This is a genomic window from Pseudoalteromonas sp. MTN2-4, from assembly GCF_042848605.1.
Classification (GTDB): domain Bacteria; phylum Pseudomonadota; class Gammaproteobacteria; order Enterobacterales; family Alteromonadaceae; genus Pseudoalteromonas.
The window spans coordinates 57033-114703 of the sequence record NZ_BTGK01000008.1 but is presented as its reverse complement, the minus strand read 5'-3'; the positions used below and the strand labels follow the sequence as shown (position 1 = coordinate 114703).

The 57671-nt window shown below is 41.4% G+C and carries 56 protein-coding genes (2 of these 56 cut by a window edge); 13 read left to right on the top strand and 43 right to left on the bottom strand.

Annotated elements, in window-relative coordinates; translation table 11 throughout:
- Window positions 1-36, bottom strand: partial view of a DUF368 domain-containing protein gene (locus tag ACGHEH_RS17020; RefSeq protein WP_390447679.1) — the 5' portion only. Its footprint begins 900 nt before the window's first position; 36 of the gene's 936 nt are visible here — the first part of the coding sequence; the start codon lies at window positions 34-36; its stop codon lies off the left edge, out of view.
- A gap of 152 nt (window positions 37-188) precedes the next feature.
- Here ACGHEH_RS17020 and ACGHEH_RS17015 point away from each other — a divergent pair, with 152 nt between their 5' ends.
- Window positions 189-1037, top strand: a complete 849-nt coding sequence (locus ACGHEH_RS17015; protein WP_390447676.1) for a DUF3530 family protein — start codon at window positions 189-191, stop codon at window positions 1035-1037.
- 3 nt (window positions 1038-1040) lie between these two features.
- On the opposite strand, the gene djlA is transcribed toward ACGHEH_RS17015, so the two are convergent.
- From djlA to ACGHEH_RS17000, 3 genes are read right to left on the bottom strand one after another with little or no spacing between them, the layout of a single operon-like run.
- Window positions 1041-1895, bottom strand: a complete 855-nt coding sequence (gene djlA / locus ACGHEH_RS17010) for a co-chaperone DjlA (protein WP_390447673.1) — start codon at window positions 1893-1895, stop codon at window positions 1041-1043.
- A complete protein-coding gene (gene murU, locus ACGHEH_RS17005; protein WP_390447670.1) occupies window positions 1885-2559 on the bottom strand; it encodes an N-acetylmuramate alpha-1-phosphate uridylyltransferase MurU in 675 nt (224 codons plus the stop codon). The genes djlA and murU overlap by 11 nt, the downstream gene beginning before the upstream one ends.
- Entirely contained in the window at window positions 2556-3566 is a 1011-nt protein-coding gene (locus ACGHEH_RS17000) for an aminoglycoside phosphotransferase family protein (protein ID WP_390447668.1), read from the bottom strand. The genes murU and ACGHEH_RS17000 overlap by 4 nt, the downstream gene beginning before the upstream one ends.
- Window positions 3567-3654: 88 nt before the next feature.
- Between ACGHEH_RS17000 and lptD the strand changes: the two genes are divergently transcribed.
- From lptD to ACGHEH_RS16960, 8 genes are all read left to right on the top strand, one after another.
- On the top strand, window positions 3655-5904 hold the full coding sequence (gene lptD / locus ACGHEH_RS16995) for an LPS assembly protein LptD (RefSeq protein ID WP_390447665.1): 2250 nt from the start codon (window positions 3655-3657) through the stop codon (window positions 5902-5904).
- A 17-nt stretch (window positions 5905-5921) separates the two neighbouring features.
- Complete coding sequence (gene surA, locus ACGHEH_RS16990) at window positions 5922-7214, top strand: peptidylprolyl isomerase SurA (RefSeq protein WP_390447662.1); 1293 nt, start codon at window positions 5922-5924, stop codon at window positions 7212-7214.
- A 7-nt stretch (window positions 7215-7221) separates the two neighbouring features.
- The gene (gene pdxA / locus ACGHEH_RS16985) at window positions 7222-8211 is read left to right on the top strand and encodes a 4-hydroxythreonine-4-phosphate dehydrogenase PdxA (RefSeq protein WP_390447660.1); all 990 of its coding nucleotides are present in this window, start codon (window positions 7222-7224) and stop codon (window positions 8209-8211) included.
- Window positions 8211-9017, top strand: coding sequence for a 16S rRNA (adenine(1518)-N(6)/adenine(1519)-N(6))-dimethyltransferase RsmA (gene rsmA, locus ACGHEH_RS16980; protein ID WP_390447657.1), 807 nt, complete (start codon window positions 8211-8213; stop codon window positions 9015-9017). The genes pdxA and rsmA overlap by 1 nt, the downstream gene beginning before the upstream one ends.
- Complete coding sequence (gene apaG, locus ACGHEH_RS16975; RefSeq protein WP_390447654.1) at window positions 9001-9390, top strand: Co2+/Mg2+ efflux protein ApaG; 390 nt, start codon at window positions 9001-9003, stop codon at window positions 9388-9390. Before rsmA ends, apaG begins: the two co-directional genes overlap by 17 nt.
- A 2-nt stretch (window positions 9391-9392) precedes the next feature.
- Entirely contained in the window at window positions 9393-10190 is a 798-nt protein-coding gene (locus ACGHEH_RS16970) for a symmetrical bis(5'-nucleosyl)-tetraphosphatase (RefSeq protein ID WP_390447651.1), read from the top strand.
- Window positions 10191-10303: 113 nt separating this feature from the next.
- Window positions 10304-12319 (top strand): methyl-accepting chemotaxis protein, encoded by a 2016-nt coding sequence (locus tag ACGHEH_RS16965; protein WP_390447648.1) that lies wholly within the window; start codon window positions 10304-10306, stop codon window positions 12317-12319.
- A 291-nt stretch (window positions 12320-12610) separates the two neighbouring features.
- On the top strand, window positions 12611-14248 hold the full coding sequence (locus ACGHEH_RS16960; protein ID WP_390447645.1) for a methyl-accepting chemotaxis protein: 1638 nt from the start codon (window positions 12611-12613) through the stop codon (window positions 14246-14248).
- An 80-nt stretch (window positions 14249-14328) separates the two neighbouring features.
- Here ACGHEH_RS16960 and putP read toward each other — a convergent pair whose 3' ends face one another.
- Window positions 14329-15813 carry a sodium/proline symporter PutP gene (gene putP, locus ACGHEH_RS16955; RefSeq protein ID WP_390447642.1) on the bottom strand — a complete coding sequence of 495 codons (1485 nt, stop codon included), beginning with the start codon at window positions 15811-15813 and terminating at the stop codon, window positions 14329-14331.
- Window positions 15814-16052: 239 nt separating this feature from the next.
- Between putP and ACGHEH_RS16950 the strand changes: the two genes are divergently transcribed.
- Both ACGHEH_RS16950 and ACGHEH_RS16945 read left to right on the top strand, forming a co-directional pair.
- On the top strand, window positions 16053-17279 hold the full coding sequence (locus ACGHEH_RS16950; protein WP_390447639.1) for an EAL and HDOD domain-containing protein: 1227 nt from the start codon (window positions 16053-16055) through the stop codon (window positions 17277-17279).
- 137 nt (window positions 17280-17416) lie between these two features.
- Window positions 17417-19438: a TonB-dependent copper receptor gene (locus ACGHEH_RS16945; protein WP_390447636.1), complete on the top strand. Its 2022-nt coding sequence runs from the start codon at window positions 17417-17419 to the stop codon at window positions 19436-19438.
- A 68-nt stretch (window positions 19439-19506) separates the two neighbouring features.
- On the opposite strand, the gene ACGHEH_RS16940 is transcribed toward ACGHEH_RS16945, so the two are convergent.
- From ACGHEH_RS16940 to ccmA, 10 genes are read right to left on the bottom strand one after another with little or no spacing between them, the layout of a single operon-like run.
- Window positions 19507-20241 carry a VacJ family lipoprotein gene (locus tag ACGHEH_RS16940; RefSeq protein WP_390447633.1) on the bottom strand — a complete coding sequence of 245 codons (735 nt, stop codon included), beginning with the start codon at window positions 20239-20241 and terminating at the stop codon, window positions 19507-19509.
- Window positions 20242-21516: a c-type cytochrome biogenesis protein CcmI gene (gene ccmI / locus ACGHEH_RS16935; RefSeq protein ID WP_390447846.1), complete on the bottom strand. Its 1275-nt coding sequence runs from the start codon at window positions 21514-21516 to the stop codon at window positions 20242-20244.
- Window positions 21517-21521: 5 nt separating this feature from the next.
- Window positions 21522-21986 carry a cytochrome c-type biogenesis protein gene (locus ACGHEH_RS16930; protein ID WP_058029226.1) on the bottom strand — a complete coding sequence of 155 codons (465 nt, stop codon included), beginning with the start codon at window positions 21984-21986 and terminating at the stop codon, window positions 21522-21524.
- Window positions 21983-22555, bottom strand: a complete 573-nt coding sequence (locus ACGHEH_RS16925) for a DsbE family thiol:disulfide interchange protein (RefSeq protein WP_138483324.1) — start codon at window positions 22553-22555, stop codon at window positions 21983-21985. The genes ACGHEH_RS16930 and ACGHEH_RS16925 overlap by 4 nt, the downstream gene beginning before the upstream one ends.
- Entirely contained in the window at window positions 22552-24504 is a 1953-nt protein-coding gene (locus tag ACGHEH_RS16920; RefSeq protein WP_390447629.1) for a heme lyase CcmF/NrfE family subunit, read from the bottom strand. Before ACGHEH_RS16920 ends, ACGHEH_RS16925 begins: the two co-directional genes overlap by 4 nt.
- Window position 24505: 1 nt before the next feature.
- Window positions 24506-24985: a cytochrome c maturation protein CcmE gene (gene ccmE / locus ACGHEH_RS16915; RefSeq protein ID WP_390447627.1), complete on the bottom strand. Its 480-nt coding sequence runs from the start codon at window positions 24983-24985 to the stop codon at window positions 24506-24508.
- Window positions 24982-25185 (bottom strand): heme exporter protein CcmD, encoded by a 204-nt coding sequence (gene ccmD / locus ACGHEH_RS16910; RefSeq protein WP_390447624.1) that lies wholly within the window; start codon window positions 25183-25185, stop codon window positions 24982-24984. The genes ccmE and ccmD overlap by 4 nt, the downstream gene beginning before the upstream one ends.
- Before the next feature lie 2 nt (window positions 25186-25187).
- On the bottom strand, window positions 25188-25925 hold the full coding sequence (locus tag ACGHEH_RS16905) for a heme ABC transporter permease (RefSeq protein ID WP_390447621.1): 738 nt from the start codon (window positions 25923-25925) through the stop codon (window positions 25188-25190).
- Window position 25926: 1 nt separating this feature from the next.
- The gene (gene ccmB / locus ACGHEH_RS16900; protein ID WP_390447619.1) at window positions 25927-26613 is read right to left on the bottom strand and encodes a heme exporter protein CcmB; all 687 of its coding nucleotides are present in this window, start codon (window positions 26611-26613) and stop codon (window positions 25927-25929) included.
- The gene (gene ccmA / locus ACGHEH_RS16895; RefSeq protein WP_138483473.1) at window positions 26613-27233 is read right to left on the bottom strand and encodes a cytochrome c biogenesis heme-transporting ATPase CcmA; all 621 of its coding nucleotides are present in this window, start codon (window positions 27231-27233) and stop codon (window positions 26613-26615) included. Before ccmA ends, ccmB begins: the two co-directional genes overlap by 1 nt.
- A gap of 102 nt (window positions 27234-27335) precedes the next feature.
- Here ccmA and ACGHEH_RS16890 point away from each other — a divergent pair, with 102 nt between their 5' ends.
- Together ACGHEH_RS16890 and ACGHEH_RS16885 are read left to right on the top strand one after the other, a co-directional pair.
- On the top strand, window positions 27336-30113 hold the full coding sequence (locus ACGHEH_RS16890; RefSeq protein WP_390447617.1) for a flagellar hook-length control protein FliK: 2778 nt from the start codon (window positions 27336-27338) through the stop codon (window positions 30111-30113).
- Between the two features lie 11 nt (window positions 30114-30124).
- The gene (locus ACGHEH_RS16885) at window positions 30125-30421 is read left to right on the top strand and encodes an EscU/YscU/HrcU family type III secretion system export apparatus switch protein (RefSeq protein WP_390447614.1); all 297 of its coding nucleotides are present in this window, start codon (window positions 30125-30127) and stop codon (window positions 30419-30421) included.
- A 37-nt stretch (window positions 30422-30458) separates the two neighbouring features.
- Here ACGHEH_RS16885 and ACGHEH_RS16880 read toward each other — a convergent pair whose 3' ends face one another.
- From ACGHEH_RS16880 to ACGHEH_RS16745, 28 genes are all read right to left on the bottom strand, one after another.
- Window positions 30459-30890, bottom strand: coding sequence for a DUF2802 domain-containing protein (locus ACGHEH_RS16880; protein ID WP_390447611.1), 432 nt, complete (start codon window positions 30888-30890; stop codon window positions 30459-30461).
- Entirely contained in the window at window positions 30891-31388 is a 498-nt protein-coding gene (locus tag ACGHEH_RS16875; RefSeq protein ID WP_138483340.1) for a chemotaxis protein CheW, read from the bottom strand.
- 24 nt (window positions 31389-31412) lie between these two features.
- Window positions 31413-32192, bottom strand: coding sequence for a chemotaxis protein CheW (locus ACGHEH_RS16870; RefSeq protein ID WP_390447607.1), 780 nt, complete (start codon window positions 32190-32192; stop codon window positions 31413-31415).
- 7 nt (window positions 32193-32199) lie between these two features.
- Entirely contained in the window at window positions 32200-32970 is a 771-nt protein-coding gene (locus tag ACGHEH_RS16865; protein WP_390447605.1) for a ParA family protein, read from the bottom strand.
- Between the two features lie 34 nt (window positions 32971-33004).
- A complete protein-coding gene (locus ACGHEH_RS16860) occupies window positions 33005-34177 on the bottom strand; it encodes a chemotaxis response regulator protein-glutamate methylesterase (RefSeq protein ID WP_390447602.1) in 1173 nt (390 codons plus the stop codon).
- Window positions 34178-34251: 74 nt separating this feature from the next.
- Window positions 34252-36465 (bottom strand): chemotaxis protein CheW, encoded by a 2214-nt coding sequence (locus ACGHEH_RS16855; protein ID WP_390447600.1) that lies wholly within the window; start codon window positions 36463-36465, stop codon window positions 34252-34254.
- A 15-nt stretch (window positions 36466-36480) separates the two neighbouring features.
- Window positions 36481-37254, bottom strand: coding sequence for a protein phosphatase CheZ (locus tag ACGHEH_RS16850; RefSeq protein ID WP_390447597.1), 774 nt, complete (start codon window positions 37252-37254; stop codon window positions 36481-36483).
- 21 nt (window positions 37255-37275) lie between these two features.
- Window positions 37276-37659, bottom strand: coding sequence for a chemotaxis response regulator CheY (cheY, locus tag ACGHEH_RS16845; RefSeq protein ID WP_390447594.1), 384 nt, complete (start codon window positions 37657-37659; stop codon window positions 37276-37278).
- A 38-nt stretch (window positions 37660-37697) separates the two neighbouring features.
- Entirely contained in the window at window positions 37698-38408 is a 711-nt protein-coding gene (locus tag ACGHEH_RS16840) for an RNA polymerase sigma factor FliA (protein WP_390447842.1), read from the bottom strand.
- 26 nt (window positions 38409-38434) lie between these two features.
- On the bottom strand, window positions 38435-39295 hold the full coding sequence (locus tag ACGHEH_RS16835; RefSeq protein ID WP_138483351.1) for a MinD/ParA family protein: 861 nt from the start codon (window positions 39293-39295) through the stop codon (window positions 38435-38437).
- Window positions 39288-40757: a flagellar biosynthesis protein FlhF gene (gene flhF, locus ACGHEH_RS16830; RefSeq protein WP_390447592.1), complete on the bottom strand. Its 1470-nt coding sequence runs from the start codon at window positions 40755-40757 to the stop codon at window positions 39288-39290. The genes ACGHEH_RS16835 and flhF overlap by 8 nt, the downstream gene beginning before the upstream one ends.
- A gap of 22 nt (window positions 40758-40779) precedes the next feature.
- Window positions 40780-42879: a flagellar biosynthesis protein FlhA gene (gene flhA, locus ACGHEH_RS16825; RefSeq protein WP_390447589.1), complete on the bottom strand. Its 2100-nt coding sequence runs from the start codon at window positions 42877-42879 to the stop codon at window positions 40780-40782.
- Window positions 42880-42948: 69 nt separating this feature from the next.
- Window positions 42949-44079 carry a flagellar biosynthesis protein FlhB gene (gene flhB, locus ACGHEH_RS16820; protein WP_390447586.1) on the bottom strand — a complete coding sequence of 377 codons (1131 nt, stop codon included), beginning with the start codon at window positions 44077-44079 and terminating at the stop codon, window positions 42949-42951.
- A gap of 3 nt (window positions 44080-44082) precedes the next feature.
- Window positions 44083-44862, bottom strand: coding sequence for a flagellar biosynthetic protein FliR (gene fliR, locus ACGHEH_RS16815; protein ID WP_390447584.1), 780 nt, complete (start codon window positions 44860-44862; stop codon window positions 44083-44085).
- Window positions 44863-44864: 2 nt separating this feature from the next.
- Entirely contained in the window at window positions 44865-45134 is a 270-nt protein-coding gene (gene fliQ / locus ACGHEH_RS16810) for a flagellar biosynthesis protein FliQ (RefSeq protein WP_138483360.1), read from the bottom strand.
- 1 nt (window position 45135) lies between these two features.
- Window positions 45136-45876, bottom strand: a complete 741-nt coding sequence (fliP, locus tag ACGHEH_RS16805) for a flagellar type III secretion system pore protein FliP (protein WP_390447580.1) — start codon at window positions 45874-45876, stop codon at window positions 45136-45138.
- A complete protein-coding gene (fliO, locus tag ACGHEH_RS16800; RefSeq protein ID WP_390447578.1) occupies window positions 45869-46267 on the bottom strand; it encodes a flagellar biosynthetic protein FliO in 399 nt (132 codons plus the stop codon). Before fliO ends, fliP begins: the two co-directional genes overlap by 8 nt.
- Window positions 46264-46662: a flagellar motor switch protein FliN gene (gene fliN / locus ACGHEH_RS16795; protein ID WP_138483366.1), complete on the bottom strand. Its 399-nt coding sequence runs from the start codon at window positions 46660-46662 to the stop codon at window positions 46264-46266. The genes fliO and fliN overlap by 4 nt, the downstream gene beginning before the upstream one ends.
- Before the next feature lie 23 nt (window positions 46663-46685).
- Window positions 46686-47780, bottom strand: a complete 1095-nt coding sequence (fliM, locus tag ACGHEH_RS16790) for a flagellar motor switch protein FliM (RefSeq protein WP_349287165.1) — start codon at window positions 47778-47780, stop codon at window positions 46686-46688.
- A 10-nt stretch (window positions 47781-47790) separates the two neighbouring features.
- A complete protein-coding gene (gene fliL, locus ACGHEH_RS16785; protein WP_390447574.1) occupies window positions 47791-48315 on the bottom strand; it encodes a flagellar basal body-associated protein FliL in 525 nt (174 codons plus the stop codon).
- A gap of 46 nt (window positions 48316-48361) precedes the next feature.
- Entirely contained in the window at window positions 48362-50851 is a 2490-nt protein-coding gene (locus ACGHEH_RS16780) for a flagellar hook-length control protein FliK (protein ID WP_390447572.1), read from the bottom strand.
- 86 nt (window positions 50852-50937) lie between these two features.
- Window positions 50938-51381, bottom strand: a complete 444-nt coding sequence (fliJ, locus tag ACGHEH_RS16775; protein WP_390447569.1) for a flagellar export protein FliJ — start codon at window positions 51379-51381, stop codon at window positions 50938-50940.
- Window positions 51381-52712, bottom strand: coding sequence for a flagellar protein export ATPase FliI (fliI, locus tag ACGHEH_RS16770; protein WP_390447567.1), 1332 nt, complete (start codon window positions 52710-52712; stop codon window positions 51381-51383). The genes fliJ and fliI overlap by 1 nt, the downstream gene beginning before the upstream one ends.
- An 18-nt stretch (window positions 52713-52730) precedes the next feature.
- Entirely contained in the window at window positions 52731-53549 is an 819-nt protein-coding gene (gene fliH / locus ACGHEH_RS16765; RefSeq protein ID WP_390447564.1) for a flagellar assembly protein FliH, read from the bottom strand.
- A 3-nt stretch (window positions 53550-53552) separates the two neighbouring features.
- Window positions 53553-54596, bottom strand: coding sequence for a flagellar motor switch protein FliG (gene fliG / locus ACGHEH_RS16760; protein WP_390447562.1), 1044 nt, complete (start codon window positions 54594-54596; stop codon window positions 53553-53555).
- Window positions 54589-56295 carry a flagellar basal-body MS-ring/collar protein FliF gene (gene fliF / locus ACGHEH_RS16755; protein ID WP_349287159.1) on the bottom strand — a complete coding sequence of 569 codons (1707 nt, stop codon included), beginning with the start codon at window positions 56293-56295 and terminating at the stop codon, window positions 54589-54591. The genes fliG and fliF overlap by 8 nt, the downstream gene beginning before the upstream one ends.
- Before the next feature lie 21 nt (window positions 56296-56316).
- Window positions 56317-56655, bottom strand: coding sequence for a flagellar hook-basal body complex protein FliE (gene fliE, locus ACGHEH_RS16750; RefSeq protein ID WP_058029194.1), 339 nt, complete (start codon window positions 56653-56655; stop codon window positions 56317-56319).
- Window positions 56656-56809: 154 nt separating this feature from the next.
- On the bottom strand, window positions 56810-57671 hold the 3' portion of the coding sequence (locus tag ACGHEH_RS16745; protein WP_390447557.1) for a sigma-54-dependent transcriptional regulator. Its footprint extends 548 nt past the window's final position; the window shows 862 of its 1410 coding nt (coding positions 549-1410); its start codon lies beyond the right edge, outside the window; the stop codon is at window positions 56810-56812.

Genomic DNA, 57671 nt, shown 5'->3' with positions numbered 1-57671 from the left:
AAATAAAAAGTCACGCTTACTTTGCAACTGCGACATAGTGTCCTTTTCTCCTAATCAAAACAGCGAGTCATATTATCCTAAATTGGTTTAGACAAGAACCACTCTCAGCTTCGATAACGCAAATTATGTTCCTAAAGTTATGCTTACATTGCCCGATAATGTAATTATGTAAACCAATTAAAATCACTATGCCCTATTTTATTGCATTTATGATGTTGCTATTTGCCACGCCTGCGCTCAACGCAGCACCGAGTGAGCATGTAATGCCTACGGAACCCAAAGTGTGGCACCAACAAGATCTGAAAAAATATATAGATGCCAGTAATATCATCAATATAACAGTTAACGAGCAACCCTTAGATGTGTTATTTCAAACCTATATGAATGCAACCAAACGTGGCATAGCAATTATCTTACCTGATATTGGCCACTCACTTCTGTCCTCAAATGGAAGTCAATTTTTACAACAATCCCTCGCAGATGATGGCTACGATACGTATGTTTTGCCTTCACCAGCGGTGCTATTTGAAGCTTTAGAAATTCCTGATTTTGCACAAGAACAGCAACCTGATCCAGTTGCCAAAGCGGTGTTTTTTCAATCTGAAAGCATGCTAAACGAATACAAGAATGAGCTGGCTGCGCGTTTTCAAGCATTGATACAAGAGCTGAGCAAAATGCCTGATGAACATGTTGTGGTTATAGCGCTCGGTACCAGTGCGGGCGCATTTGCAGAGCTGATATCAGAGCAACCGCAGCTTCCCGTAGATGCATTAGTCACTATCAGCGCGCACCTTCCTCACCCAAAACGCAATGAGGATTTAGCCGCAACATTTTCTCTTGTTACTCCCCCTCTGCTAGATATTTTTTACAGTAATGATGGACCTGCAGTCACGCAGAGTATTTCGAATAGAAAGCGCTGGGCAAAGAGAAACAGTAAATACGATTACAGACAAAGGGAGCTGTTTGGGCTAAGTCATGAACTGAGGCAACACCAGAGACTGAGAAAAGAAGTGAACGGCTTTCTCAGTCATCTATAAATATTACTTAGCCTTAAGAAATTCATATGCAGACTGAATATCTTGGCTTTTTTGCTTTGCAATTTCCATCATGTGAGGCGGTAAGCCTTGTGAAACCAGTTTGTCCGGATGATGTTGCGACATGAGTTTTCGATAAGCACGTTTGATATCTTTTTCACTGGCATTTTTAGTTAGACCCAACACAGCAAGCGCGTTGTCACGATTTAAAGACGGTGGTGTTGCTTTATGTCTATAATCAGATTGCTGTTCAGATTGATAGCTAGACTGATAGCTATGTTGCTGACTACGATGCTTTCTAAACTGAAATTCAGCTTGGTATCGGTTTAGTAAGAATTGAAAGTGTCGGCTTGATAAACCAAGCAAGCGGCTTACTTGCTGTAAAAGTTGCTTTTCTTGCTCTGCTAAGTGGCCGTCCGAAAACGCCATTTGAATTTGAATTTCTAGAAACAGCTGAAGTAAATCATAACGACGACCAAATACTTCTTTTACATCTCGAATTGACTCTTTTAATGAAAATTCGCTCGATTTTCCTGAGCGAAATGCATTCTGCGCCTCTTTTCTTTCCTCACCGTGTAAACCCATTTCATCCATAAATGCTGTGGCAGCTTGAATATGAATTTCACTGACTCGTCCGTTCGATTTTGCGATATGGCCCATGACCGCAAAACAGCTAGAGAAGAATAATGCTTGACGCTGATCTAACTCGCCTTTATCAAAAAACCCCTGAAAGCCACCGGCTTTATCAAAGTCCTGCTTTAAGCTTTTATCAAATAAGTGGCCAAGCCAAAAACCAAGCGCAGCGCCAAGCCAACGACCAAACATAAAGCCAAAACACGTACCAAGTAGCTTACCCCACATATGCAGTTCCTAATTGCTTGTTGATTTCCTCAAGTCTTTCTGGCGTGCCAATATCCGACCATATATTCAAATATAACTCACGAGATACTCGCCCTTCTTCGATACCTTGCCTAAGCAAGGGCCCCAAAGCTAGAAACTGATTGTCGTAAGCGTTAAAAAAAGCTTGGTGGTAAAGGCCTATACCTGAAAAGGTATACTTCTGTGTTTGGTTCGCTAGCCCTATAGTAAAGTCACCACCTGGATGATGCGCTGGGTTTTCGACTAAAACAATGTGTGCTTCACCTTCTTGCAACACCAGCTGCGTTAAAGCGTGCACATCGTAGTCAGTAAAAATATCCCCGTTGATGACGATAAACTTATCACATGCTTCACATAACATTGGTAACGCATTAATGATACCACCGGCCGTTTCTAAACCACCTTCAGGCTCATAGCTATACTCAATCTTGACGCCTAATTGCAAGCCATCACCAAAATATTGCTCTATTTTATCCCCTTGCCAGGCAAGATTAATAACTATCTCTGTGATCCCCGCCGCTTTAAGGCGTTCAATATGGTACTCAATTAACGGTTTACCATTCACTTCCAGCATGGGTTTAGGTAATTCAGCAGTCAAAGGCATCATACGTTTACCTCTACCTGCTGCAAGGATCATTGCTTTCATGTCTTTGGCTCTAACTTACGCTTTACTGCAGGAATTATCTCATTGTCGAGCCAAGTTGCAAGCCATTGAAATTGTTCATACTGTTTACTTGTTTCACGAATATAATCTAATGTTGGTAAAATATTTTTTAAATAACCTGATTTACCATCCCTCAGTAGCAAGCGGCAAAATATCCCTGCGGCTTTTAGGTGCCTTTGTAAACCGGTCAGATGGAAGTAGTCGCAATATTGTTCAAATGATAAATCCGCCATCCCCCCCTGCTTATAAAACAGCTCGTAATTGTATTTAAGCAATTGTTCAAACTCATGCTCAGGTAAAGTGAAATAACAGTCTTTGAGCAAAGACACCGCATCATAACTGATTGGACCTTGAACAGCGTCTTGAAAGTCAATTAACGCCCAGCCACCTGACGTTTTCATAATATTTCTAGAATGAAAATCCCGATGCATCGTCACTTGGGGTTGTTGTAGCATAACCTCGATTAAACTCATTTCCAGTTCATACCAAAGTCTTTGATGCTCCGCCGATACACTTAAACCTAGCCATTTATCGAGTAACCACTCTTTAAAAATATTGATTTCTAAACGTATAAAATCGCCGTCATAAGGTTTCATCCATTGGCTAGGTGGGATTGAGGCGATTTGAGGCAACAGAGATAAAACGGCCTTGTAGTCTGTCACTCGACTATCCGAACTTAAACGATCTGCCAGGTGCTCTGATCCCAAATCATTTAATAGAATAAAACCTGACTCGAAATCTGAAGCGAGTACTTGCGGAACAATAAGTCCCACCTTAGCAAAATCTTGTTGTAACCCGACGAATGGTCGGTTATCAATCAAATCTGCTGGGGAGTCCATTAAAATCAGATTTTTAGAGTCGGTTATGACTCGGTAATACTGCCTAAAACTTGCGTCTGAAGTAATTGCATAAAAAGAAAAAGGTTGATCGTCTAAGTATTTTATTAGAAAGGCTTCTAATTGTGTTTTTCTGTTATCGTTCTTTATCACAATTTTACATTCTTAATTACTGAATTTAACTCTGTTTTACTTTATGATGTGCTGTCCTTAAAGTAACAACTGGCAAACAGGTTGATTAATGAACAAAATTTGGCTGACCGTGGCACTATTTCCTCTCTGTCCTGCTGTATATGCAGCTTCAGAAATTGAAAGGCCTTTGCTTTGCCAAAATAATACTTTACCTCAGCAGTGGCAACCTCTCACGGGGTTACCAAAAAACGCTATCGACATTCGTGCAGATCGAGTAAACATTAACAATACATCGAGTGCGCAATTCGCTGGTAATGTTGTAATAAACACAGAACAAATGCAACTCTCTGCGAGTTCAGCCCTGTTTAACAAACAAAGTTTACAACTGAATGCCGAAGGACCTCTAGTCTACCAAGACCCTTACACCTTAGTTAAAAGCAACGGCTTGTTTGCAGATTTAAATAATTACCACATCGACTTAATGGGTGCTGACTATCAACTTACCCAACAGCTCGGTCATGGTGGTGCAGCTCAATTATCTGCTCGAGACGATAGCATCGAACTACTGAATGCAAGCTTTACCACTTGCCCGTCAGATAAGCCTTTTTGGTCCATCGAAGCCAGCACAATTAGCTTGTCTAAAACCGAAGGCTGGGGTGAAACATATAATGCAGTGCTCAGAATTTTAGACACGCCAGTTATTTATATTCCTTACTTTACTTTTCCGATTGACGATAGACGAAAAACAGGTCTTCTTGCCCCCACTATATCAAGCTCAGAGCGTTATGGTTTAGAGCTCTCAACGCCATTTTATTGGAATATTGCCCCTAACTATGACGCAACCATCACACCGAGATATATGTCTAAAAAAGGCGTTCAAATTAACACTGAATTCAGGTATCTAACGCCTCATCATTCAGGCTTATTCGCCATGGAACTGTTGGAAAAAGATGATTCAGAGCCTGAATTAGAAGAGCGTTACCTGTTACATTGGCAACAAAATAGTTACCTTAATGAAAATTGGCGCGCAAGCATTGATGTTACCAACGTCAGTGACGATAACTATTTAACCGACTTAAATTCAGAGTATGGTAATGTCACTGACACACAGTTATACCGAACTGGCATCTTAAACTATCTCGGGGATATATGGTCTGCACAATTGAAAGTGCAAAATTTTGAAGTATTAGGCGATCACCAAGAATCCTATGCAGCTCTACCACAAATATCTTGGCACACCACTGATTCAATTTCTTGGCAAGGCATTGATTGGTCGTTAAACGGTGAATTCAGCCACTTTAAGAATGATGAGTTAGTGATTACAGACGCCTCAAGGTTACATATTGAGCCAAAGGCCAGTTACGCAATCAGCGACACCGCTTGGTCATTTTTATCTGAGGCTAGCCTACTCCATACTTACTATCACCAAAAAGGAACCTTCAACGAAACACAGTTTGATGAACGAGTAACTAGAACGTTGCCCAAACTGAGACTGCATGCACAAATGAATCTTGAACGCGCAACCAAACTGATTGTTGATGACGGCGTGCAAACACTTGAGCCTCAACTACAATATTTATATGTACCTAAAAAAGATCAAGACAATATTGGCTTGTACGATACCACAAAAATGCAGGATGACTTTTCAGGTTTATTCAGAGAACAACGCTTTTCCGGTGTCGATCGTATTGCTCAAGCTAACCAGTTTACTGTAGGTGCAACAACACGTATTTTTGATAGTAAAAACCAAGAACGCTTTAATTTGAGTGTTGGGCAAATTGTTTATTTAGACAGCAAAGTTAAACCGACTCGCCAAAATCCATTGAATAAAACAAACTATAATGCCTTGTTTGCTGCAGAAAGCATGATACATTGGCATCGAAGATGGTACTTGTCTGCTGGTATTCAATACGACGCTGATACCAAGCAGTTAATTCAATCTCATGCAACAATTGATTATAAAGGTGATAAAAATCAGCTTGTGCAATTGAACCATCGTTATGCAAACGATGTCTCAGGATATGAAATAGATCAAATTGGTTTTTTTACCAGTGTGCCTCTAAACCAACAATGGCAATTTATTGCAAGTTATCATAGAGATTTAGTAACAAAAAGGAGTACTGAATTTTTTGCGGGTATACAATATGAAAGTTGCTGTTGGGCTGTTCAGCTTACTGGTAATAGACAAATTCAAACCGATTTAAATAAAACAATTAACCAAGATGAGGCTCAGTTTGATACCAGTATTCGTCTTAACTTTGTACTCAAAGGGTTAAGTGGTAAATCAAGCTATGATGTAAGCCGATTACTACAACAGGGTATTTTTGGCTACCGTCGACCTTATTTTTTGAATAATTAGTAAAATAATAGAGCATTATGAATTTAAAAACGTTGTTAATCGCCGCCCTAATGGGGTTAGGTTTCAGTCAAGCAGCACTAGCTGAGCGAGTACAATTAGATAAAGTAGTCGCAACCGTCAATGACGGTGTTGTATTACAGAGCGAAGTAAATAAAGTTATCTCTCGAGTAAAACAACAAGCAAAAGAGCAAAATACCCAGTTACCTTCAGATAATACGCTACGTATACAAGCCATCGATAGGCTTGTTGACCAATCTCTATTATTACAGTTAGCTGAAAGAATGGGATTAGAAATATCTGACGCTCAATTAGACCAAACGCTAGCAAATATTGCATCTGAACAAGGTGCGACGATTGCTGATTTAAGAAAGTCAATCGAAGCGACAGGTGAAAGCTTCAAAGCCTATAGAGAAGAAATTAGGCAAGAAATCACCATCAGTCAGGTGCGACGCGCAAACGTCGATCGCCGTATCTATATTAACCCTCAAGAAATCACTAATTTACAAACCATTCTTGAACAGCAAACAGGCCAGTCTGAAGAGTATGACATTGGCCATATCTTAGTAAAAGTGCCAAGTAAAGCATCTCCTGAAGAGCTAGAAGATGCCAGAGACCGCGCCAATAAAGTTATTGAGTTTCTTAACGATGGCAAAGACTTCAAACGCATTGCGATTGCCTCTTCTAGCGGCGCTAAAGCGCTTGATGGTGGTCAACTAGGCTGGATGGGGATCAATGAAATGCCTTCACTATTTGCTGAAGCAGTTAAAGGTAAAAAGAAAGATGATATTATTGGTCCACTTCGTTCAGGAGCTGGCTTCCACATCTTAAAAGTACAAGATATTCGCGGCAGACAGGTGGTTGAAACGACTGAAGTACGCTCTCGTCATATCTTAATCAAGCCTTCTATTATCCTAAGTGAAGAGAAAGCGCGTTCGATGCTAGCTGGTTTTGTTAAAGACTTGCGTGCTGGTAATGCTGACTTCGCAGAATTAGCAAAAGAACACTCTGAAGACCCTGGCTCTGCCTTAAAAGGCGGTGAGTATGACTGGACTGACCCTACTACATACGTACCAGCCTTTAGAGATACCCTACTTTCTCTAGATAAAAATGAAATCAGTGAACCATTTAGATCAACATTCGGTTGGCACATAGTTCAACTCCTCGATAAACGTGTTGCTGATAAAACTGATCTTGCTAAGAAAAATCGTGCTCATGGCATCCTCTATAACAGAAAATTCCAAGAAGAAAGTTTGCGTTGGATGAATGAAATGCGAGAGCAAGCAAATATCGATGTTTTTCCTACTGAATAGGTAATATATGACCATTCGTATCGCTATAACACCGGGTGAGCCCGCAGGCATTGGCCCTGATTTAGTTATCAAGCTAGCTCAAAAAGCGTGGCCTGTGCAACTCGTCGCTGTTGTTGATAAAACTATTTTAGAAAAGCGCGCAAAGGAATTAGGAGAAACAATTAACCTGATTCCTTTTAAAGACAATGAGGCTCCTAAATTAGCCCCGGCTGGTAGCTTATTTTATCTGCAAATTGATAAAGGCGTTGAGGTTACACCTGGTGAGTTAAACGAAGCAAATGGTCATTATGTACTAGAGACACTCAGAGTCGCGTCTGAAAAGAACATGGACGGCACATTTGCCGCTGTTGTAACTGGCCCGGTTCATAAAGGTATCATCAACCAAGCTGGCATCTCTTTTAGCGGCCATACTGAGTTTTTTGCACAGCAATCGAATACTCAAGATGTTGTGATGATGCTTGCAACTGAAGGATTAAGGGTGGCGCTTGTAACAACCCATATTCCATTGGCCTATGTATCAAGAGCCATCACGCACGACCGCCTTACAAAAGTCATCAATATTCTTAATCATGATTTACAGACCAAGTTTGGTATTAAACAACCAAAAATCTTAGTTTGTGGACTCAACCCCCATGCCGGTGAAGGGGGTCATTTAGGGCGAGAAGAAATTGAAACGATTGAACCTGCGCTTGAATCACTGAATAGTCAGGGCATGACGCTTGTTGGCCCTCTTCCAGCGGATACACTTTTTCAAGCGAAATATCTAGATAATGCGGATGCGGTGCTTGCAATGTATCACGATCAAGGCTTGCCTGTGCTAAAATACAAAGGCTTTGGTAATTCAGTGAACATTACACTCGGTTTGCCTTTCGTTAGAACATCCGTTGATCATGGTACTGCTTTAGATTTAGCTGCCACAGGGCAGATTGAAGTCGGTAGTTTTGATTTAGCGATCCGCGAAGCTATTACGCTCGCCTCAAAAAAAGCAATGAATTAATGACAGATAACGTACATTTAGGTCACAGAGCACGTAAACGCTTTGGACAAAACTTTTTACACGATGAAATGATCATCGACAAAATCGTCACCGCGATTGACCCTAAACCTTCAGATAACTTGGTTGAGATTGGCCCTGGTTTAGGTGCTATCACTGAACCAGTCACTGATTTAAGTGGTCAGTTAACCGTTGTCGAGCTGGATAAAGACTTAGCAGAGAGATTAACACAACACCCTTTCTTAGGGCCTAAACTAACTGTTCATCAGGGCGATGCGATGAAATTCGACTTCGCAAGCCTTATCCGTGACGAAGAGAAGTTAAAAGTATTCGGTAACTTACCTTACAATGTCTCGACACCATTGCTGTTCCATTTATTTGAGTTTGTAGACAATATTGAGCATATGCACTTTATGCTTCAAAAAGAAGTCGTTAAGCGTATGGTTGCAGGCCCAGGCTCTAAAGCTTTCGGTCGATTAAGTGTGATGACACAATATTACTGTCATGCAATGCCAGTGATTGATGTGCCACCTGAATGCTTTAAACCAGCCCCTAAAGTTGACTCCGCAGTCGTACGCTTAATTCCGAAAAAACCTGAACAGCGAACAGCCAAAAGTACTAAATTATTGAACACTGTATGTTTAGAAGCGTTCAACCAGCGCAGAAAAACGTTGCGCAATAGTCTTTCAAACCTATTAACAGCGGATGAATTGATAGCTCTTGGCATCAACCCATCATTACGTGCAGAAAGTTTATCTCTGACTCAATTTATTGATATCGCAAATTGGATTTATGACAACAAGCAGTAACTTAGGATCACCTATCAAGGTTTCCGTAGAAACCATTTATGTTGAGCACCAATCTCAACCAGAAAAAGATAAGTATGTTTTTGCTTACACTATCACTATCAAAAATCATAGTTTGTGTAACGCAAAATTAGAAAGTCGCTACTGGCTTATCACTGACGCGAATGGCAAAGAAACTGAAGTTGAAGGCGAAGGCGTCGTTGGTGAACGACCGACTATCGCACCTGGCGAAACTTACTCCTATACCAGTGGCGCAGTGCTAGACACACCAGTTGGCACGATGCAGGGGCACTATGTGATGAGAAATGAGTTTGGTACAGAGTTTCAAGCGCCTATTGATGTCTTCAGGCTTTCTCGGCCAAACATTTTGCATTAATCATGGCAAATTACGCAGTCGGTGATTTACAAGGGTGTTTTACGCCCTTAATTAAATTGCTATCTGAAGTCGGGTTTAATCCAAGTAAAGATCACCTCTTCCTTGTAGGTGATCTCATTGCCCGTGGACCTGATTCCCTCGCTTGTCTAGACTTTGTATATCAAAACCAAGATGCCTTAACCGTTACTCTTGGCAATCACGACTTGCACTTTATCGCTTGCTATCTTCTTGGTAAGCAACCAAACCCAAAAGACAATTTAGCCCCCGTATTCTCAAGTAAATTCTGCGAACACTATGTTTCATATCTACGAACACAACCGCTCGCAGTATATTTAAAAGATCATTCGACCTTTCTCTCGCATGCGGGTATTCATCCGCACTGGAGTATCGAGCAAGCATTGAACTATGCTCATATTGCAGAGCAAAATTACCAAAGTGATGAAGCGAATATCTTCTTCGAAAACATGTATGGCAGCAAAGATCCGGCCTATATTCCAAACAAAGATTTTTTAACAAACTTTAAAATCACTGTTAATGTTTTCACAAGAATGCGCTTCTTAGAGCAATCAGGGAACTTGAATTTTTTTGAAAAAGGTAGCGCTCAGCAAAGCTCTCTAATGCCTTGGTTTAAGCATGAGCGCTTCGTAAATGACAAAAATCGTTATGTTTTTGGTCACTGGGCAGCCCTTGAAGGGGTGACCCATGTTGAAAACATACTTGCTTTAGACACTGGTTGTGTCTGGGGTGGGAACATGACATTAATAAATCTTGATACGGGTGAACGATATTTGAGCAAATAATTTGTTAATCCTCCCTTTTTACTGAATTATTTTGCTACATCTGCTATAAAATACTTAACTTATCAGTTACCAGACCGATATATTTACTGTCTTAAGCAACTTACGGAATCGATATGAATTTCACTGTTAGTCAACGTATTTGGGGTGGGTTTATTTTCATCACATTGTTACTCCTTATGATTGGGGGTAATTCTCTCCTGAGAATTGCAAATATTGACAGCTCATCTCAGCAAGTGAATAACCTGTCTCTGCCAGCATTAACCAATAGTTCTGAGTTACAAGTAGAGTTCACACAGATGAGTAAACTCGCGCAGAGCAGCTTTTTCGCGACCCAATCTACAGAGCTGGCTCAATTGAAGTCTCAATTTGAAAAACGACAAGAAAGCTTCAAGAACGCACACCGTCAGTTGGAACAAATCGTACAAAGCAATCCAGATTTATCTCAACGCGCGCAAAAAGTAGGTGATACATTTAACAAATTTCTACCTACTGTTAATCTACTTCTAGACGATAAAGCCAGTACCCTGCAAATTAAAAAAGATTTGGTAACACAGCTTGAAGAAATAGAATTAGCAGCAGAAGATGCCACAACGAGTGTGCTCGATATCCTAGACATCAGTGAACTAAAGGCGACTAGCCCAAGAGCTTTCCAAGCTGCATCTAGCCTTGAGAATCACTTTTCTAACCTAGTTACTAGCAGTAACGATCTTATTTCCGCTGATAACGCTAACACAGTTGACATTATTGCTAACGAGCAAAATTTTGCTATCAAAGAAATTGCTAGAAATATAGAGCTGATCAGAGGTCCTGTAAATTCCCTCGAACCTTCTTATTTAGAAGATTTAGAAGGATATTACGGTGACTTGAAGCAGCAAGTAGAAGGGCAAACTGGTTTAGCTGGTAATAAACGCGCGTTATTACAAACCGAAGCTAAAACTCGACAGGCTGTAAATGATTCAGAGTTGGCTACCGAAGCCGCACTTAAACAGCTATCTGAACTGGTAGCTTTGGCAAATGAAGTGGCATTGGAGCTACAAACTGGCGTGCGTGATGATGTAAGCGCAGCTAATTTATGGACCTGGGTTGGTATGCTTGCTGCCACGCTTATCGCTGTGGGGGTTGCTTATGTGACCGTTCAACTTATCACCAAACCGCTTGCGGAAGTGAATAAGATCCTAACCATAGTGGCGAGCGGTGATATGACTCAACGCTTAGACGACAGTGCGCAAGATGAGTTCGGCGAGCTTTCGCGAAGCTGTAACACGCTTATTACCAGTTTAAGAGAGCTAATTACTGGTATTGTCTCTCGCTCTACTCAACTGGCTGCAGCGTCAGAGCAAACATCTATGATCACCACAGAGTCTAGTCAGGCAATTAAGAGTCAGCAGGCTCAAGTCGAGCAAGCTGCAACAGCGACCACAGAAATGAGCAGTACCTCCCATGGTGTAAGTAACAGCGCTCATCAGGCATTGCTAGAAATCAAGAATGCAGACAAAGAAGCTGAACGTGTAAAAGGTATTTCACATGAGAACAAGCATACGATTGAACAACTTGCTTCAGAAGTTGACGAAGCATCTCGTGTTATCAACAAACTCCACCAAGACAGTGCATCCATTGGCGGTATTTTAGATGTTATTCGAGGTATTGCTGAACAAACTAACCTACTTGCGCTAAATGCAGCGATTGAAGCGGCGCGGGCGGGCGAACAAGGTCGAGGCTTTGCTGTTGTTGCAGATGAAGTAAGATCGCTGGCGAGCAAAACGCAAGAGTCAACCCAAGAAATTCAATCAATGATTGAGTCTCTGCAAGCGGGTGCTGAAGAAGCGGTAAACGCAATGTCAAAAGGTAAACAACAAGCGGTTTCTTGTGTTGAGCAGAGTGATTTAGCTAATGAAGCCTTAAATAGTATTACTCAGGCAGTTTCTCAGGCTCATGACGTCAGTGAAGAGATTTCAAATGCTGCTAACGAGCAACAACAAGTAGCCCAAGAGATCAGCGAACGCCTTGAGTCTATAGTTGCTATCGCCGAGCAAACTGCTGAAGGGGCTAATCAGACTTCGATTTCGAGTTCAGAAGTCGCTAAGCTCGCTGAAGAGCTGAGGCAATCTGTAGAACAGTTTAGAGTCTAGATAAGATTACTTTTGCAAAAGCCCTCTTCAGAGGGCTTTTTTTTGCATTTTCATTTATAAATCACCATACAACTTTTGGCTTAAGACCAATCTCCTATTGCCTTGAGCTAGAATAAAAAAACACTATAAACCCCTGTTTTAAATATATTTGATCATTCAAGTTGTGACAAAATCAAATCTTTAAACTAAGCTAAATTTTTTTTCTAGATGCAGATCCAACAGCATGCTTCTTCGCGCAAAAGCTGTTTTGCGTAGCTTAGACAAGCTTAAATATAAAAAGGTGGTGAATGTATGCAGTTTTTAAGAAACTTCTCAATATTTCAACGGCTTCTAATGATACTCGGTGTGGTCGCATTAGGCCTTGTGTTACTAAGTTTAACGAGTCTTCCGCAGCAATTTTCTAGTCTAGAACAGCAACAATATGAGAAAACCAAAAACCTCGTGGAGAACACATTTGGCATCATAGAGCATTTTCACGACTTGCAACAATCTGGTGAATTGACCCAAGACCAAGCTCAAAAAGCAGCCCTTGATGCTATTTCTAAGCTCCGCTACGACACTGACAATTACTATTGGATCAATGATTACAACCCAAATATGGTTATGCATCCAATGAAGCCACAATTAGTCGGCAGGTCACTCTCAGCAAGTAAAGATCCTGATGGCACATACCTATTTATGGAAATGGTCAAAATTGTCCGTCAACAAGGTGAAGGGTTTGTGCCTTATAAGTGGCCAAAACCTGGTTTCGATGACCCCGTTGACAAAATCTCTTATGTTAAAGGGTTTGCGCCTTGGCAATGGATTTTGGGCTCTGGTGTTTATCTAGATTCCATTGAAGAGGACTTTGCAGAACTTAGAAATTTAATGATTATTGATGTGGTTGTCTTGCTTATCATTTTAGCGGCACTGATTTCTTTAATTAGCAACAGTATTCTCAACCCCGTCAATTTAGCGACTGAAATGATGAAAAACATTTCCCATGGCGAAGGTGATCTCACCCAGCGACTAGATGAATCAGGCAAAGACGAGATATCACAATTAGCAAACTACTTTAACGCCTACACTGAAAAAATGCGCCACTCTATAGAGCGCGTTTCCCTAAGTGCGACTGAGGTCGAACGGCTTTCAAATTCAGTAGATGATACAGGTAAAGTCAATTTGAATCATATTGAACATCAAAATGATAATAGTCGACAAGTTGCCACTGCAGTTGAACAGATGAGTATGCAGATAAGGGAAGTAAGCGAAAATGCCGAAGCAGCAGAGCACGCCGCTAATGATGCGCTCAAGAATAGCAATAACGGTAAGCAAGTTGTGGCTAAGACCATCACTGCGATAGAAACTTTATCGAGTAATATTCAAGAAGTCAGTGAGGTGACCACTGTGCTTGCTGAAGAAAGTAATAATATAGGCTCTGTATTAGATGTAATTAGAGGGATCTCAGAGCAAACCAATCTACTTGCGCTAAATGCCGCTATTGAAGCAGCCAGAGCGGGTGAGCAAGGTCGTGGCTTTGCGGTTGTAGCAGATGAAGTTAGAACCCTTGCGAGCCGTACAGGGCAAAGTACCGACGAAATTCAAACCATGATAGAGAAATTGCAAAGAGGAGCACAAGAAGCAGTGAGTGCTGTTCAAGCAAGTCAGCAAATCTCTGAAAACACAGTACAGCAAGTTGCAGAAGCAGATGAAGTGTTAAATGAAATAGAGCGACTCATTATGTCTATTACAGATATGAATAGCCATATAGCTCGTGCAACGGAAGAGCAAAGCACAGCTGCACAGGAAGTAAATATTCGTATAACCGACCTGTCAGAAGCCACCGATCACTCTCTAGAAACCACACATGCTCTAACTGAAGCCAGCTTAAGTTTGAAACAAGCCAGTCATCAATTATCTGAAATTGTAAAGGGATTTAAGATTCGTTAGATGACATAGCTATCAGTTAGTAGTGAGTAAAAACAAAAAAAGGGAGCATATCGCTCCCTTTTCATTTATTAAATATCAAACTATGCATTTAACTCTTGTTCATACTCAGCAAATTTATCACTGATTTGCGAAGATGGTTCGTCAGTAGTTAAACTTACCACAACAATAGCAATTGAAGAAAGAATAAACCCAGGTACAATTTCATAGATTAAACTACTTAAAGACTGACCATTAATTTGGATCGGTGCATAAATCCAAATAAGAACGGTCCCTGCTCCGACTAGCATGCCAGCTAATGCACCAGCAAAGTTCATACGTTTCCAAAGCAAACTAAATAATACTAGCGGACCAAATGCTGCACCGAACCCTGCCCACGCATTACTTACCAAGTCTAAAATTGAGCTGTCACGGTCATACGCCAAATAGATAGCACACAATGCAACCAGCGCTACACTGATACGACCCACTAATACAAGCTCTTTATCTGTGGCATCACGGCGGATAAAAATTTTGTAAAAGTCTTCAGTTAGTGAACTTGAACTCACCAATAACTGAGAAGAAATTGTACTCATAATTGCAGCAAGAATAGCCGCAAGTAAGAAACCAGCTATAAGTGGATGGAATAATAACTGTGACAAAATCAAAAATATTGTTTCAGGGTCGTCGACTACAAGGTTTTTTTCATGGGCATATGCAGCACCAAACAGGCCAGTAAAGACTGCACCCAAAGCGGCAATTATCATCCAGCTCATACCAATACGACGCGCTACTGGCATATCTTTCACACTACGTACAGACATAAAACGTACAATAATATGCGGCTGGCCAAAATAACCAAGACCCCAAGACATGGCTGAGATAATGCCAATTGCTCCCCCAGCGCCAATCCAAGTCATCATCTGCGGATTCAATTCATTAAGCGTGACAGAAAGCGGATTATCTAGTAAAGATAAGGTAACACCAGGCACCAAAATTAATGCCACAAACATAATACACCCTTGTACAAAGTCTGTGAGGCTTACAGCTAAGAAACCACCAAACAAAGTATACAATACAACGACACCTGTCGTTATATATAAACCTGATTCATAGCTCATGCCGAAGGAGTTCTCGAATAGCTTTCCGCCTGCGACAACACCAGAAGAAGTGTATAGCGTAAAGAAAATGATAATGACTAGAGCCGACACAATTCTTAGCGCATTTCCTCTATCTTCAAAGCGATTTGCAAAATAATCGGGAATGGTGATGGCGTCGTTTGCCACTTCAGTATAAACACGTAGCCTTGGGGCAACTAACAAGTAGTTCAACCAAGCCCCTATTACTAAGCCCGTCGCAATCCAAGTACTGCTGAAACCTGTCACGAACATTGCACCCGGTAAGCCCATCAAAATCCAACCACTCATGTCTGAAGCGCCGGCAGAAAGTGCCGCCACACTAGGAGGCAGACTGCGCCCACCTAGCATATAGCTTGAAACATCACTGGTTGACTTGCGATAAGCATACAAGCCAATACCTAACATCACGATAAAATATAAAACAAGAGATACTAAAGTACCTGTTTCCAAAACTTACCTCCATTTACTCATTAAGAGAATCTTGGTTGGTGAATATTAATCTTATTATCAAGATGACTATAACATGTATGAAAAACTAACCCCAGCCAAGTGCGGCTAACATCAAAAACACACTCCAAACTAGGAACAAAGGATTAATACAGGATTGTTAACCGAAAATTAGTTAATGATTTAATACGCATTATATTTTATATTTACGATGTAAAAGTAAGTAACAGGATCAGTAGTACATGTATTTTTATGCAGCCCGACAACCTATTTTTGACCAAAACAAACAGCTTATGGGTTATGAGCTACTGTTTCGAGATGGCGTAGATAATGTTTTTCCTAATATAGACGGAGATGAAGCCACCTCTAAGCTCATTGAAGGCAGCCAGTTTAATTTTGGCTTAGAAGACTTAACGGACAACAAGCCTGCTTACATTAATTTTACTCTGGATACCATACTTAAGGGCTATCCTAGCATGTTACCCAGTGAACAGGTTGTTATAGAAATTCTCGAAACCGTTCAGCCAGGTAAACGCTTACTTGCTGCTGTTCAAGAGCTAAAAAGTAAAGGCTATACTCTGGCCCTAGATGACTATAAACACCAAAAAGTGTGGCGTCATTTTTATCCATACATAGACCAAATTAAAGTCGACCTCCTTATCACCTCAGATGAAGAGATCTCAGAACTCATCGAAGCCACAAAAGACTTTAAGAATATTAAGCTCGTTGCAGAAAAAGTTGAGACTAATGAGCAATTTGAAGAGGCAGTGGCACTTGGCTTTAGTTACTTTCAAGGCTACTTTTTTGCAAAACCTGAAATGGTGAAAAGCAAATCTCTGCCACCTTCAGAAATGGCACTTGCAGAGTTGCTTTATGAAACCTCAGTGGTTGATGTTGATATCAAAAAAATCAGCTCTGTTTTTGAAAGAGACGTAAACTTATCTTATAAGTTACTTCGCTATTCAAATTCCGCTGCTTTTAAACGACGTGCTGAGATAAATACAATCAAACAAGCGGTGGTTGTACTTGGCAACCAAGAGCTCAAAAAGTTTTTATCTCTGTTATTCGCAGCTCAAGTTTCTTCTGAAAAACCTATCGAATTAATCAAATTATCTCTAACTCGTGCACGCTTTTGTGAGCTACTCGCGCAAAAACATAAGGGGATCCAAGACACAGGCATGGCTTTTTTAGTTGGCATGATGTCACTGATGGATGCGATTTTAGATGAAAGCATGGAAGGCGTTATGAAAAAACTGCCTCTAAGCAATCTGATTAAAGAAGCCTTAGTGCAAAAACAAGGGATACTGGCGCAATATTTAGGTCTCATCAAAGCTTATGAGCAGGCAGATTGGGAGATGACGGGTGAATATTGTGAACGAATTAAATTTAGCAATGATTTACTGCCTGAAATATACAACCAAGCTGTCACTTGGGGTAATGAACAACTCCAAGTCATGGAGTGTGCTTAATTAAGCAATAAATTGATATAAATCAATCACAATACTGTCGCACCAACAACCTCCGCTAGGTGCGACAATCTGTCACATCCCTCAGCAAGTAAAAATCTATACACTGCCCACAACTCTTTCCATTGCAGGGCTTTTAAATGAAAAAATCAATTCTAAGTGGACTTATCTGCACCTTACTAAGTAATTATGCTGTAGCTGATGACATAGAAAAAATCGTTGTCATTGCACCAATGCAAACACCACTCAATATAAAAACCGATCCTAAATTACCAAGGCAGCCCTTGCCTGCTCAAGATGCGTCAGATTTACTCTCAAGTATCAGTGGTTTTTCATTAATCAAAAAAGGGGCTGCAAGCTCAGATCCAGTCTTTAGAGGTCAAGCAGGCTCGCGCTTAAATATTCTAACCGATGGCAACCTCACCTTAGGTGGCTGTGGTAATCGTATGGACCCTCCAACGGCTTATATTACGCCACAAACTTATAACACGCTTACCGTAATAAAAGGCCCACAAACAGTATTATATGGACCAGGCAACAGCGCTGCGACCGTATTATTTGAGCGTGATAGTTACAGAATGGATAAAGCTGGTATAGAGGGTTTTAGCAACCTAGTGCTTGCCAATGCAGGGCGTCGGGGTATTAATTCCCAGCTAAAGTTTGGAGATCAAGACTACTATGCCAATATATCAGCCAGCTTTAACAAAGCGGATAATTATAAGGCAGGCAATGGCACGCACGTGCATTCAGCATACGAGAAATGGAATACCGATTTAGAGCTTGCTTACACACCAAGTGACGATAAGATTATTAGTCTTTCTCTTGGGCGTAGTGATGGCAAGGTTGCTTATGCAGATAGAGCAATGGACGGGAGTTTATTTGACAGAACTCACAGTGCAATTAAATTCGATTGGTTACTTGAAGGCACCATCATTAGACGCATTGAAGGGCAAGTTTTTTACAATTATGTCGATCATATTATGGACAACTTCTCATTACGTGATTTCGTTGCAACACCTATGAACAAAACGCCTAGAGCAATGAACCCTGACAGAACAACTTACGGCGGTAAGCTTTTAGCACATGGTGAGTACAATAAAACGAGCAAGTTTAGCATTGGCGTTGATCATCAAAGTAATGAGCATACAAATCGTATGTCGATGAATATCAATATGATGCCAATTGACAATCAAACGCGTACTACTGACGGACATTTTGAGCAGTTTGGCGTGTTTGCTGAATACGAATTTAGTCCAGAGGAAAACAAACAATGGGTATCGGGCTTGCGCATAGACAGGTGGCAAGCAACTGATGAACGCAAAATGGTCGGTACAATGATGATGATGATGTCCCCTAACCCGACTGCTTTTCAGACCCGAAAGTCATCTTTGTATAGTGGGTTCACAAGATTTCAAGCACAAACCGAAAATACCAGTTACTTTGCTGGCTTCGGTTATGTAGAGCGATTTCCTGATTATTGGGAATTATTAGGTGCAGGTCGAAGCAGCGAAAAGACGACAAGTGCTTTTAATACAAAGCATGAAACCACAAGTCAATTCGATTTAGGCTTAGTCCACCAAATTGATAATTGGCAAAGCTCAGCTTCTGTTTTCTACAATCAAACCGATGACTTTATTCTCATCGACAATACGTTTGAGAAAATGGGCAAACCGGCAAAAGTAACTCGCAACGTTGACTCTGAGAGCTTTGGTTTTGAGTTAGACAGCAAATATTCACTGACGAAGTCATTATCAACCGGTGCAGGTATCAGTTGGGTAAGGGCTACAAATCTAACTGATCATAGACCATTAGCGCAACAACCGGCTTTACAGGCTCGATTTACACTTGATTACGCTCTAAAAGATTGGCATCTTGGCATGCTTTGGCGTGTTGTACAAAAGCAACATCGTGTAGCCATTGGTCAAGGTAACATTGCAGGTCAAGACGTCTCAGAGTCCACCGGTTACGGTGTACTGTCAGTGAATGCTAACTATAGCCAAAGTCAAAATATAGACTGGAGTTTTGGTATAGATAATTTACTCGACAAAGCCTACAGCGAGCACTTGAGTCGTGCAGGTGCGGCTGTCAATGGATATGAGCAAACTAGCCGAGTGAACGAAGCGGGGTTAACTGCTTGGCTTAACCTCAACTGGCGATTTTAACTCTTTAAATTAGGTTTAGATAAAGAAGCCAAGTCATTGACTTGGCTTGCTATTAAGTATATTAGCGCTTAAAGGTTTTCTAAGAAGTCTTCATCAAAATCTTCAACTTCTTCTTCTTTGATTGGTGGGTTACCATCATGCAGCTCGTAAAGTTGACGCTGGAAGTAGATATCTTTCATGAACACATAAGGGTCAAGTGACTCACGTAGTAACTTTTCTTGTGATAAAAGGCTCGCACGTGTATCTATCGCCCTCACAGCAAATACCAATAGGCTTTGTGGTGTTGATAAAGCCAACTCTGGCAACACGAAGTTATCAACCACATCACCTGTGATGTTTCTAGCGGTAGAAGGTCCATAGCCTGGCAACATCAAATATGCGCCATCACCAACGCCCCATACGCCTAAGGTTTGACCAAAGTCTTCATCTTTATGCTTTAAACCTAATGAGCTTGCAACATCAAAGAGACCAAAAATACCCACTGTTGAATTCACCAAGAACCGCGCGGTATTGATGCCTGTATCTTTTGGTTTTCCTTGTAATAATGAGTTAACCGCATCGGTAGGAGCTGCAATATTGGTAGTAAACGCATAGACACTTTTTCTAACCGGATCATTCGTAACGGCTAGGTACCCTTCGGCGACAGGCTTCAAAATATATGCATCAAGTACATCCATATTGAAGTCGTACACCGTTCTGTTGATACTTTGAAGCGGATCTCGCTCATCAACTTTCTCAGGGGAAACTGTTGCACACCCAGAAATAATGAGTGCAGCAAACGCAGATAATATAGGTTTTAACATTTAGCTTCCTGTGCTGGTTATTACACGACTGATCTCAATACGCACGATTGACGGCGCATTATCTAAGGCTATTACGTCTGATTGACCTTCTAAGTCGCCCGTCTGCACCGTTACAGCTTCATCACTTGAAACTCGGGCAGTGATCTCAACTTTTTCAAAGTTAGAAAGCTTCAGATCAGGCATCATAGCCATGCTGTCATCAAGTGTAACAGTAATCGGAAATTGAAATTGTTTTAATTTGTTCACAGCCAATGGCATTGGCGGGCCATTATGGGCTTTAGCAAAAATAAACAGCGTCGCATTGTCTGGTAGCTGATTTGCAACAGATTCATTTAACGACACAGAGACCGTTAATGATGCTCCTGCAGGAGGCTGATTTTCTTCATGCGCATGAGCATCAGGATTGATTTTATGTTCGATATCATGAATACGCTCTGTAATCATGGCATAGCGAGGGTCATCTTGGGTCATAGACGATTGCAGTACTTCAAATGCTGCTTTTGCTTCTTCCCAGTCTTGACGCTCATATGCGATTAATGCCAATAGCGAAATCGCGTCCATATTACTTGGATCAGACTGTAAAACTTTAGATAGCATTCTCGCAGCGCGATTCATGCTCGGCTCAGTACCTTCAATTAACAACACTTGGCTGAAGTTTACCAATACATTGTTATTATCAGGCTGCATAACCAATGCTTTTTCGAAAGCTTGCTTGGCCATATTATTATCACCCAGTGACATAGCAACACGGCCTAACAGCATCCAAGCTACGGCATCATCGCCACTTTCTGCAAGCTTTGTGCGAAGGCCTAAAGCAAATGCTTGAAGTTCGTTTTGAGACAGTGGTTCGCCTTGCTGTAAAACTGCACGCTCACCAAATTCTGGCAACCTATCGATAGCAGTGTACCAGTCTTCAATTTGCTTTTGACTGCCTGTATAGCCATAAAATACGGCACTCACTGCAACTAAAAAAGCCAAGCCGGTTAACGCGAATATACGGTTATTACCTCGAGCATTAAGTTGCTTCTCAGGAGATAACTCATTAAGCAAGCGGCGCTTTAACTCAACAATTGACTCGTTGTAAGCTGTTTGCTCAATTTTCTTATCCGCAAACTCTTGCTCTAAATCATCTAGGCGCTGTTGATAAATGGCAATACGCTCTGCATTGGCATCAGAATCAACCGCGATGACCTTTTCACGTCGTAAAAATGGCACCACAACAAATAAAGCGGCAAGAATTGATAATAGAGCAAACATGCTCCACATTTGCGTCATTGCGCTCATGAATTATGCTCCTGACGTTGATACTGCTTGATCAGTTGCGCGAGTTTTTCTTCGTCTTGCGCATTCCACTTTTGTTTCTTTGACGCCTTCTTTTGTCGAAAGACAATAAAGCCAAAACCAATGATCACAATTAATACTGGTAATACCCAAAGTACAATGGTTGCAGGTGTAACCGGCGGTTGGTAGTGAACAAAGTAGCCATAACGGTCAATCATGTAATCAATGACTTCTTGCTTTGATTTTCCTTCATTAACTAGCACTAGTACCTTGTCACGTAAGTCCTTAGCAACAATCGCATCTGAATCAGCGATATTCTGATTTTGACATTTCGGACAACGAAGCTCTTGTGTCAACGCTTTGAAGGTTGCTGCGCGCTCAGCATTCGCAAACTCATATTCATCTTGGGCACTATAAGCTGAAAAGCTTAAAATGCTCAGAAATAACAAAGTTAAGATTCTCATTCTGACAACTCCTGCATAACAGGTGCAAACTTAGCACGCCAAACTCGAGGGTTAATGTCACCTGTGTGGTGCAATAGAATCGTACCATTGGCATCAACAAGGAAAGTTTCCGGCGCACCTGATACGCCTAAATCAAGTGCCAGAGTGCGGTCTAAATCTAAGATATTGAATTGATATGGGTTGCCAGCTCTATCAAGCATATTCTGCACTTCATTTCGCAGTGCATTGATATCAAACTGGTCACCAAAATCAGGGTCATAAGCTTGCTCATAATACAAACCAATAATGCGCACCCCACGCTCTCTTAACTCAGTAAGATAGCCTAATTCAGCGATACAGGTCGGGCACCAAGTGCCCCAGACATTCAGTAAATATACGTCACCTTTTAGGTCTGTATCACGCCACTGTTTTGATTCATCCATTAAATCAGGTAAAACAAAGCTTGGCATCGTTTGACCTATACGACCTGTTTGTAACTCTCTAGGATTACCAAACAGGCCTTGGTATAAGAAAACGCACAAGAAGATGAAGATTAAAAAAGGAATAAACCCTAATAGCTTTTTATTCATGCTACAGCTCCCTTTACCTTTCTTCTGCGGTAACGCTTATCAGCCACCACCATGAAACCGGCAAGCGAAATTAAAATACCACCTAGCCACATCCAGCGAACGTAAGGTTTGTGATAAATACGCAACGACCATGCACCTTCACTCAATTGCTCACCGAGCGCCAAATATAAGTCTCTAAAGAAACCATCATCAATCGCGGCTTCTGTCATAAATTGCATGCCTATATCATATAGGCGTTTTTCAGCATATAACTCAATAATAAACTTATCGTCTTTCAACACAGTTACCACACCCGCATGACCACTGTAGTTAGGACCACGGATTTCCTTTACACCATCGAATCGATAGCTGTATTCGTTTAGCTGTGCCACGTCACCTGGTTTCATACTGACAGAACGTTCGACTGAATACGCTGATGTGAGTGTCACACTGGCTATCACAAATGCAATACCAATATGACCAAGCACCATTGCCCAATAACTTAAACCTAAACGTTTTAAACCATTTGCAAAGCTGTCTTGTGCCGACGCCTTATCAAAAATATCTAGCAATGTACCTAGTGTGATCCACACTGCAAGCGCCGTTGCAATAAACGTCATTGGCGCAACATATTCATAGTTAGGTAATAACCATAATGCCGTCAGAGCCAGAGCTAAGACCAACATACCTACCCATTTTTTCACCATAGGTGGTAATTGGTTTTGCTTCCAACGCATCATAGGCGCAATACCTAGTAATAAAGCGAAAGGCACAACCAAAATAGAGAACATTTGATTAAAGAAAGGCACACCAATTGAAATGGTGCCCAGGCCTAACTCTTTATGGATCATAGGCAACAAGGTGCCCAGTAATACAATGAGGGTTGCCACCACTAAAAAGATATTATTCGCCCAGAGAGTCACCTCTCGAGAAGCGAACTTATAGCGTCCCTCACTATAAACTTCAGAAACGCGCATTGCATATAACGCTAAGCTGCCACCTACCACGACACCCAAGAACGACAAGATATACAGTCCTCTGTCTGGATCAGTCGCGAAGGCATGCACTGAGACAATGATCCCTGAACGAACGATAAAGGTACCCAGCAAACATAAACTAAACGCAGTAATCGCAAGTAATACCGTCCAAGATTTAAACACACCGCGTTTCTCAGTCACTGTTAAAGAATGAAGCAACGCAGTGGCAACTAACCATGGCATCAGTGAAGCGTTTTCAACTGGATCCCAGAACCACCATCCGCCCCAGCCGAGTTCAGCATACGCCCACCAACTACCGATAGTGATACCTAATGTTAAGAAACCCCACGCAACCATCGTCCATGGGCGAGACCACTTAGCCCAAGTATTATCAAGCTTACCAGTTAGTAATGCAGCTATAGCAAACGCAAATGATACAGATAGGCCCACATAGCCCATATAAAGCAATGGCGGATGAATGATCATACCCGGATCTTGAAGAAGCGGGTTTAAATCACGCCCTTCTACTGGGTAATAAGGCAGTAATCGCTCAAATGGGCTCGACATCCATAAGGTATAAAGCATAAAGCCAACACCTAAGAAACCCAGCACGCCAAGTACACGCGCACGTAAAACCCAAGGTAAAGAGTTAGACATAAGCGCAACTAATGCAGTCCAAGACGACTGCATTACGAGCCAGAGTAAAATTGCACCTTCATGGCCACCCCAAGTCGACGTAACCTTGTAATACCAGGGTAAAGTTGTGCTTGAATGGTGTGCTACATACGCGACGGTAAAATCATCCGTCAGCGTAACATAAATTAAAATTGCAAAAGAAAATAGGACAAAAAGACACTGGCCAACAGCCAAAGAAGGCGCTGCTCGCATTAACCTAAGATTACCGGTGTAAGCGCCCCATAAAGGAAAAATACATAGTAACAGGCTCAAACCCATTGCCAGTACAAGCGAGAAATAACCAATTTCTGGGATCATACTAATTCTCGTTATTTAAATTATATTTTGGTTTTTCGTGTTTAATACCTTTAACGGCTTCTGCAATTTCAGCAGGCATATATTCTTCATCATGCTTGGCTAAAACTTCAAAGGCCTCAATCACATCAGGCTCAACTAAAGTACCTTGTGCGACAATACCCTGACCTTCACGAAACAGATCTGGCAAAATACCATGATAGCGAATAGTTACCATCGGACCGGTATCAATAAGCTTAAACTCAACATCTAAAGAGGTTTCATCACGCTTTACTGAACCAGGTACGACCATGCCACCAATTCGTAACTTTTGACCCACGAATGGCATTTCATAGTTTTCACCCTTGCCATTTATGAGCTCTGACGGGGTATAGAACAAATTAATGTTTTCTTGTAATGCGTATAAAGTTAAGCCGATCGCCGAGCCAAGACCAAAGATAATGCCTAGCACAGCAAACATTCGCTTTTTACGTCTAGGATTCATGCTTGCGCCTCCTCTTTTGCTTTCTTAATACGCTCTTCACGCAACATTTGCGCTTTTACTTCTTTTTTTAGTTTCTTACTATCGTTAAGAGAACTAATTAGAATGCCAGCCAAAATAGCGGCACAAGAACCATATGAAAGCCACACAAAGAAGCCGTAGCCACCCATAGCTATAAAGTCACTAAAAGATTCGAACTGCATTGTTAACCTCGACTTACTAAACTGCGTACCCAAGGACGGTGCTTTTCACGCTGAAGAATTTCATTCTTTAAACGAATCAGTGAAGTCACACCCACAAAACCAGCAAAGCCTGCGATGTTGATAAATAATGGCCACAACATGCTAGGGTCAATTGCCGACGTATCAAACTTAGTGATGGTTGCACCTTGATGTAACGTGTTCCACCACTCAACTGAGAAATGAATAATAGGTAGATTAATAACTCCTACGATCGCTAAGATACAAGCCGCTTTACCCGCCACCTTTTTATCTTCAAACGCATGATAGAGCGATAAAACCCCTAGATATAAGAATAAGAGAATGAGCTCTGAAGTTAAGCGAGCGTCCCACACCCACCATGCTCCCCACATAGGCTTACCCCATGCAGCACCGGTGATGAGAGCAATTGCTGTCATTGCAGCCCCTACAGGCGCAATCGCAATTACAGCCAACTCAGCATTTCTCAACTGCCAGACGAGCGCCACAATTGCGGCAATCGCCATTGAAGAATACGCGCCCATAGACAAAATGGCTGAAGGCACATGAATAAAGATGATCCTGTAGCTGTCTTTTTGTTGGTAATCAGCTGGCGCAAACGCTAAGCCCCAGACCCAACCAACAACTAAACAGACAACGGTAATTACGGCAAAATACGGCAGTAAGGTGTTACACAACTGGTATGCACGATCTGCTTTAGCGTAGGGATGTAACCATTTCCACATGTTAACTTACACTCACTCTTAATGCTGACGATATGGCTAAAGGTGCGGCAATGCAGGCAAGTGCTAACATCGCACCCAAGATTGCAAGCTGCCCGCCATATGCCAGCGACATACTGCTGGTATCAATGGCCGAGGTTGCAAAAATTAGGACAGGAATATAAAGAGGCAAAACAAGTAAACTCATTAGAATACCTCCTTTTTGTAAGCCCACTGTTAAACCAGCGCCGATGGCACCGATAAAGCTTAACAATGGAGTTCCGATTAATAAGGTTAAAATGGTTGCACCGAGCGCCTGAGACTCAAGGTTAATCAAAAGTGCAAACATGGGTGCCATGAGAACCATAGGTAAACCCGTGATGGTCCAATGCGCAAAGACTTTCGCTAACACGCACAAAGACAATGGATAGGGTGAGGCAATCATTTGCTCTAATGAACCATCGTGATAATCATCTCTGAATAACTTATCAAGGCCTAGCATGGTAGACAGTAACGCTGCGACCCAAATAATACCTGGCGCCATGCGAGCTAATAACCCAGGCTCAGGGCCAATTGCTAAAGGGAACAAGGTAATGACGATTAGAAAAAACAATAACGGGTTTACTATTTCTGCACGTTGCCTAAATGCTAAAGTGACATCTTTGCTGTATACAGCTTTAAAAAGCTGCCAATAAGAATGATTTACTTGCATTAGTGTCGATACTCCAGCACTAAAGTTTGTAATTGTTCAAAATGCTGCGTAAGGTCTTGGTGCGTTGTTAATAAAATTGACCCGCCTTGCTCGAGGTGCTCATTAAAACGAGATTGCAACATGGCAACGCCTTTTTTATCAAGGGCAGTAAAAGGCTCATCTAAAATCCACAGCTTAGCGCTGTTAAGCCAAAGTCTAACAAGTGCAACTCGACGTTGCTGGCCTGCTGATAGTGTTCTGACAGGTACATCTTCTAGGCCCACTAAGCCTAACTTACCTAATAAGTCATAAACCTGACTTTCATCGTTATAACCGTGAACACGCAACCAATGACAGACATTTTCAAATGCGGTAAGTTGAGTGTTTACACCCGTTTTATGCCCAATGAATAATAACTCAGCAGCAAATTCATCGTAATAATCATTAATTGAACGCTGCTCGAACAGCACCTCGCCCTCTTCTGGTTGAGCAAAGCCTGACAAAATCCTCAATAAAGAGGTTTTTCCCGCACCATTTGGGCCTTCAATTTGCATAATCTTGCCAGATCCGAGTGTAAAGCTAAGCGCTTCAAATAAACAGCGTTCTTGCTTGACGCAAGTAACAGATTTAACCTCTAGCAAATTAGTATTCTCGGTGCGTAAAATTGGGCGATAGTCTACCATAATGGTATGGTAATACGAACAGAGCTTTGCGACCGATTACTGAAAATTTGATTTAAAATAATGAACGAATTGCCAATTATAAACCTGAACTCGGTCTCATCTGAGTCTATCTCAACTTTAAGCGAAGCAAATAGACGCGCTTTGCATAACTCGATTGAGCAATCCTTCTTAGCTAAAAACATTTCGATAAAATCTGATTCAATCAGTATGGACATCGAAATAAGTGGACGCTGGCAAACTGTTCGCCTTGCAATAGAGCCTCAAAGTCAAAAACTTGAATTACCAGAAGCAATTGTTAAGCTTGATGAAACGGGATTAAAATTAACATTACAAACCCCAAAACAGGGTGTACATATCAAGGCTACTGACCAATTACTCTCTCTGTTGAACTTTTTAAAGGGAGATTCAATTGGCCCAAATATAACGACACACGCTGAAATAAAAACCACACCCGCAAGTCTTCAACTTCCTAAGCTTGATGTAAATCTAGCAATCAATCCAAGTCTTGCAAAAATACTTGCCGCAGAGCCTAAATTAATTGCAAAGTTAAATGCCAATACTGCACAGGTATTACTCACGATAAGTGATCGCTTTGGAGAGCAACTGCTCAAACAACCAATCGCCAGGAATAAAATTACACAGAGCCTAACAAATAGCTTTCCTTCTATGGTTCTTAATTTTTCTGAGAAAGCGCCAAAAATTCAACACCCAGTCACCAAAGCCGCTTTATCACTCAGAAATATAGAACTGCTTTCAACAAACACCCAAGACAAAAGCTGGCGGGCTGCAACACCTACTTCCACCATGCATGGCCTTGAAATTAGCGAAAAGTCGAAACAATATGCTATTCAATTAAAGCATTCAGCTAAGTCAATGCTTACACAGGCTACAAAGTTGGAAAGGCCCACAAACGAGGCGCCTCTCAAATCGGGGTTGCATTATGACAAGCCCTTGCTGAATGTTTCATTTAAAGACGTAAAGCAAGCAGTACGAGCTGCATTACAAAATATTATTGCAGCGCCTTTTATGTTGATCGGTGAGAAAAACAGTAAAAACACTGTTTCTTCAAATGTGGATATCGCGGCTGTTGTGAAGAAATTACCTACCTTAAACAAAACACCCGCCTCTCAAACGTTCATTTACCCTGAAGCAAAAAACTTAAAATCAGAACCGATTGTGCAGCTATTTTCTCAGATCAGACAAACAATAGCTTTTACACCGCAATTTACGATTACGACACCACTCAAAGTTCCGGAGCACCTTTTAGCAACCGCGCTATTTTCTCAGGAAAATTTGAAAGCAACGCCCAAAGCGTCCATGGCATCAAGTGTAAGTGATCCAAATAAGCTTCCATCTGAGTCAATTCCCTCACTTAAGCAAGAAGCATCATTACAGCAGCCAAAAGCCAAACAGGTGAAGACTGAAATAGACTCCAACAAAGCTCAAATGGCTACGCAAGAAAGGGTTATATCTAAAGAGTCAATTCAAAGAACACCTTCAAGCAGTGAAGTTAACTCTGATAAAGGGCTAAGCTCCCCCTTTGTAGGAGATAAAAACGCAAATAAAAGTGAGCAATTACAAACACCAAAAGCTTCTACTAAAAAAATAAATACTCGCTCCACGGCTTCTACTTTATCAAACCTACAAAGTGCAGTATCGCAGCAACATAAGACAGGAAAAGAGCAAAATGATGTTAAAAATGGTGCAGCTTCAGATACTCAAAGTTCAATGCAAAACAGTATGGGGCCGGTAACACAGCAAAGTAAAATCTTTTCGAAAAATACTAATGCTATACAACAAAGTCTCAGCCCCCAACCTCAAATAATGAATGACTCAAACCAAGTTAAGCTTCCTAGCCAAAATGTAGTGTCAATCATAAAGAATCATTATGTGCTTTCAGGTAGCCTTGAGAAACTTTTGATTAAGCCATTTATATCTGAGCAACAAATAGATAAAACCGAAAAATTGGTGCCGGAAGTAAGTTCAGAGCAGATTAATAAACTCTCACGCTTTAAGGATGACAAGTCACCAGACCTTACGCGTTTGGTGCATCAAGCTTTTTCTAGAATGATAGATGAGAAACAGCACTCTTCAGCTCAAATTGCCAATGAGCTTAACTTACCAAACCCAATTGCTAGCGCAGCGACTCAAAGCAATATAAATACTAACCTACAAAGTAGTAGTTTACTGAATAACGTTGAAAAGTTGCTGCTCACATTTTTATCTGCACCAAAAGTGATGCAAAATGAAAATATCGACAGTTCAACTCAAGCGAAATTCGATGCTCTGATAAAAACCCTACAACCCAATTTTAAAGCACAGAATATCGGCCAACTTCAGCAGCAAATCCCTAATTTAAACTCATCTTTAATGAGTGAACTCGTGCAACTCAATAATAGTTTGCAACAAAATATGGCTCAGTCAGTAAACATCAACCAAAATCAAAACCAAAGTAGTGATACCCAACTATTAGTCAGTTTGTTTTTACCAACAAAGCTCCCAGACAACTGCACACAGACACATTTACAAATAGGCAATTATAAAAAACCAGCAAAAGGTAATTTACCTGATAAAACGGTTTGGTATATCCGATTAAATTTCGACTTCGCTTCGGTAGGGAAACTCTTTGTACAAGCTGAACTCATGGATAAATCACTGGAATGTCAAATAACCGGAAACTCCTCTCAGGTGTGTACAATAGCTGCGCCGCACCTTGATACTTTGAGAAGGAAATTAAGTGCTCATGGTCTTCAAGTAGGTGACATCGAGTTAACTGAAGACAGTGAAAAAGCTGATTTATTTTTTACTCAGCATGCTATTGTCAATATTCAGGTTTAGGGGAAGATAATATGGAAAAAAAATCAGCCATTGGCTTACTATATGAAGCTGGCAAGTCACCTGAAGTTGTCTGTAAAGGGTTTGGTGACTTAGCCGATGAGATCATTACCCAAGCCAAAGAAAAAGGTATTATGATCCACGAAGATGCCGAACTGGCGTCGACATTAAATCAACTTGAGATGCACCAAGAGATCCCTAAAGAGCTCTATTATGTCATCGCCGAGTTAATTGCTTTTTCTTATGTTTTAAGAGGAAAGTTTCCACCTGGCTGGGAAGGTTTTAATAAGAAGCTAAATATAAAAGCTTGAAACAAAAAGCGCCGAGTAGAGTACTCAGCGCTTAAATTTAAGATTGCTTTTGGTGCAATGAAAGAAGTAACTCTGCTTCTGCTCGAGGTATTTCACACTCTTGCATTATCTCTTCGAGACCGGCACCTAATTCAATCATTTTAACCGCTCGAGAATAAATTTTTGCGTCTGGATCATCATACTTTTGTGCAGCTTGTTGCTGAGCTAAATCTTTAGCAAAATTTTCACAAGCCAATAAACGCTTGCCTATGCTCATTAAACCCGATCTTAACTCCGCTATTTCACTGCGTAGTATCTCAGTTTGAGCATTCGATTCTTCGAGCTGTTGTTTTAAAAACTTTTGATTTTTATGATTTTGTTCTAACTTTTTTTGCAACCTAAAAACAAACCCCAGGCATATTAAAAAGAAGATGCCTGAGGTAATAGTGACTGCAATAAAAGCAAGATTTTCTTGAACGACAGCTACCACTTATATGTGACTCAATTCATCCCACTCATCATCGCTGAGTAACTTATTCAAATCAACAAGAATAAGTAGCTCACCCTCACGGTTCGAAACGCCTTGGATGAACTTAGCACTTTCTTCAGTACCAATGTTTGGTGCGCTGTCAATTTCTGAGCTGCGTAAGTAAACAACTTCAGCAACACTATCAACAAGAATACCAATGACCTGCTTTTCTGCTTCGATGATGACAATCCTAGAATTGTCTGTCACCTCTGCACTCATCAAACCAAAACGTGCGCGAGTATCAATGACCGTAACAACGTTACCACGCAGATTGATAATACCAAGAACATAGCTTGGTGCTCCAGGAACTGGGGCAATTTCAGTATAACGCAGCACTTCCTGCACTTGCATTACATTAATACCATACGTTTCGTCTTCTAACTTATAAGTTACCCATTGAAGAACTTCATCATTACTGTCGGCATTATTGTCTGCAGAAAGTAGTCTATCTTGGCTCATGGTTATACTCCATAAAGTTCTGAGTTACTGCTCTTGGCTATCTAAGCCTTGCTCTAGTAAGCGGTTTAAATTCTCTACATCAATCAAAGCACACATTTTTTCTTTAATGACGCCTGCAAGCCAAGGTCGCTTGCCACCATTTATGCGCCATTTAATGTCTTCAGGCTTTAATGTAATGTTATTAATCAAATTTTCAGCCAACAACCCCCAAGGGCTATCTCCGAGTGTAATTAAGTATTGATAATCCAGTTTCTCTTCAAGCTCTGGGGTATACTTCTCTGGCATAACCCATCTAGCAGTATCAACAACATTTAGCTTTTCTTCACGGTTAAGCATGACACCTTTAAACCACTTAGGTTTGCCGAAAAGTTGTGTCACTTCTCCTAGTTGGTGAATACCACCTAAAGACTTTAAAGGAACAGCAAGGGTTAGCCCTGCGACTTCAAAAAATAGAGCTTGAAACTCACTTTCACCATACTCTTCTTGAACACTTGTTAAACTTGGTTCAACAACAGCTTCTTCTTTGATAATAGTATTATTTTTTGTTAACTCAAGATCTTTCGATTCACCCTCTGGTATTTCGACAACCTCACGGCTTTTTAATTCCGATGTGGGCTGAGTCTCAACGATATCTGGTATAACTTTATTGACTGGTTGGCTTAACTCTGTCTCAGTAATCTCAGGTACACGCTCGAGTAATTTTGCCACTGGGGCAAGCATAGTCTCTTGAGGCTCATCTTCTTGTAATAATGCGCCAAGATACTGTTTCATTACTTTTTCATTAGCAAACAGATGTTTACTCATATACCCTCTAACTACTCTTAATTAAATACTCTAGCAGTGCTTTATACGCAAATACACCTCTAGATTTAGGACAGAACTCAACCGGCGCTTGCTGTGCCAAACTGGCATCTCGAAATTTTGTGTCGACTGGAATAACACCAGGCCACACAGACCCTTCGTAATTGGCAAGCAATGTTTTGTATGCCTCTAACGATGCCTTCGTTCGCTTATCATACATGGTTGGTACGATAGTGTAATTATATTGTTTTGCTTGAGAGCTTTGCATTAATTCCATAGTACGCATCATACGATCTAAACCTTTGAGCGCTAGGAACTCTGTTTGCACAGGAATTAACACACGTTCACTGGCTGCGAGTGCATTTACCATTAACACACCTAGTACAGGTGGGCAATCAAGAATCGCATAATCGTAGTGTTCACTTATTTTCGCGAGTGTTTTTTTCAGAATTAAGCCCATACCATTGCGGTTTCCCATGCTTCGGTCTAGCGTCGCAATCGCCATAGTTGCTGGTAAAATATCAAGGTTCTCAATGGTTGAGGGGCATAAAGCTTGGAGGATTTCCTCGCTCTCCATTGCCGTCCCTCGAGCAAAAATATCATAAACACTGACTTCTAACTCTTCAGAATCAATGCCAAAATAATAAGTCAGGGATGCGTGAGGATCTGTATCTATCAGCAAAACGCGTTTGCCTTGCTTGGCGAGAATACCGCCAAGACTCACTGTAGTTGTTGTTTTTCCAACACCACCTTTTTGATTTGCTACAGTCCAGATTTTCACGAAAAAAATACTTCCTAGTGCTTTAAGAAATAGATTAACAACCTATTTCTTTATTAATTCTTGTGGCAACATCATGTAAAGCCAAGCTTTCAGAAGATAGCCCTGCATTTGCAACAGCTTGAGGCATGCCGTAAACCACGCAGGTCTGCTCATCCTGAGCCCAGATTGTTGCGCCTGACTGTTTGAGTAAACGTGCGCCATCTCGACCATCTGCGCCCATTCCCGTCAGAACAATCGCGAGTACATCAGCTTGATAAGCTTTTGCAGCACTTGCAAAGGTGACATCAACGCAAGGCTTGTAGGTTACTCTTGCACTGTCATCCTCAAACACTCGAAGCGTTTTCATTGCACCTTTAGACTCAACCAGCATTTGCTTGCCACCTGGGGCCAAATAAGCAACACCTGGCTGTAATTTATCACCATGTTCTGCCTCTTTTACCTTTATCTTGCACAGGCTATTTAACCGTGTAGCGAAAGCAGGTGTAAAAGCTGCTGGCATATGTTGAATCAACAATATCGGATGTGGAAAGTTAGCAGGTAGCTGTGTCAGAATGGTTTGCAATGCAACAGGACCGCCTGTTGAAGTCCCTATTGCCACTATTTTGTATTGCTTTCCAGAAGCTTTGAACTGTTTAGCTGTCGTGGCTGAGTTTGATGCTGGCTGAACAGCTGTTCTTTGAAAGCTTCTATCCGGTTGAGCAACGCTTGCAGTACGAGCCGACACTGCAGGTCTACCCGAAACCTGCGGTTGAGAAGGTGCTGGCTTGCTCACAGCAGGTCGAGAATAACTGCTAATTGAGCGAGGAAGCCTTCTTCGTCCAATTTCTTTTACTTTGTTTTGTAGAGACTTAATTGCTTCTTCGCTATTTCGGGCAATGTCTTCAAACTTTTTAGGTAAAAAGTCTAATGCGCCTGCATCAAGCGCATCTAGAGTAGCACTTGCCCCTTCACGAGTTAGTGATGAAAACATTAAGATTGGAGTAGGGTTGGCCTGCATAATTTTTTTAACGGCGCTAATTCCGTCTAAAATAGGCATTTCTACATCCATAGTAATAACATCTGGACGTAATGAAGCCGCCTTTTCAACCGCTTCTTGTCCATTAACAGCAAAGTCAATTACCTTAATATCACTATCTTGCTCTAAAATTTCGCTGACTCGACGCCTAAAAAAGCTTGAATCATCTACAACTAAAACTTTTACTGCCATTGGCATACTCTATGAATTCTGAAGAACGAAAAGTGGTGCATCCGCACCACTTTACAATGTGTTACTATTTGAGGTTATTTACCTGCATAGTGTTTTAGCATATTTGGCACATCTAAAATTAATGCTATGCCACCATCAGAAGTGATTGTTGCACCAGCCATACCTGGTGTACCTTGCAATAGAGCATCTAGTGGCTTTATTACAACTTCTTCTTGGCCGATGAGAGAATCAACCACAAAGCCAACTTGTTGAGTACCTATTTGCACTATAACAACATGTCCTTCAGCTTTCTTCGTTGATCTATCAGCCCCTTTAACAAGCCAGTGCTCTAAGTAGAATAAAGGAATTGCTTTTTCACGCACAATAATCGTTAACTGGCCATCTACCACATTTGTTTTTGTTAAATCTAAATGGAAGATCTCACTCACACCAGCGAGAGGTAAAGCAAATGTTTGTTCACCAACAATAACCATTAGGGTTGGTAAAATAGCCAGTGTTAATGGAACTTTTATCTCGAGGATAGTACCCACACCGAGTTCTGATTGAATATTAACAGAGCCGTTAAGTTGAGTGATTTTCGTTTTAACAACGTCCATCCCAACGCCGCGGCCTGAAATATCTGAAATTTCTTCTTTTGTTGAGAAACCAGGTGCAAAAATCAAGTTATAAGCTTCGGTGTCAGACAACCGACTTGCTTGGTCTGAATCAATAACGCCTTTATTAATCGCAATCTTTTTCAATTTTTCAGCATCCATCCCTGCACCATCATCTTTAATGGTCAACAGAATATGGTCACCTTCTTGAGAAGCAGAGAGGGTCACTGTACCTGTACGAGGTTTACCTGATGCCTCACGAACATCTGGCATTTCAATACCATGGTCAACTGAATTTCTAACTAAGTGAACAAGCGGATCTGCAAGCGCTTCTACTAAGTTTTTATCTAAATCGGTCTCTTCACCTTCAAGAATAAGATTAATATCTTTCTTTAAACTACGAGCTAAGTCTCTAACAACACGAGGGAATCGGCCAAATACTTTCTTAATTGGCTGCATTCGTGTTTTCATTACCGCACCTTGTAGATCCGCGGTAACCACGTCAAGGTTAGATATCGCCTTACCCATAGCCTCACTGCTAGAATTATTTGCCAAACTAACGAGACGGTTTCTCACTAATACCAGTTCACCCACCATGTTCATAATTTGATCTAGGCGTTTTGTATCAACTCGTACTGTCGTCTCAGCTTGAGGTGCTGGCGGTTTTTTGGCTGAAGCTGGCGCACCTTGGGCTTTTGCAGCTGGTGCTGGTGAAGGTGCTGGCTTTGCTGGTTGAGGAGCCGGTTTGGGTTTTGCAACTGACTTAGCTGCAACGGGCTCAGGTTGATTGGCTTCAATATTCGCGGCAGGCTTGCTAGGTACAGCAGTTTCTAATGACTTTGGCGCCCCGCCTTTACCATGAAGTTCATCTAACAATGCCTCGAATTCTTCATCGTTTATTTCATCATCACTTGAAGATGGTGCTGAAGAGGATGATGAAGACGCTTGGCTAGTGCCTGTGCTTGTTTGAGCAGGTGTACTAATCGTACCAAAACTACCAACGCCATGAAGCTCATCTAAAAGGCTATCAAACTCATCGTCTGTAATATCACCATCATCTGTGCTTGAGGCAGTTGAAGGAGTTTGCTCAACTGCTGGGCCTTTACCAGCCCCATGTAGCTCATCAAGTAAGCTCTCAAATTCGTCTTCTGTTATTTCATCAATACTTTCTGAGGTAGTTTCACCAGCTACATCATCGGTATCAATATCAAAAAGAATATCATCAGCAGATAAATCAACATGTGGTGTCTCTTCAACAACAGGCTCTGGTTCTGAACTTGGAGTAGAAATTTGCTCGTCTTCTGATTCAGGCTTACTTAACTGGTGAAGTGTCTCAAGTAAAGCAGGATCTGCGGGATCAGGTTGTTCACGATTTTGAATGTGCGCGAACATTTCATTGATGGTATCTAAGGACTGAAGAATGACATCCATCAATTCAGGAGAAACAGAACGTTGCCCTTGTCTTAAAACATCGAATACATTTTCCGCACCATGACATGCGTCAACAAGCTCAGTCATGCTCAAAAAGCCCGCACCACCTTTAACGGTGTGAAAGCCTCTAAAGATTGCATTTAATAATTCTTTATCTTCAGGGTTATTCTCTAGCTCAACAAGCTGCTCAGATAACAACTCTAATATTTCACCAGCTTCAACAAGAAAGTCTTGCAATATATCTTCATCGACTTCAAAGCTCATGTACACACTCTCCTATTAGAAGCCTAAGCTCGACAATAAATCGTCGACCTCATCTTGATTGGATACGACATCTTCTCTAGATTCTGCATTCATTATCGGACCTTCAGGTCCAGATATCTCTACAGGATCAATTTCAGCAACCTGAACCCCTTCAATGTTTTCTTTTTGTTTTGATTGAGGTTCTTCTGCTGAACCAAATACAGTTAGTAAGTGGATTAAACTGTCTTCTACTTCTCTAACTAATTCGATAACACGTCGAATGACCTGACCAGTTAAGTCTTGATAATCTTGAGCCATTAAAACATTTGTCATATGCCCCTGAAGCTCATCTGTTGTTGCTTGAGAGCCTTGCATAAACTTATCTAAATCATGACAAAGAGATTTGAATTCACCAAGCTGGATATCACGTCTCATAAGTCGATCCCAAGTTGGTTTTATATCAGATAAATCGTCTGCGAGCTGCTGCGCGAGAGGCAAACTTGCTTCAACTGCATCCATCGTTTTATTGGCTGCGTTTTCTGTCATTTCCATGACGTAATTCAAACGTTCTTTAGCATCCGGTAAGGCTTCTGTCGTCAAATCAGAAATACGAGTATCAAGCTCAAAATTTTTCAATGACTCGTGTAGTTGACGAGTCAATTTACCCACTTCAGCAAAAAGTTCAGATTGCTCTTTACTTGCAGCCTCCATGATTAATTTATCTGCTTTATCTTGCTCGCCTTGCTCAAGATAAGTAACCAGTTGCTTAGCTTGCTCAAGTGTTATTTGAGGCACAGAAGGTGCTGACATCCGCCTCTCCTTCTCAGTTATTTAGGCTAAACGTTCAAACACTTTTTCTAATTTTGTTTTAAGTGTTCCAGCAGTGAATGGTTTTACAATATAACCATTTACACCAGCTTGCGCCGCAGCAACAATTTGCTCTTTTTTCGCTTCAGCTGTCACCATAAGTACTGGTATATGCTTAAGGCTGTCATCTGCACGAATAGCACGGAGAAGATCGATACCTTGCATGCCTGGCATATTCCAGTCCGTGACTACGAAGTCAAATTCTTGGTTTTGAAGCATAGGGAGAGCTGTACTGCCATCATCTGCTTCTTGTACGTTTGTAAAACCTAAGTCTCTAAGCAGGTTTTTGATTATTCTTCTCATCGTAGAAAAATCATCAACCACAAGAATTTTCATGTTTTTATCCAAAACATCCTCCAGTGAGGTTTGAACCTATTATTATTACTCTAATTGACCCAGTCATTGATTTTAGCCCTAAGCCTGATCATTGCCTGCCCATGAATTTGGCTTACTCGAGATTCACTTACTTCGAGTATTTGCCCTATTTCTTTTAAATTCATTTCATCGTTATAGTAAAGAGATAAGACAAGTGCGTCTCTTTCTGGTAACGATTGAATCGCCGTGAGCAACGATTCGTTAAAACGCTCATTTTTAACGTTATTGAACGGTTTGTCTAGCGCTAAATCATTGTTAACTGGAGTGATTACGTCTTCATCGACGCCTAAATCTTCAATTCCAATGATTTTACTCGCATTCACATCATGTAGAATATGATGGTACTCATCCAGAGGAATATCAAGTTTTTCAGCGATTTCAGTGTCTTTAGGTTCTCGACCTAAGGCGCTTTCTAGATTAGCGATGGCCTCAGCGACCATACGACTATTTTTATGAACGCTTCTTGGCGCCCAGTCTCCACGACGAATTTCATCTAGCATTGCGCCTCGAATTCTGATCCCAGCAAAAGTTTCAAAGCTTGCGCCTTTACTTGCGTCAAAATTTTTACTGGCTTCAATCAAGCCTATCATGCCTGATTGCACAAGGTCATCTAACTGAATGTTTGCAGGTAAGCGAGCCAACAAATGGCACGCCACTTTTTTGACAAGACCGGTATGACGCTCTATCACTCTATTGAGATTGTCTGTAGTTTGATAGCCCATCGCTTTACCCATCGATGACGACATAGTTATCCGTTGACTAGCTGTTCAATAAAAAACTCTAAATGACCAGAAGGTTGATGTGGTATTGGCCATTTAACTGCTTTACTCGCTAAACCTCTAAATGCAACCGCTGCCGGAGAATTTGGAAATAACTCAACAATGGTTTTTTGACGGCGAGAAGACTTACGCATATTTTCATCAAACGGAATGGTTGCAACTAATTCTAGTGCAACATCTAAAAATCTGTCTGTAACCTTAGAAAGTTTAGCAAAAAGCTCCTGACCTTCGCGTAAACTTCGAACCATGTTAGCAACAATTTTGAAACGGTAAACACCATGCTCACGACTGAGAACCTTAATAAGTGCGTACGCATCAGTGATTGAAGTAGGCTCATCACATACAACAACCATCACATCTTGGGCTGCACGAGAAAAACTAAGCACCATGTCAGAAATGCCCGCGGCGGTATCAACAATTAGAATATCAAATTCTGTGTTTAATTCACTGAAGGCACGAATGAGACCTGCATGCTCTGCTGGGGTCAACTCAACCATATTTTGTGAACCTGAGGTAGCCGGTACAATTTTGATACCTGCAGGTCCTTCAACTAAGATTTCATCTAACTCACATTCACCCGACAGGACATGAGATAAGTTTTTTTCAACTCTTAAACCAAGCATCACGTCACAATTTGCCAAACCTAAGTCGGCATCTAGGACGAGTACTCTGTTTCCTTGCTGACCAAGTGCAATAGCCGTATTTAATGAGACATTGGTTTTACCAACCCCTCCTTTACCACCCGTTACTGCAATTACTTTTACGCCATGGTTGCCATTTTGATTCATTCTACGCAGGCCACTTGCTTGATCTAATACTGTGTTAATCATACATTCCTACTGTCTGAGACGCTACAGGTACACGTCGCGAATGTTGTGCTTTTATTCTCTTTAAATACAATTGCTCAGCCTTTTTGACCATTTTACGAGCATTTGCTACACGAATGTCTTCTGGCACTCGTTGACCGTTAGTAAGATACCCTATTGGCAAGCGATTTTGAATCGCAATACTAATAATCTCGCCTAAACTTAGACATTCATCAAGTTTTGTAAAAATACAACCACTTAAATTCACCTTTTGGAAGTGACGAACAGCCTCTTGCAATACATGCATTTGCGATGTTGCACTCAAAACCAAATAGCTTCTTATATCGACCCTAGAACTTCTCATTAAAGTATTTAGTTGTTCTGTTAAACGAATATCTCTTTGACTCATACCCGCAGTATCTATTAATACTAGACGCTTATTCCGTAAATGATATAAAACTTCTGCTAATTCATTGGCATCTTTTACTTGTTTTACTGGACAACCAATAATTCTGCCGTACGTTGCCAGCTGCTCATAAGCACCAATTCTATAAGTATCAGTTGTGATTAACGCAACTTTGTCTGCACCGTATTTCTGCGCGCCTAATGCAGCAAGTTTAGCGACTGTCGTTGTTTTACCTACACCAGTTGGACCTACTAATGCATATACACCACCTTGACGAAGAATATCGTTATTAGTTGTATGCATTTGATTTGCCACCATTTCAAGCAATGAATTCCATGCTTCTTTGCGAGAAACGTCATCAGGGATGAAACAAGCCATTTGTTCAGCTACTTCTTTGTCAACACCCATGCCTTGCAAACGATCAACTAAGCAAGCCCTAGTTGGGTCTCTTCTTTCCATTTCTTGCTTCATTAAGCCTGATACTTGGTGTTCAAGTAATTGACGGATGGCATTCATTTCTTCTCTCATGGTTGCCATTTCATCGACTTTTTTTGGCGCAGGTTCAAAATCATCCGCAAACCCTGTATCAAGGTCATCATCAAAGCTCCATGATTGCGCTTGCTGTTGAGTTTTAACATTTGGTTCAGCTCTGAAGTTTTGTGTTGAGGTTGGAAGCTCATAACGCTCTTCAGTCGCTTGACGAGGTTTAAATACCTCTTCGGTATTAATGCCTGATTGAGAGAACATAGATGCAAGCTCAGGCGAACGAGGCTTTGGAGCTTGTCTGTCTAATAGAGCCTGTAAACTGTCTGCTACTTGAGCTTGAGGTTCTGGTTTTGCACGCTGAGGTTCTGGGCGAACAATACGAGGTTGCACAGCTCGAGTTTGTGCTGGTGCTGGATTTACTCGTGGCGCCTCAACGGGTGTTTCTGGCGCTCTGTCATTATCCACGGCTGCAACAATTTCTACACCATCTGCCAGTTTCTTGTTTGACATAATCACAGCATCAGCGCCAAGCTCTTCTTTTACTTCTTTCAGTGCTGTGCGCATATCTTTGGCAAAAAAACGTTTAATTTTCATGTTACAACCCCTTAATTCCTATCTATTGTCCAACTGAGCTTACAATTTTGATTTGTCTTTCATCTGGTACTTCTTGATATGACATCACTCGAAGACCTGGGATCGTATGTTTAACAAATCTTGAAAGCACACTTCTTAACATACCTGAGGTTAGAAGGATGGATGGGTCGCCTAGCATTTCTTGCGTTTGGTGCGCTTCTCTTAATGATGTTTGAAGTCGCTCCGCAAGGCCTGGCTCTATTCCAGCCCCTTCATCACCCGCGTTCTGAAGTGACTGATGCAACATCTGTTCCAACTCAGGCGCCAATGTTATGACAGGGATTTCATCTGCACCGCCAACCGCGTCTTGCACAATTAATCTACGCAGTGAAATTCGCACTGCAGAGGTTAATACATCAGGGTCTTGACTACGCGGTCCATACTCAACAAGGGTCTGAACAATCGAGCGCATATCGCGGATTGCAACACCTTCATTCAGTAAGTTTTGCAACACTTTAACAACCGTAGTGAGTGGAAGAATATCTGGTACTAAGCCTTCAACTAAACGAGGATGAGACTTAGCAAGCATATCTAATAAATTTTGTACTTCTTCATGCCCTAATAACAATGATGCGTTGTTTGTAAGTAATTGACTAATATGAGTTGCGACTACAGTCGCTGCATCTACAACAGTGTAACCTAATGAGTGCGCTTCATCTTTTTGTTCCGGTTTGATCCAAACCGCCTCTAAGCCAAAAGCTGGATCTGTGGTTGCTACGCCATTGATTGGACCAAATACTTGTCCTGGATTTATAGCTAATTCATCACCATGTTTTAATTCCCCATTACCTGAGCCAACCCCCATTAAGGTGATACGGTATTCATTTGGATCTAATTCAAGATTATCACGAATATGCACAGGCGGAACCAAGAAACCTAGCTCTTGTGAAAGCTTCTTACGAACACCTTTAATACGACTTAACAATTCACCACCTTGAGCTTGATCTACAAGCGGGATTAATCGATAGCCAACTTCCAGGCCAATCACATCAACTGGTTGAACGTCGTCCCAGCCAAGCTCTTTTTGCTCTTGAGGCTTATTTGCAATATCACCACCTGCTGCCTGTTGTTGCGCTTCTTGCTCTGCAGCTTTTGCTTTTTGCTGTTGTGTGTAATAAGCCAGATAGCCAAGCAACGTACCTAAGCTTAAAAATGCAATATGTGGCATACCTGGCACTAAGCCCATCGCGATTAAGATACCTGCTGCAATATAGAGAGATTTCTCATTCCCTAGTTGAGTTTTAAACTGCTCCCCCATGTTATGAGATTCATTTTGGCGAGTAACGACGATTGCAGTACCAATTGAAAGTAAAAGAGAAGGGAGCTGTGCAACCAAGCCATCACCAATGGTAAGTAATGTGTATACTTCCATGGCTTTTGAAAACGATAAGTCATGTTGGATCATGCCAACAAATAAACCACCAATGATGTTGATAGCTAAAATCACAATTCCTGCTATTGCATCGCCTTTTACGAACTTACTGGCACCATCCATTGAGCCATAAAAGTCTGCTTCACGTGTTACTTCATCACGACGTTTACGTGCTTCATCTGCGCTGATAAAACCAGCATTTAAATCGGCATCGATAGCCATTTGCTTACCAGGCATAGCATCTAATGTGAAACGCGCAGATACCTCTGAGATACGACCAGCACCTTTTGTGATTACCACAAAGTTGATGATAATCAGGATTAAGAAAACAACTAAACCAACGGCATAGTTCCCCCCAATTACCACAGAACCAAACGCTTCAATTACCTTACCTGCGGCATCTCCGCCATTGTGGCCTTCTAATAATACAACACGAGTACTGGCTACATTCAAGGCTAAACGCATAATGGTGGCAATAAGCAGAACCGCTGGGAACATGCCAAATTCGAGTGGTTTCATGGTGTATACAGTGACGAGTAATACCACCAATGCCAAAGCGATATTAAAAGAGAATAGAATGTCTAAAAGGAATGGAGGTAAAGGCAAAATTACCATGCCCAAAGCCGCAAGCACTAATAATGGCGTTCCGACCCCTTTCGCATAGTCTTTTTTATTCTCATTAAGACTTTGTAAAACCGCTTTAAAATCCATAACTTAACAACTACAAAATATTGACACTGGTCTAATAAAGCAATTTGTAAGCCAAGATGTATTTACTTGCTAGTACCTCATATCTTCTGGAATAGGTAAATTCTTACTTAAACTAGTCGGCCTTCTACCTCGACCTTTTTGATAACGTTTTAGCTGAAATACATAGGCTAATACTTGCGCAACAGCTGTAAATAACTGGTCAGGGATTTGATCACCCACTTCTGTTGTGTGATAAAGTGAGCGCGTTAAGATTGGCGATTCAACAATAGGAACTTCATTACCTTTCGCTATTTTTCGGATTTGCATTGCTAATTCATCGATACCTTTAGCAAGCACAATTGGGGCGCCCGCTTTTTCAGTATCGTATTTAAGTGCAACTGAATAATGGGTTGGGTTAGTTACAATAACATCAGCATCTGGCACGTCCTGCATCATACGCCTTTGTGACATTTCTCGTTGTGTTCTTCTAATACGTGCCTTTATTTGGGGATCACCTTCAGAGTTTTTGTATTCATCTTTCACTTCTTGCAAAGTCATTTTCAATTGCTTGTGATGATTGTAACTTTGATATGGTGCATCAATGGCTGAAATGATGATCATCGTGCAGCTCAATGCTAAAAACATCCAGGCCAATATCTCTAGCGCATGGATGATAGAACTCGGGACCTGCTCAATACTTAAATGAAGTATTTCGTAGAAGAATATTTGAATGAGCAGAATTGCAAAGCCAGCAACTAAAACAAACTTCAACACAGACTTCAACAATTCGACGGCGGCTTGAGGTCCAAACATACGTTTAACACCTTTCATAGGCGACATTTTACTTGCCTTAGGTGCTGCAGCCTGCCAACTGAAATTAAACCCACCTAATATGGTATTGCCAACAATACCCGCGATGGCGATGATAAAAACAAACATCGCCATTGGAAAGAATAATTCAGAAAGCATCTCTCCCCAGACCGAGAACATTTTTGTTGTATCGTATGTTTCATTGCGATTTAACGAGAGACCTCGGCCCATTATGTTATATAAGCCTTTCGCGATAGCGGGTCCATACATTAGTAATGCAACCGCTGAGAATATCAGTACAAAGGTAGTGCCTAATTCTTTTGAACGGGCAACTTGCCCTTTTTTTCGGGATTCATCTATTTTTTTGTCGGTGGGTTCTTCGGTCCTTTCTTGACCTGAATCTTCAGCCATATTTTACACCGTGCACCCAATTAAATTACATAGTAGCTCAGTCATTTTAAGCCACTGATATTCATATTGCACAATGAAGTTACCTAGAGTAGCCCATATAATCACTAATCCAGCAACCAAAGTAAATGCAAAACCCACTGAAAAAATATTCATCTGAGGCGCAGCTCTCGTCATGATCCCAAATGATAAATTAATTACCAGCATAGCGGTCAAAGGGGCTAAAGAAAGCGCTAGTGCTGTAGCAAACATCCAGCCCCCCCAATTTACAATTTGCCAATAGTTATCTACTGTCCATGTAAATTGTCCAATCGGAATACTTTCAAAACTATAAAGCACCATTTGGATCAGCATCAAATGACCGTTAAAGACAAAAAACAGTAATGTGGAGAGGATCAGATAAAACTGACCTACTGCTGGCACGCTTAATCCGTTGGCAGGGTCAACAACTGAAGCAAAACCGAGGCCTGTTTGCATTGCGAGAATTTGACCTGCCACGATGAACGTATTCAAGAGTAATATCGAAGCAAAGCCAATTGCAAAGCCTATGATCATCTCTTCAATTACGACTAACACCATGGCAAAAGAAAAAAGATCAATAAATTGAGATTTAGGCAACATAGGCATTGCGGCAAAGGTGATTACGACACACAGGGCTAATTTAATGCGTGAAGGTACACTTTTTGCGCCCAAACCAGCCATTATCATCATCATACTGGTGACTCGAACGAGCGGCAGGATAAAGTCGCTTAGCCATTGGATAACAACAGCAAAAGGAAACTCCATTATTACCCTGCTATTTCAGGGATTTGCATAATCAACCCTTGGAAGTAATCCATTAGTATTTGCGTGATCCAATGACCACCAATGATCAAAGCAAGGATTGTAATGATAAGACGAGGTAAAAAGCTGAGCGTTTGTTCGTTAATTGATGTCGCAGCCTGGAAGACAGCCACTACAAGACCAATTAATAAACCTGGTACAACAATCGCTGAAACAAGCTTTATAACCACGAATAATGCATCACTTAATATGTCGACAAAAACTTCCGGTTCCATATCAGACTCCTAAGCCAAAACTTCGAGCAAGCGTCCCCATAACTAACCCCCAGCCATCAACAAGAACAAACAGCATGATCTTAAATGGCAACGCAACAATCATTGGCGATAACATCATCATACCCATAGCCATCAAAACACTGGCAACGACGAGGTCAACAATCAAAAATGGAATGAAGAACATAAAACCAATGATAAATGCGGTTTGTAATTCACTCGTAACGAATGCCGGAATAATCACTACAAAGGGGGTGTCTTCCGGGCTATCAAGTTGGTCATAGCCCGCAATTTTCGCAAAAGTTTCAAGGTCTTTTATTCTTGTCTGCGATAACATAAATGCTTTTATCGGCTCTTTCGCTTGTTCAAGTGCTTGGATTGATGTGAGCTCTTCATTGAGATATGGCTGAACCGCCCTTTCATTAATTTGCGAAAATATGGGCGCCATAATGAAGAAAGTCAAAAATAACGACATCCCTAGCAAAATCTGATTAGAAGGTGATTGCTGTAAACCGATTGCTTGTCGAAGAATAGCCAGCACAACAATAATGCGAGTAAAAGAGGTCATCATAATAACTGCGGCCGGAATGAAGCTTAGGGCTGTCATTAAAGCCAAAACTTGTAGTGTTACAGAGTACTCTTGAGATCCATCTGGATTCGTCGTAACACTTAGCGCTTCTATCCCCTCTGCGCCAGCAAAAGGCGCGAGTAACAAAAGTAATATGCCTACACTTAATTTAATCATCTGTATTGTTCTTCTTATTGGCTGGCATCATAAAGCGGCTTAACTCTTTTGCAAAAGCGGGGGTATTTTGGTTACTCAGGGGCGTTTCGAGCTGATACAAATAATTAATGTTTTGAGAAGTGACTCCCAGTAGGTGGTGCTTACCATCAAGCTCAATCACCATCAAACGTTCTCTGTTACCCAGAGGAAAGCTTCTAACAACTTTAAAGTCGGGGTTATTACCTAGACTAGGATTAAGTCTTTTTAAAAGTACCGCCAAACCAACAATTAAGCCTAACACCAAAAAAAGTGATAGGCTCATTGATACTAAATCGCTACTAAGACCTATATTACTTGACCCAGCAAGTGCCGGAGCGGAAAACACTGCAACCGAAAGCAACCCCTTTCTCATCGTAGTTTCTTAATTCGCTCAACTTGACTGATAACGTCTGTAAGACGAATACCAAACTTGTCATTTACGACAACGACTTCTCCGTGAGCGATGAGAGTACCATTAACAAGCACATCCAGAGGCTCACCCGCAACTCTATCAAGCTCAACAACTGAGCCTTGGTTAAGCTGAAGTAAATTACGAATATTAATCTTAGAACGACCCACTTCCATCGAAATGGTGACTGGGATATCTAAAATAGTATCAAGCTTACGCTTTTCTTCTGCCGATAAACTTTGAGACGAATCTTGTAACTCATCGAGCTCAGCAACCGAAACATCGCCGCCATCATCGGCACCTTCTGCTTCAGCTAAGGCCGCCGCCCATTCATCCATAGTATCTTGATCATCGCTCATAACTTAAAACCTAATAGTTAACCTTACCAATCTAAATCCACACCCTCTGATAGGTGTAGATCTTCCTCTAGCTCTGCCAGCTCAGCATCAGAATCGAGCTTTTTCCCACCTTTTGTGAAAACATGCAGCTCAGATTTAACAGACTCAGGGCGTTTAATTTTTTCACTAATTTGTAGTGCAACATTATCTCTAGAACGGCCCATTTTCGCTCTAAATGTTGGTAAATCTTCAACAAAAACAGTTATATGCTCTGGCATTTCAACTGGAATAACGTCCCCAGCTTTAAGCCCCATAACCTGTTCTAATGATAAATCTATTTCTAATAGTTGCGTAGATAGCTCTACTTCGACATCCATGATTTCATCACGTAACGCTTTACTCCAGCGCAAGTCAGTATCTTCTGTATCAGATTGTACACCGGCATCTAACAGCTCACGAATGGGCTCAAGCATTGAGTAAGGCAATGAAATATGAAAATCACCTCCACCGCCATCTAGCTCAATATGAAATGAGCTAATAACAACCACTTCAGTTGGGCTCACAATATTCGCCATCGCTGGGTTTACTTCTGAGTCTAAGTACTCAAAAGACACATCCATTACAGGCGCCCATGCTTCTTTGTAATCCTCGAAGATGATTTTAAGTAGCATCTGCACAATACGACGTTCAGTTGGCGTGAATTCACGGCCTTCAATTTTTGCATGGTAACGGCCATCACCACCAAAGAAATTATCTACTAAAATAAATACTAGGCGCGCTTCCATGGTGATCAAACCAGTACCTTTTAAAGGTCTAAATCTCACCATGTTTAAGCTAGTTGGAACAAACAAGGTATGTATGTATTCACCAAACTTGAGCATTTGCACGCCATTTATAGATACTTCGGCGGTGCGGCGCATCATATTAAATAGGCTGATCCGCATATGCCTTGCAAATCGTTCGTTAACGATCTCAAGGGTCGGCATACGACCACGAACAATACGATCTTGAGAAGAAAAGTCATACTGCAGTGCACCAGCAGAGGACTCACCGCCCTCTTCGACTATCTCGTCTTCTTCGACTTCATCAACACCGTGTAAGAGCGCATCAATTTCGTCTTGGGATAATAAATCGCTCACTTAACCCTCGCTACTGCATAACAAAGCCGGTGAATAACACGCGTTCGATCACTTTGCTGCCTTCAACAGCTTCCATCGCGGCCTGCACTTTATCTAAGGCGGTTAGACGGATAGTTTCTTTACCTGCTGAAGTACTTAACTCGTCAGCGGTCGTGGTTGAAAGCACACCTAGTAATGTACTTTCAATAAGTGGAATATGTTTCTTAGCAACTTCTTCATTAACGTCACCACGAACAAGAAGTTGCACTTTAATTTGTACAATTCGATCTCGGCTTGCGCCAGGCACATTGAATACAAAAGGTCTTGGCATGGCTACGTATAATGCACTACCAAGTTCTGCACCTGAGGATTCAGAAGTAGCCTCTGTCGCAACCGTTTCTTCGGCTAAAGTCTCAGCCGGTTCTTCATCACCTGATAAAAATAAAAAAGCTCCAACAGCACCTGCAATTAAAACTACAGCCGCAGCAATGATAATAATGAGCTTTTTCTTGCCGCCACCCGACTCTTCAATTTCTAAATCAGTTTCTTCTGCCATGCCCAGCCTTCAAATTTTATTCTAATCTAATCAATATTAGCAGCTGTTAAGCGTAGTAATCTATGCCAGACTCACTGCTTGATGAATTTGTTCTAGTTTGTTGGCTATTTTGCGCTTGTGATTCCTGATTAGCAAGCTTTGAATTGCCAAGTTCTTGAGCTTCATCAGTACTTTGCTCAGAACTTGAACCGGAGTCCTGTTGAATATTACTCTCTCCTAGTTGGATACCTTGTTCAGCGAGCATTTCTTTAAGTTTAGGCATAGATTGCTCTAATGCCTCTTTTGCTTGCTGATTTTGTACAACAAAGTTCACCTGTGCTTGCTCAGCTTCGCTACGAATGCGAATTTGCATACTGCCTAGCTCTGGCGGATCGAGTCGAATTTCCGCTTCTTTATTATTAATATTCAGCATTGCATTTACTTTGTCATGTAATGCTTTTACCGCATCATTTTTCTGCAAGTTAAAAGTTTGAGCAATATTTGGGTCAGTGCTTGTTTTTTGAGTGACTGATGCACTTTGCTGCGTTTGCGCATTTTGCAATACATTATCAAACTGCTGAACTGATTGAGAAATATCTAAGCCGTGTGTTGATTGCACATTCGCTAATGGTGTCTGCTGTATTATTGACTTAAAAATATTCTCTGTTTGCGGGCTCATCTCAGCTTTGCGGCTTTGCTTTGCAAACTGCTCATTATTGGCCTGCATTACATCTGATAAATCAGCCATTGAAACTCGCTCATTCTTTGTTTGTTCTACAGATGCTTGAGCTGTCTCAGATAAACTTTGAGTCGTTACTTTTGTGCTGTTGTAATTTGCTAAATCTGCACTGCCTTTAGTCTGAGTTGCAGTGCCCCACATAACATTGACAACTTTCTGATCTGTTTTTTTACTATCTTGACTCTGCATATCATTACTTGATTTAAGTATTGATAAAGTCTGTTCAGCACGTTCTAACTGCACGTCATCTAGCTTTCCACTATCAACGGCCTGTTGCAATGATTGTTGTAATGCAAGTTTATCTTGATTTGGAAGTGACTTTATTTGCTGCTCTAAAGTGCTTGGATTGACAGGCGTTTTATCTGCCAAATGTGCCACTTTATCTGTAACTCGATTACTGCCTTCTTGGCGTTCGGTTTCCTTATCTAGATGTGTCACTACTTTTGCTTCATTAGAAATAGAAACATTATCTGCTGTGGGTTCTTTTACAGGTTGCTTAAAGTCAGTTGTTATTGTATCAACCCTTTTATCAGCGTGTATTTGAGATGATTTATTATTTTGTTCATTTGATTTCTGAGTAACATTAATATCAGATTTCTTAATCGTATTTAAATCTGACACTTGGTTAACCTCAGCATCTGGTTGCACCTCATTCGTTACCATAAGTGATGGCTTTTCGCTTGATTTAGGTGAAGTTTGCTGAACAGCTACATTGCTAATTAGCTTTTCACTTTTACTAGCCTGAGTATTAACCGACTCCTTAATCTCCTCATTTACCTTACCTGACTGAGCAACAGGCTGAGATTGTATTTGTTCGTTTAAAACTTGCGCTTTGACGTCTTTAGATAGACCCTGAGGTTCTTGAGTTGCTTTACTTACTAATGACGATGCAGCGTTGGCTTCACCAGTATCACTAGCTGATTTCTCATCCACCTGCATTTGCCCACCAAGTAATGAAATTAGTTCAGATTTAGCAGACATTACTTTTACAACTTCAGTTTCACCATGTCCTAAATCTGGTGGCGAAATTTTATCAATTTTTTTCTCTGTGTTTACAGGCAAAATTTCTTTACTGCTATCAAACTGTGATAGTACGTCTTTCAATGCTTTTGGCACTGGCGCAAGATGCTGTTTTACATCGGTAGTTTGAGAAGTCGAAGCTTGGATGTGCGCAATTAGCTTATCAGATGTTGTAGGCTCAACTTGAGCATTTGTAAGCGTATCAGTTTGACTAGATGTATTAATATTTTGTTTATTTGGCTTGGCAATTTCAGGTTGTTCGACTTGACCAGCATCCAAAGTATTATTATCAGCAACAGGCTTAGTTGTTTGTTGACCTTCAGCACTTACCTGAACATGATTTTGTTGTCCATGATAAAAAATACTATTTGCTTTTTGCTCAGTGTCTTTTGTCGTAGCTATTTGTTCTAAGTTTTTTTTCTTATCATCAATAGCTTGTTCACTCGCTTCACGGGCGCTTTCTACTAAAGACGCTTCACTCGACTTTTTCTTCTCTTTCTCTGAATCACTATTAGATAAAGCTTCAGTTTTTTTAGAACCAACCGCCATAGGTTTGTCTGTATCACTGACTTTCTCATTATGCTCACTGGCTGGCTTTTGAGTTATTTCATCAGCATGTTGTTCATGAGCACTATTTTTAGTAGTGACTTTCGGTGAATCAACACTTGTTGATGCCTTTTCAGCACGCTCTAACTCTGAATAAAAGGCGCTTTTATCTGTTTGCTCTTTTTCGCTGGCAAATCGCGCTTTTTCAGCTTGGCTCAATTTTAGATCCACTTCTAATTTTAAATTAAGCATATCTACACCTTTTTAGAGCGGCAACACTAAGCCGCATTAGTAATAAATTCTATAATCTTTAAAAACTTTGCAATATTTAAGCCAAGCTAGCTTGCAACACGTCTCATAAATATATTCGTGGCGAACTCGTCTAATATTTTTTGCTCTGCTTTATTTTCTTTTGCTTGCTTTTCAATAACTTTCTTTTCAATTAACTTTGCAATCGCCTTAGTTTTCGCTTGTTGAGCTAGCCAAAGTTTTCGACGCTGCTCTTCAACTTGTTTCGCCGTTCTCACCGTTGTTGCTTGCTGATTTATCGCTTCTTCAATTTTATTAATGAATGAATTGTACTGTTTAATGCTTTCACAGCTCATACCTTGTTTGGCTTTGCTGTGAAGCTGCTGGCTATACTCCAATCGAAAGTCGTTTAGACCCTGGAGCTTTTGTTGGTTACTGATAAAGCTTTGTTGCGCTTGAACATAATTAACGCGTAAATTTTCTTCTTTATCGGTCTCAAGCTTGAGTAATAAATCTAATTTATTTTTCGCCATTAGCCTTGTCCTAGTAACTGTGCGAGGCCTTGTAAACACTCGTCATAACGCAATACATCTTTCATACCTTGCTGCAAGAAACCATTCACTTGCGGCATCATTTGTATGGCTTGATCTAGCATAGGGTCACTCCCCTGTTGATAAGCACCTAATGTGATCATGTCTTTGTTTTGCTGATACATTGAGTAAACTTGTTTTAGTACTCGCGCTTGCTGCATATGTGGCTCAGAAACAACTTGTGGCATAACACGACTAATAGACTTTTCGATGTCTATCGCCGGGTAATGGCCGCTGTCAGCCAGTTCACGGGATAAAACAATGTGTCCATCTAAAATTGCACGCGCTGAGTCGGCGATAGGATCTTGCATGTCATCACCTTCACTTAAAACAGTGAAGAATGCCGTAATAGATCCTTGCCCTTCACCTCCATTACCGGCCCGTTCCACCAGCGCAGGGAGTTTTGCAAATACCGAAGGCGGGTAGCCTTTAGTTGCTGGCGGCTCACCGACCGCCAATGCTATTTCACGCTGCGCCATAGCATAGCGTGTCACTGAATCTAAAAGTAATAAGACATTTAAACCTTGATCGCGAAAGTACTCTGCTATAGTTACTGCACTCTCGCAACCTTTTAAACGCATCAGAGGAGAAGCATCAGCGGGAGCCGCAACCACAACCGAGCGGCGTCTACCTTCTGGGCCTAAGATTTCATCAATAAACTCTTTTACTTCGCGGCCACGCTCTCCCACTAAGCCTACAACAATGACATCCGCCTCACTACCACGGGTCATCATGCCAAGCAAAACTGATTTACCCACACCACTGCCTGCAAATAAACCCATACGCTGACCTTGCCCAACGGTAATGATCGAGTTTATTGCGCGCACACCCACATCCATAGGTTGACTGATTGGGCGTCTCGCCAGTGGGTTGATTGGATCTTGAGCAAACTTAAGATAGTGCTCTGTTTCAATGGCACCTAAACCATCTAATGGTCTTCCAAGGCCATCAACGACTCGACCTAGTAAGCACATGCCAACTGGTAGGCCGGTTTCGTTTAATTGTGGGATCACTCGCGCACCTGGTAATACACCAGAAATGTGATCGTTTGGCATGAGATAAAGTGTATCGCCGTTGAAGCCAATCACTTCAGCATCGACAAAACCGCGAATGGTTTCGATTTTACATTGACTGCCAACAGGTGCACTCAAACCTCGCGCTTCGAGGGTTAATCCCACCACGCGAGTCAAGCTGCCAGCAACGGGCGTAGCAAATGGCTTAATGTTTTTTTGATAGCGTGTTAAACGCTCAGCTAAAGGACTTTCGACACTCATGCATGATAGTTTTTGGTATTAGATACCACTATCATGCAAAAACTTCTCCATAATTTCGATTAATCGAGTTTTAAGTGTAATATCTATCGAAGACTGGGCTGTATTTACTTCACAACCACCTCTGTCTAATGTTGGTTCAGCCACCAGCTGCCAGTGCTGTTGCTGCAGATGCTCTGCACCATAGGCCTCTTCTACTAAACTTAGGTCTTCTGGGTTCAAATGAATTTTGACCGCTTGCTCTCCCATAGGTAAAGCATCGATGGCTTGTTTCAGTGCCACTAAAATAAGCTCTGGGTGAGTTTGTAGCTCTTTAAACACCACTTGCTCCGCCAATAATTTGGCAAGGTGAACAAGTTGCTTTTCTACCGTTTCATCTACTTTATTTAAAGGCGCAGCCATACCTTCAATTAACTGACCTAAGTACTGTAACTTCTCTTCAACCAGAGGCTTGGCATCGTTCAAGCCTTGCTCTTTGCCTATTTCTAGACCTTCTTTATAACCAGCTTCTTTTCCCTCAGTAACTCCTTTATCGAACCCTTCGATATAACCTTGTTCGTGACCTTGCTTGATCCCTTCTTCATAAGCGTCTTGACGGATCTGCTCAAGTTCTTCAAGCGTCAGTGTAGGAAACTCTTCAGGCTCTTGCGTTTCTGGTTCATCTTCATGCACATGTTGCTGACTTTGATAAACTTGCTCAAGTGGTTGCCCAAATGCTGTTGAACGGCCTGAGAATTTGGTCGGATCTTCGCTAACATCCGGAATAGGCCAGCTCTTTAGCAATTCATCAATGGCTTCGCCTTCAACCGGCCTGCCTTTATAAAACTTTTTATCACTCATCGATTATAAGAACTCTTCACCGCCACCGCCACCCAGCATAATCTCACCTGAATCTGCAAGACGACGAGCTGTAGATAAGATTTCTTTTTGTGCGGCTTCTACTTCACTGATACGCACTGGTGGCATTGCTTCAAGATCATCCGCCATCATCTCAGCTGCACGTTTAGACATATTACCTAGTATCTTGTCTTTCAGTGCATCATCAGTACCTTTAATTGCTTTCATCAATACATCTTGTTGTACTTCACGCAAAATAGCTTGAATACCACGATCTTCGACATCCATCAGGTTCTCAAATACAAACATCAGATCTTGAATTTGCTGTGACATCTCTTCATCATGCTCACGGATTGAATCCATTAACTGACCTTCAACATTGGTGTCTAGGTAGTTCATGATATCTGCAGCCGCTTTTAAGCCGCCCATTTTCGCAGCCTGCGCACCGGCTTGACCTGCGAATTGTTTCTCCATAATCTCGTTTAGCTCTTGTAGTGCGGCTGGCTGAACTTCTTCTAAGTTCGCAATACGCATAGTCAAATCCAGGCGGACTTTTTCAGGGAATTGCGACAAAATTTCGGCAGACTGTTCTGGCTCTAGATAACTTAATACGATGGTTTGGATCTGCGGGTGCTCGTTACGAATAATATTGGCAACTTGCTTTGAGTCCATCCATTTCAATGAGTCTAGACCTTTCGCTCCTGAGCCCATGACAATTTGGTCAATTAGGCTTGCCGCTTTATCTTCACCAAGTGCAGCCGTAAGTGCTTTTTTAATAAAGTCTTCAGATTGGAAACCTATTGTACTGAAGCTTTGGATCTGCTCAATAAATAGGTTATGAACCGCACTGATCTTAGCTTGTGAAAGGTCGTCTAAGGCTGCCATAGCCATACCGACCTTCTGCACTTGTTTTGGCTCAAGATGCTTTAAAATTTGTGCAGCATCTTCTTCTGTTAGGCTCAGTAATAAGATGGCAGCTTTATCAACCCCATCAAGCTTCTCAACATCAAAAGCTACTGGGAGCTGTTTTTGTTCTTCTTCGTTACTCATCTTCCGTTAACCACGCTTTCACAACTTGTGATGATAATTCTGGTTCATTGGCTACAAGCGCCCTTACTGCTTTCAGTAAGTCTTCGTCGCCGTGTAAGTCTGGTAATTGTAAAGTACCATCTGATGAGAAGCCAACTGCTGATGAATCAAACTCATTGTTCAGCATATCTAACGTGCTATCACCTAAATCTACGCCCGTTGTTAACGCATCCTCATCAAAGTCTTCTAGAGTGTCATCTGGGTCAATTAGGCGTTTCAGCATCGGACGAACAACCGCCAGTATAAGCACAATAATAACCAAGGCACCAAGCGCAAGACGGATTGTTTTCATAAACCAATCTTGTTCCCACAGCGGCAGATCAGCTTGCTCAATGATATCTTCACGTACAAATGGGACAGTTACAACTTCTAACGCATCACCACGTTGCATATCAAAACCCACACCACCTTGAAGTAGACGACGAATATTCATCAACTCCTCTTGGCTACGAGGTGCCATTGTCATATTGCCTTCTTCATCTGCTTTTGGTAAATAATCTACTGCCACTGAAACGCTGATGCGACGAATCACACCTGTTTGCTGACGCTTGTGGCTGATAGTTGTATCTAATTCATAGTTACGAGTGGCTTCTTTTTGTGAACGAGAAGGCGATGAGCCTTGACCGTTAGCGCCACCTGCGATTTCAGGAATATTTGAATTTACTGGTGGTTGGTTCGATAGCGCTCCTGGGATACCTGCGGTAATACCACCGATGTTGCTTTCTTCAAAGGTGGTTTCGCTACGTACAGCAGGTAAGTCAGGGTTATAGCGTTTTTGTGTTTCTTCAACTGCACTGAAGTCCATGGTTAAATCAACTTGAGCGGTATACTTACCGAGGCCAACAACAGGAATAAGGATGCTATCAATCTTTTCTAGGTACTCTTGTTCACGCTTGCGCTCAATTTCATATTCTTTACGCGATCGTGCAGCCAGTGAGTCCTGCGAACCTGAATTTAACAAACGACCGTTTTGATCTGTGACGGTAACACGAGCTGGTTCTAAACCTTGCACAGCTGAAGCAACGATATCTACAATCGAATCAACTTCTTCACCGCCAAGCGTTCTACCACGCTTTAAAGTAATAACCACGGTAGCCGAAGGCTTTTTCTCACGGCGCGCAAATACATTTTCTTTTGGAATAGCCAGTAAGACTTTGGCACGATTGATATCTTGTAGCTCTTCGATTGTTCGCGCTAGTTGCTGTTCGCGGCTATGCTTAAGGCGTTCACGCTCTAGGCGCTGGCTCACACCAAAGCCCATGTCTTGCATTAATATATCTGTACCTGAGCTTGGTGCTTGCGTGAAACCATCACGGGCCATTTGTAGTTTTATGGTTTGGTAATCGGTTTCGGCAACCATAATGGTGTTGCCTTCAAGCTCATAATCAATTTTCTGCGCATCAAGAAAATCCAGAGTTTGCACTAGCTCTTCGGTTGGGTACTGGCCCAGTGGGCGCATATCAGGTTGGCGTGCCCAAATGATAATCGCAATTGCTATTGCCAAACAAATAGCTAAAGCAATGATAATAGTCACCTGGCGAAGCATATCAACGCCACTTAATGCGCTTAAATATCCCGACTTTTGCTCTTGCTGCTCTTCAGAGCCAGCGCCAGCAGTGCCATCGGTTAAAGTCAGATCGGTTGATTGATTCGTTGCCACGGTGCTACTCCACTACCCTGATTAAACAGGCATATTCATGATTTCTTTATAAGATTCTACAAGTTTATTTCTAACTTGTACCGTCGCTTCGAAAGCCACTGATGATTTTTGTGATGCTATCATGACTTCGGCAAGTGAAACACTTCTATCACCCATTTCTAGTGCCGTTACTTTTGATTTAGCATCTTTTTGTAAACCATTTACCGTATTGATTGCGTCTGACAGCAAATCGCCAAATTGTGCTGAAGAAGTCGCCGCCGTTTTTTGCACTGCAACTTCATTGGTTTTAATGGTATTTCTCGTTGCCTCTACTGCCAGAGACTGCATTTCTTGATAAAGAGAGTTTGGTTGGATTTTCATAACACCCACTCCAATAAAAACATATAACTTGTAAAAGCACAAAACGTGCCACAAATTAAATCTTTATTTTCAGTGTGTTAGAATCATTTTGTATGAGTCGACTTTTTGACAATAAGAAAGAGGCCAAGATTTTGGCCTCTTGCAGAGAAGAAAGTTATGCTGGTAATGGGATCCCCATATCACGCATTTTAGCGAGTTTATAACGTAAGGTTCTTGGGCTCATACCCAATACTTCAGCGACATCTTTACGCTTACCATTACACTTATGGAGCGTATCTAATATGATTTGATGCTCTTTATCTTGTAGTGTCGCTTTATAATTTGCAGCATCATAACTTTCTGTGTCACTGACTACAGGCTCAACATGTCGCGCCTGTTGCTCCACATTGATCTGTGGCGGGACTTCCATATTCGTTGTTCTTGTAGTTACTAAACTCGGTTGATAGTTTTCAATAAAAATATCTTCACCATGTACAGTATCGCCTTGCTGCAAGATCAAAGCACGTTGAACCACATTATCAAGCTCGCGAACATTACCAGGCCAAGAATGTGATAATAACTTTTGCTTTGCACTATCACTTAATTGCACTGCTGGCTTACCAGCTTTGCTGGTATGTCTTGCTAACAAGTGCTCAGCTAACACTACGATATCACCTGGGCGCTCATTCAGTGGCAGCCACATCAGAGGAAAAACATTCAAGCGGTAATATAAATCTTCTCTGAATTTACCTTCAGCCACCGCTTCTTTAAGATCACGATTACTGGTCGCCAAAACTCTGACGTCTAAGTCGATGGTTTTTCTACCACCCAAACGCTCTACTTCTCGCTCTTGCAACACGCGAAGAAGTTTAGCTTGCAAGCCTAAATCCATTTCTGTGATTTCATCCAATAAGATGGTGCCTTTTTGTGCTTGCTCAAATTTACCTGGACACGCTTGAATAGCACCTGTAAACGCACCTTTTTCATACCCAAACAAAGTTGCTTCGAGCATATTTTCAGGAATAGCCGCACAATTG

Excerpts from the sequence above, each read along its gene's own strand:
- flhB (WP_390447586.1), bottom strand. The coding sequence starts at position 44,079 with ATGGCTGAAGATTCAGGTCAAGAAAGGACCGAAGAACCCACCGACAAA.
- ACGHEH_RS16835 (WP_138483351.1), bottom strand. The coding sequence starts at position 39,295 with ATGATTAACACAGTATTAGATCAAGCAAGTGGCCTGCGTAGAATGAAT.
- ACGHEH_RS16940 (WP_390447633.1), bottom strand. The coding sequence starts at position 20,241 with ATGTTAAAACCTATATTATCTGCGTTTGCTGCACTCATTATTTCTGGG.
- fliG (WP_390447562.1), bottom strand. The coding sequence starts at position 54,596 with ATGAGTAACGAAGAAGAACAAAAACAGCTCCCAGTAGCTTTTGATGTT.
- surA (WP_390447662.1), top strand. The coding sequence starts at position 5,922 with ATGAATTTAAAAACGTTGTTAATCGCCGCCCTAATGGGGTTAGGTTTC.
- ccmE (WP_390447627.1), bottom strand. The coding sequence starts at position 24,985 with ATGAATCCTAGACGTAAAAAGCGAATGTTTGCTGTGCTAGGCATTATC.
- ACGHEH_RS16870 (WP_390447607.1), bottom strand. The coding sequence starts at position 32,192 with ATGAGTAAACATCTGTTTGCTAATGAAAAAGTAATGAAACAGTATCTT.
- ACGHEH_RS16855 (WP_390447600.1), bottom strand. The coding sequence starts at position 36,465 with ATGAGCTTTGAAGTCGATGAAGATATATTGCAAGACTTTCTTGTTGAA.
- apaG (WP_390447654.1), top strand. The coding sequence starts at position 9,001 with ATGACAACAAGCAGTAACTTAGGATCACCTATCAAGGTTTCCGTAGAA.
- fliE (WP_058029194.1), bottom strand. The coding sequence starts at position 56,655 with ATGAAAATCCAACCAAACTCTCTTTATCAAGAAATGCAGTCTCTGGCA.
- fliJ (WP_390447569.1), bottom strand. The coding sequence starts at position 51,381 with ATGGCGAAAAATAAATTAGATTTATTACTCAAGCTTGAGACCGATAAA.
- ccmI (WP_390447846.1), bottom strand. The coding sequence starts at position 21,516 with ATGACGCAAATGTGGAGCATGTTTGCTCTATTATCAATTCTTGCCGCT.
- fliL (WP_390447574.1), bottom strand. The coding sequence starts at position 48,315 with ATGGCAGAAGAAACTGATTTAGAAATTGAAGAGTCGGGTGGCGGCAAG.
- djlA (WP_390447673.1), bottom strand. The coding sequence starts at position 1,895 with ATGTGGGGTAAGCTACTTGGTACGTGTTTTGGCTTTATGTTTGGTCGT.
- ACGHEH_RS16890 (WP_390447617.1), top strand. The coding sequence starts at position 27,336 with ATGAACGAATTGCCAATTATAAACCTGAACTCGGTCTCATCTGAGTCT.
- ACGHEH_RS16925 (WP_138483324.1), bottom strand. The coding sequence starts at position 22,555 with ATGAATAAAAAGCTATTAGGGTTTATTCCTTTTTTAATCTTCATCTTC.
- fliH (WP_390447564.1), bottom strand. The coding sequence starts at position 53,549 with ATGAGTGATAAAAAGTTTTATAAAGGCAGGCCGGTTGAAGGCGAAGCC.
- ACGHEH_RS16945 (WP_390447636.1), top strand. The coding sequence starts at position 17,417 with ATGAAAAAATCAATTCTAAGTGGACTTATCTGCACCTTACTAAGTAAT.
- fliR (WP_390447584.1), bottom strand. The coding sequence starts at position 44,862 with ATGGAGTTTCCTTTTGCTGTTGTTATCCAATGGCTAAGCGACTTTATC.
- fliP (WP_390447580.1), bottom strand. The coding sequence starts at position 45,876 with ATGATTAAATTAAGTGTAGGCATATTACTTTTGTTACTCGCGCCTTTT.
- fliI (WP_390447567.1), bottom strand. The coding sequence starts at position 52,712 with ATGAGTGTCGAAAGTCCTTTAGCTGAGCGTTTAACACGCTATCAAAAA.
- ACGHEH_RS16885 (WP_390447614.1), top strand. The coding sequence starts at position 30,125 with ATGGAAAAAAAATCAGCCATTGGCTTACTATATGAAGCTGGCAAGTCA.
- ACGHEH_RS16920 (WP_390447629.1), bottom strand. The coding sequence starts at position 24,504 with ATGATCCCAGAAATTGGTTATTTCTCGCTTGTACTGGCAATGGGTTTG.
- ACGHEH_RS16780 (WP_390447572.1), bottom strand. The coding sequence starts at position 50,851 with ATGCTTAATTTAAAATTAGAAGTGGATCTAAAATTGAGCCAAGCTGAA.
- flhF (WP_390447592.1), bottom strand. The coding sequence starts at position 40,757 with ATGAAAATTAAACGTTTTTTTGCCAAAGATATGCGCACAGCACTGAAA.
- ccmB (WP_390447619.1), bottom strand. The coding sequence starts at position 26,613 with ATGCAAGTAAATCATTCTTATTGGCAGCTTTTTAAAGCTGTATACAGC.
- ACGHEH_RS16875 (WP_138483340.1), bottom strand. The coding sequence starts at position 31,388 with ATGAGCCAAGATAGACTACTTTCTGCAGACAATAATGCCGACAGTAAT.
- pdxA (WP_390447660.1), top strand. The coding sequence starts at position 7,222 with ATGACCATTCGTATCGCTATAACACCGGGTGAGCCCGCAGGCATTGGC.
- ACGHEH_RS16850 (WP_390447597.1), bottom strand. The coding sequence starts at position 37,254 with ATGTCAGCACCTTCTGTGCCTCAAATAACACTTGAGCAAGCTAAGCAA.
- ACGHEH_RS16960 (WP_390447645.1), top strand. The coding sequence starts at position 12,611 with ATGCAGTTTTTAAGAAACTTCTCAATATTTCAACGGCTTCTAATGATA.
- ACGHEH_RS16860 (WP_390447602.1), bottom strand. The coding sequence starts at position 34,177 with ATGGCAGTAAAAGTTTTAGTTGTAGATGATTCAAGCTTTTTTAGGCGT.
- fliQ (WP_138483360.1), bottom strand. The coding sequence starts at position 45,134 with ATGGAACCGGAAGTTTTTGTCGACATATTAAGTGATGCATTATTCGTG.
- ACGHEH_RS16950 (WP_390447639.1), top strand. The coding sequence starts at position 16,053 with ATGTATTTTTATGCAGCCCGACAACCTATTTTTGACCAAAACAAACAG.
- ACGHEH_RS17015 (WP_390447676.1), top strand. The coding sequence starts at position 189 with ATGCCCTATTTTATTGCATTTATGATGTTGCTATTTGCCACGCCTGCG.
- ACGHEH_RS16965 (WP_390447648.1), top strand. The coding sequence starts at position 10,304 with ATGAATTTCACTGTTAGTCAACGTATTTGGGGTGGGTTTATTTTCATC.
- ACGHEH_RS16840 (WP_390447842.1), bottom strand. The coding sequence starts at position 38,408 with ATGGGCTATCAAACTACAGACAATCTCAATAGAGTGATAGAGCGTCAT.
- ACGHEH_RS16930 (WP_058029226.1), bottom strand. The coding sequence starts at position 21,986 with ATGAGAATCTTAACTTTGTTATTTCTGAGCATTTTAAGCTTTTCAGCT.
- flhA (WP_390447589.1), bottom strand. The coding sequence starts at position 42,879 with ATGGATTTTAAAGCGGTTTTACAAAGTCTTAATGAGAATAAAAAAGAC.
- fliN (WP_138483366.1), bottom strand. The coding sequence starts at position 46,662 with ATGAGCGATGATCAAGATACTATGGATGAATGGGCGGCGGCCTTAGCT.
- fliO (WP_390447578.1), bottom strand. The coding sequence starts at position 46,267 with ATGAGAAAGGGGTTGCTTTCGGTTGCAGTGTTTTCCGCTCCGGCACTT.
- rsmA (WP_390447657.1), top strand. The coding sequence starts at position 8,211 with ATGACAGATAACGTACATTTAGGTCACAGAGCACGTAAACGCTTTGGA.
- lptD (WP_390447665.1), top strand. The coding sequence starts at position 3,655 with ATGAACAAAATTTGGCTGACCGTGGCACTATTTCCTCTCTGTCCTGCT.
- ccmD (WP_390447624.1), bottom strand. The coding sequence starts at position 25,185 with ATGCAGTTCGAATCTTTTAGTGACTTTATAGCTATGGGTGGCTACGGC.
- murU (WP_390447670.1), bottom strand. The coding sequence starts at position 2,559 with ATGAAAGCAATGATCCTTGCAGCAGGTAGAGGTAAACGTATGATGCCT.
- ACGHEH_RS16970 (WP_390447651.1), top strand. The coding sequence starts at position 9,393 with ATGGCAAATTACGCAGTCGGTGATTTACAAGGGTGTTTTACGCCCTTA.
- ACGHEH_RS16905 (WP_390447621.1), bottom strand. The coding sequence starts at position 25,925 with ATGTGGAAATGGTTACATCCCTACGCTAAAGCAGATCGTGCATACCAG.